Annotated in this window: 37 protein-coding genes, 2 pseudogenes and 1 riboswitch; of the genes and pseudogenes, 25 read left to right on the top strand and 14 right to left on the bottom strand. The window is 66.0% G+C overall.

Features of this window, described 5'->3' with window-relative positions:
• The 9 genes and pseudogenes from DIE15_RS33300 to DIE15_RS33260 all read left to right on the top strand — a co-directional run.
• Window positions 1–134, top strand: a pseudogene (locus tag DIE15_RS33300) (ABC transporter); the annotation flags it as partial.
• Between the two features lie 135 nt (window positions 135–269).
• A complete protein-coding gene (locus tag DIE15_RS33295) occupies window positions 270–1,181 on the top strand; it encodes a carbohydrate kinase (RefSeq protein WP_124835530.1) in 912 nt (303 codons plus the stop codon).
• Between the two features lie 23 nt (window positions 1,182–1,204).
• Complete coding sequence (locus DIE15_RS33290) at window positions 1,205–2,830, top strand: alpha-glucosidase (RefSeq protein WP_124835527.1); 1,626 nt, start codon at window positions 1,205–1,207, stop codon at window positions 2,828–2,830.
• Between the two features lie 89 nt (window positions 2,831–2,919).
• A complete protein-coding gene (gene glgB, locus DIE15_RS33285; RefSeq protein WP_260428408.1) occupies window positions 2,920–5,112 on the top strand; it encodes a 1,4-alpha-glucan branching protein GlgB in 2,193 nt (730 codons plus the stop codon).
• Between the two features lie 4 nt (window positions 5,113–5,116).
• On the top strand, window positions 5,117–7,177 hold the full coding sequence (gene glgX, locus DIE15_RS33280) for a glycogen debranching protein GlgX (protein WP_260428407.1): 2,061 nt from the start codon (window positions 5,117–5,119) through the stop codon (window positions 7,175–7,177).
• 75 nt (window positions 7,178–7,252) lie between these two features.
• The gene (locus DIE15_RS33275) at window positions 7,253–8,884 is read left to right on the top strand and encodes an alpha-D-glucose phosphate-specific phosphoglucomutase (protein ID WP_124835526.1); all 1,632 of its coding nucleotides are present in this window, start codon (window positions 7,253–7,255) and stop codon (window positions 8,882–8,884) included.
• Window positions 8,885–8,947: 63 nt separating this feature from the next.
• Window positions 8,948–10,219: a glucose-1-phosphate adenylyltransferase gene (glgC, locus tag DIE15_RS33270; protein WP_057929741.1), complete on the top strand. Its 1,272-nt coding sequence runs from the start codon at window positions 8,948–8,950 to the stop codon at window positions 10,217–10,219.
• 53 nt (window positions 10,220–10,272) lie between these two features.
• Complete coding sequence (gene glgA, locus DIE15_RS33265; RefSeq protein WP_124835525.1) at window positions 10,273–11,745, top strand: glycogen synthase GlgA; 1,473 nt, start codon at window positions 10,273–10,275, stop codon at window positions 11,743–11,745.
• A 79-nt stretch (window positions 11,746–11,824) separates the two neighbouring features.
• Complete coding sequence (locus DIE15_RS33260) at window positions 11,825–14,284, top strand: glycogen/starch/alpha-glucan phosphorylase (protein ID WP_057929739.1); 2,460 nt, start codon at window positions 11,825–11,827, stop codon at window positions 14,282–14,284.
• Between the two features lie 274 nt (window positions 14,285–14,558).
• Here DIE15_RS33260 and DIE15_RS33255 read toward each other — a convergent pair.
• A pseudogene (locus tag DIE15_RS33255) lies at window positions 14,559–14,742 on the bottom strand (ISL3 family transposase); the annotation flags it as partial.
• Between the two features lie 450 nt (window positions 14,743–15,192).
• On the opposite strand from DIE15_RS33255, the gene DIE15_RS33250 reads away from it, so the two are divergent.
• Complete coding sequence (locus DIE15_RS33250; protein ID WP_124835524.1) at window positions 15,193–16,572, top strand: MFS transporter; 1,380 nt, start codon at window positions 15,193–15,195, stop codon at window positions 16,570–16,572.
• 114 nt (window positions 16,573–16,686) lie between these two features.
• Here DIE15_RS33250 and DIE15_RS33245 read toward each other — a convergent pair whose 3' ends face one another.
• Both DIE15_RS33245 and DIE15_RS33240 read right to left on the bottom strand, forming a co-directional pair.
• Window positions 16,687–17,940, bottom strand: coding sequence for a hypothetical protein (locus DIE15_RS33245; RefSeq protein ID WP_185734589.1), 1,254 nt, complete (start codon window positions 17,938–17,940; stop codon window positions 16,687–16,689).
• 328 nt (window positions 17,941–18,268) lie between these two features.
• Entirely contained in the window at window positions 18,269–19,687 is a 1,419-nt protein-coding gene (locus DIE15_RS33240; RefSeq protein ID WP_124835522.1) for an MFS transporter, read from the bottom strand.
• A gap of 418 nt (window positions 19,688–20,105) precedes the next feature.
• On the opposite strand from DIE15_RS33240, the gene DIE15_RS33235 reads away from it, so the two are divergent.
• On the top strand, window positions 20,106–22,568 hold the full coding sequence (locus DIE15_RS33235; protein WP_057929736.1) for a DUF3772 domain-containing protein: 2,463 nt from the start codon (window positions 20,106–20,108) through the stop codon (window positions 22,566–22,568).
• Between the two features lie 161 nt (window positions 22,569–22,729).
• On the opposite strand, the gene DIE15_RS33230 is transcribed toward DIE15_RS33235, so the two are convergent.
• The gene (locus DIE15_RS33230; protein ID WP_124835521.1) at window positions 22,730–24,241 is read right to left on the bottom strand and encodes an aldehyde dehydrogenase family protein; all 1,512 of its coding nucleotides are present in this window, start codon (window positions 24,239–24,241) and stop codon (window positions 22,730–22,732) included.
• Window positions 24,242–24,876: 635 nt separating this feature from the next.
• On the opposite strand from DIE15_RS33230, the gene DIE15_RS33225 reads away from it, so the two are divergent.
• The 3 genes from DIE15_RS33225 (at window position 24,877) to DIE15_RS33215 (ending at window position 28,651) form a co-directional block, all read left to right on the top strand.
• Window positions 24,877–26,457: an amino acid permease gene (locus DIE15_RS33225; RefSeq protein WP_124835520.1), complete on the top strand. Its 1,581-nt coding sequence runs from the start codon at window positions 24,877–24,879 to the stop codon at window positions 26,455–26,457.
• A gap of 132 nt (window positions 26,458–26,589) precedes the next feature.
• Window positions 26,590–27,858 carry an FAD-binding oxidoreductase gene (locus tag DIE15_RS33220; RefSeq protein ID WP_124835519.1) on the top strand — a complete coding sequence of 423 codons (1,269 nt, stop codon included), beginning with the start codon at window positions 26,590–26,592 and terminating at the stop codon, window positions 27,856–27,858.
• 118 nt (window positions 27,859–27,976) lie between these two features.
• Complete coding sequence (locus tag DIE15_RS33215) at window positions 27,977–28,651, top strand: TetR family transcriptional regulator (RefSeq protein ID WP_057929732.1); 675 nt, start codon at window positions 27,977–27,979, stop codon at window positions 28,649–28,651.
• A 162-nt stretch (window positions 28,652–28,813) separates the two neighbouring features.
• Here DIE15_RS33215 and DIE15_RS33210 read toward each other — a convergent pair whose 3' ends face one another.
• Both DIE15_RS33210 and DIE15_RS33205 read right to left on the bottom strand, forming a co-directional pair.
• Window positions 28,814–30,607 carry a phospholipase D-like domain-containing protein gene (locus DIE15_RS33210; protein WP_124835518.1) on the bottom strand — a complete coding sequence of 598 codons (1,794 nt, stop codon included), beginning with the start codon at window positions 30,605–30,607 and terminating at the stop codon, window positions 28,814–28,816.
• Window positions 30,608–30,711: 104 nt separating this feature from the next.
• On the bottom strand, window positions 30,712–31,470 hold the full coding sequence (locus tag DIE15_RS33205; RefSeq protein WP_057929731.1) for a DeoR/GlpR family DNA-binding transcription regulator: 759 nt from the start codon (window positions 31,468–31,470) through the stop codon (window positions 30,712–30,714).
• Between the two features lie 205 nt (window positions 31,471–31,675).
• Between DIE15_RS33205 and DIE15_RS33200 the strand changes: the two genes are divergently transcribed.
• The 4 genes from DIE15_RS33200 to nadE all read left to right on the top strand — a co-directional run bounded on the left by DIE15_RS33200 (window position 31,676) and on the right by nadE (window position 34,130).
• Window positions 31,676–31,861 (top strand): hypothetical protein, encoded by a 186-nt coding sequence (locus DIE15_RS33200; RefSeq protein WP_006752380.1) that lies wholly within the window; start codon window positions 31,676–31,678, stop codon window positions 31,859–31,861.
• A gap of 272 nt (window positions 31,862–32,133) precedes the next feature.
• Window positions 32,134–33,003 carry a DMT family transporter gene (locus tag DIE15_RS33195; RefSeq protein WP_124835517.1) on the top strand — a complete coding sequence of 290 codons (870 nt, stop codon included), beginning with the start codon at window positions 32,134–32,136 and terminating at the stop codon, window positions 33,001–33,003.
• Between the two features lie 27 nt (window positions 33,004–33,030).
• Window positions 33,031–33,249, top strand: coding sequence for a hypothetical protein (locus DIE15_RS33190; RefSeq protein ID WP_124835516.1), 219 nt, complete (start codon window positions 33,031–33,033; stop codon window positions 33,247–33,249).
• Window positions 33,250–33,281: 32 nt separating this feature from the next.
• Window positions 33,282–34,130: an ammonia-dependent NAD(+) synthetase gene (gene nadE, locus DIE15_RS33185; RefSeq protein WP_124835515.1), complete on the top strand. Its 849-nt coding sequence runs from the start codon at window positions 33,282–33,284 to the stop codon at window positions 34,128–34,130.
• Between the two features lie 75 nt (window positions 34,131–34,205).
• Here nadE and DIE15_RS33180 read toward each other — a convergent pair whose 3' ends face one another.
• The 3 genes from DIE15_RS33180 to DIE15_RS33170 all read right to left on the bottom strand — a co-directional run bounded on the left by DIE15_RS33180 (window position 34,206) and on the right by DIE15_RS33170 (window position 38,378).
• Window positions 34,206–35,882: a S10 family peptidase gene (locus DIE15_RS33180; protein WP_124835514.1), complete on the bottom strand. Its 1,677-nt coding sequence runs from the start codon at window positions 35,880–35,882 to the stop codon at window positions 34,206–34,208.
• Window positions 35,883–35,955: 73 nt separating this feature from the next.
• Entirely contained in the window at window positions 35,956–37,545 is a 1,590-nt protein-coding gene (locus tag DIE15_RS33175; RefSeq protein ID WP_124835513.1) for a protease pro-enzyme activation domain-containing protein, read from the bottom strand.
• A gap of 209 nt (window positions 37,546–37,754) precedes the next feature.
• Window positions 37,755–38,378: a LysE family translocator gene (locus DIE15_RS33170; protein ID WP_057929725.1), complete on the bottom strand. Its 624-nt coding sequence runs from the start codon at window positions 38,376–38,378 to the stop codon at window positions 37,755–37,757.
• Window positions 38,379–38,512: 134 nt separating this feature from the next.
• On the opposite strand from DIE15_RS33170, the gene DIE15_RS33165 reads away from it, so the two are divergent.
• Window positions 38,513–38,977 carry an Lrp/AsnC family transcriptional regulator gene (locus DIE15_RS33165; RefSeq protein WP_057929724.1) on the top strand — a complete coding sequence of 155 codons (465 nt, stop codon included), beginning with the start codon at window positions 38,513–38,515 and terminating at the stop codon, window positions 38,975–38,977.
• Window positions 38,978–39,102: 125 nt separating this feature from the next.
• Here the strand turns inward: DIE15_RS33165 and DIE15_RS33160 are convergent, their stop codons facing one another.
• Complete coding sequence (locus DIE15_RS33160; protein ID WP_057929723.1) at window positions 39,103–40,014, bottom strand: LysR family transcriptional regulator; 912 nt, start codon at window positions 40,012–40,014, stop codon at window positions 39,103–39,105.
• Window positions 40,015–40,153: 139 nt separating this feature from the next.
• Between DIE15_RS33160 and speB the strand changes: the two genes are divergently transcribed.
• The gene (gene speB, locus DIE15_RS33155) at window positions 40,154–41,110 is read left to right on the top strand and encodes an agmatinase (protein WP_057929722.1); all 957 of its coding nucleotides are present in this window, start codon (window positions 40,154–40,156) and stop codon (window positions 41,108–41,110) included.
• Window positions 41,111–41,166: 56 nt separating this feature from the next.
• Window positions 41,167–42,492, top strand: a complete 1,326-nt coding sequence (locus tag DIE15_RS33150) for an MFS transporter (RefSeq protein ID WP_124835512.1) — start codon at window positions 41,167–41,169, stop codon at window positions 42,490–42,492.
• Window positions 42,493–42,764: 272 nt separating this feature from the next.
• On the opposite strand, the gene metE is transcribed toward DIE15_RS33150, so the two are convergent.
• Complete coding sequence (gene metE / locus DIE15_RS33145; protein ID WP_057929720.1) at window positions 42,765–45,059, bottom strand: 5-methyltetrahydropteroyltriglutamate--homocysteine S-methyltransferase; 2,295 nt, start codon at window positions 45,057–45,059, stop codon at window positions 42,765–42,767.
• Between the two features lie 128 nt (window positions 45,060–45,187).
• Here metE and DIE15_RS33140 point away from each other — a divergent pair, with 128 nt between their 5' ends.
• Window positions 45,188–46,096, top strand: coding sequence for a LysR family transcriptional regulator (locus tag DIE15_RS33140; protein ID WP_124835511.1), 909 nt, complete (start codon window positions 45,188–45,190; stop codon window positions 46,094–46,096).
• Between the two features lie 22 nt (window positions 46,097–46,118).
• Here DIE15_RS33140 and DIE15_RS33135 read toward each other — a convergent pair whose 3' ends face one another.
• Window positions 46,119–46,841: a CbtA family protein gene (locus tag DIE15_RS33135; RefSeq protein ID WP_124835510.1), complete on the bottom strand. Its 723-nt coding sequence runs from the start codon at window positions 46,839–46,841 to the stop codon at window positions 46,119–46,121.
• A gap of 13 nt (window positions 46,842–46,854) precedes the next feature.
• Window positions 46,855–47,064 (bottom strand): CbtB-domain containing protein, encoded by a 210-nt coding sequence (locus DIE15_RS33130; protein ID WP_006752367.1) that lies wholly within the window; start codon window positions 47,062–47,064, stop codon window positions 46,855–46,857.
• 33 nt (window positions 47,065–47,097) lie between these two features.
• A riboswitch (cobalamin riboswitch) is annotated at window positions 47,098–47,232 on the bottom strand.
• Window positions 47,233–47,283: 51 nt separating this feature from the next.
• On the opposite strand from DIE15_RS33130, the gene DIE15_RS33125 reads away from it, so the two are divergent.
• From DIE15_RS33125 to DIE15_RS33115, 3 genes are all read left to right on the top strand, one after another.
• The gene (locus DIE15_RS33125) at window positions 47,284–47,871 is read left to right on the top strand and encodes a histidine phosphatase family protein (protein ID WP_124835509.1); all 588 of its coding nucleotides are present in this window, start codon (window positions 47,284–47,286) and stop codon (window positions 47,869–47,871) included.
• Window positions 47,872–47,992: 121 nt separating this feature from the next.
• Window positions 47,993–49,585, top strand: coding sequence for an inorganic phosphate transporter (locus DIE15_RS33120; RefSeq protein WP_124835508.1), 1,593 nt, complete (start codon window positions 47,993–47,995; stop codon window positions 49,583–49,585).
• Between the two features lie 489 nt (window positions 49,586–50,074).
• Window positions 50,075–50,818, top strand: a complete 744-nt coding sequence (locus tag DIE15_RS33115; RefSeq protein WP_057929716.1) for a 2OG-Fe(II) oxygenase — start codon at window positions 50,075–50,077, stop codon at window positions 50,816–50,818.
• Between the two features lie 233 nt (window positions 50,819–51,051).
• On the opposite strand, the gene DIE15_RS33110 is transcribed toward DIE15_RS33115, so the two are convergent.
• The gene (locus DIE15_RS33110; protein WP_124835507.1) at window positions 51,052–52,476 is read right to left on the bottom strand and encodes a DHA2 family efflux MFS transporter permease subunit; all 1,425 of its coding nucleotides are present in this window, start codon (window positions 52,474–52,476) and stop codon (window positions 51,052–51,054) included.
• Window positions 52,477–53,042 lie beyond the last annotated feature (566 nt).

Genomic DNA, 53,042 nt, shown 5'->3' with positions numbered 1-53,042 from the left:
CGCAGCAGGCCGTCAACGTCGGCTACGGAATCATGAACGGCCAGAAGCCGGCCAACCCGATGATCCTGATCGAGCCGGCACTGATCACGCGCGACAACGCAAAGAGCTACAAGGGCTGGACCTCGCCACGCTGAGCGAGAACACGAGCGCGTCGAGATCCGGTCCGATGCCCGCCCGTCCGCTGCCTGCACCACCCATTCGTGGGCGACGCAGGAAAGCGGTGCGCCGAGCCGCGCGGACCTGATCCGATGTACCCATACGGAATCGACATGACGAAAAACCTCCCCCGCCTCGTCGTCTTCGGCGAAGCGCTGACCGATTTCATCCTTGAAAGCGACGGACGGTGGCGCGCCGCCGCGGGCGGCTCCTGCTGGAACGTGTCCCGCGTTGCGGCTCGTCTGGGTGTGCCGACCGGCTTTGCCGGCACTGTCAGCCGCGACCTGTTCGGCGACACCCTCGCCTCGTCGAGCAGGGAGGCCGGGCTCGACATGCGCTTCATGCGCCAGGTCGAACGCCCGCCGCTCCTCGCCATGGTGACGTCGAAATCGCCGCCGGCGTACTTTTTCGTCGGCGACAACAGCGCCGATCTCGCGTTCGACGCCCAAACGCTGCCGGCAGGCTGGATGGAAGCGGCACAGATCGTCCACTTCGGGTCGCTCGGCCTCGTTCGGCAACCGCTCGCGGCGCATCTGCTGGAGGTTGCCGCCGCGGCCGATGCCGCAGGCAAATGCATTTCGTTCGACCCGAACTATCGCGACGAGATGGAGGGGCCAGCCTATCGGGCCACGCTGCGTGAGATGACGGGGCTCGCGCGCTACATCAAGGTGTCCGACGAGGACTTGCACGGGCTGTTTCCGGAGCTGGACGAAGCCGACGCGCTCGCGCAACTCCGTGCGTGGGCACCCGAGGCCACCATTCTCGTCACGCGTGGTACCGACGGCATGCAGTTGCTCGAGCCGGACGGCACCCTGTTTCAGCCTGCGTTCGCGACTGTCGTCGCCGATACCGTGGGGTGTGGCGACGCATCCATGGGCGGCTGGATGGCGAGCCTGCTGACACGACCGGATGCACCGGCGGTGGACCATCTGCGGTTCGCCGCCGCGTGCGCGTCGCTGACGTGCGCACGGCACGGCGCGTATGCGCCGACGCCCGACGAGGTCGACGCGAAACTTCGCGCTTGACGAAACTACAAGGAGAATCGCATATGTCCAATCAATGGTGGCGCGGCGGGGTCATCTATCAGGTGTATCCGCGTAGCTTTGCCGACAGCAACGGCGATGGCCTGGGCGATTTGCCGGGCCTGGTCGGCAAGCTCGACTATATCCACTCGCTCGGCGTGGATGCGATCTGGATTTCGCCGTTCTTCCGCTCGCCGATGAAGGATTTCGGCTATGACGTGTCGGACTACTGCGATGTCGATCCGATCTTCGGCACCCTCGACGATTTCGACCGTCTGATCGGGAAAGCGCATGCGCTCGGCCTGAAGGTCATGATCGACCAGGTGCTGAGCCACTCGTCGGATCAGCACCCGTGGTTCGTCGCGAGCCGCAGCAGCCGCGACAACCCACATGCCGACTGGTATGTGTGGGCCGATCCGCGCCCGGACGGCACACCGCCGAACAACTGGCAATCCGTGTTCGGCGGCTCGGCGTGGCAGTGGGAGCCGCGCCGCCGGCAGTACTACCTGCACAACTTTCTCGCGAGCCAGCCGGATCTCGATTTCCACTGTGCCGCGGTCCAGAACCAGATCCTCGACAACGTCCGCTTCTGGCTCGAACGTGGTGTCGACGGCTTTCGCTTCGACGCGTGCAACTTCCATTTCCACGACCGGCAACTGCGAGACAACCCGCCGGCGGCCGCGCAAGGCACGTTCATCGTGCCGCCGGAAAATCCCTATGGGATGCAGCAACATCGCTACGACAAGACGCAGCCGGAAAATCTCGCGTTCCTCAAGCGGCTGCGCAGCCTGCTGGACGAATACGGCGCCGCGAGCGTCGGTGAAGTCGGCGACGATGACGCGCTCACGACCATGGCGCACTACACGGCTGGCGGCGACAAGCTGCACATGGCCTACAGCTTCAACCTGCTGACGCCGGAATTCACCGCCACACACGTGCGGGACACGGTCGAGCGCATGGAGACCAAGCTCTCCAGTCACGGCGGCCTCGGCTGGGCCTGCTGGTCGGCCGGCAATCACGATGTGCCGCGTGTCATGACCCGCTGGGGCAACGGCGACGCGTCGCCTCAACTCGCCAGGATCGTGCTTGCGATGCTGACGACGCTGCGCGGCAGCGTCTGCGTCTACCAGGGCGAAGAGCTCGCACTGACGGAAGCCGACATCCCGTTCGAACGCCTGCAAGACCCTTACGGCATCACGTTCTGGCCGGAATACAAGGGGCGCGACGGCTGCCGCACGCCGATGCCGTGGCAGGCCGGCGCGCCGTTCGGGGGCTTCTCGCCGGTCGAGCCGTGGCTGCCGCTGCCGCCGGAACACCTGGCCGCCGCGGTGGACCGTCAGGACCGTGACGTGGCATCGGTCCTGACATTCTTTCGCGAATTCCTGGCGTGGCGAAAGCGGCATCCGGCACTGCGCGACGGCGATATCCGCTTCATCGCGACGCCGGAACCGCTTCTTGTGTTCGAGCGTACGCTCGGCGACGACCGCTACCTGCTTGCCTTCAATCTCGGCACGACGCGCCAAAGCTGGACGTTGCCGGACGGAACACGCGCCGAAACCGTCGCGGGGCACGGCCTGTCAGGTGCCGAACTGACCGGCAATTGCCTGGAACTGATGCCGCACGCCGGATGGATCGGCGCACGCGTGCCATGAGCCATGCATCCGGCCGGCGGCGGCCGCTCACCGCACTCAAAGACACCACCGTTGCCTGCGCAACGGAAAGCGCCCGGACGAAGGAAGTCATGCAGGAACACATGGGGGATGGAATGCTGGAAAGGGAAACTATCGCGAGGCTGATCGCAGGCGACCATGACGATCCGTTCGCGTTGCTCGGGATGCATCTGGTCGACGGTCGGGTGACCGTGCGCGCCTTCCTGCCGGACGCGGTCGCGGTCAGCGTTGTCGACCGCGCAAGCGATCGCAATCTGGCGAGACTCGAGCGTGTCGACGGCACGGCGCTGTTCGCCGGCGTGGTGCCGCGCCGGCGGCGGCCGTTCGCGTATCGGCTTCGCGTCGACTGGGGCCCGCACGAGCAGGATCTCGAGGACAGCTACCGCTTTCCGCCGCTGGTCGGCGAGCTGGACGCGTGGCTGCTGGCAGAAGGCACCCACCATCGGCCGTACGAAACGCTCGGCGCGCATCCGGTCGAAATCGACGACGTGGCCGGCGTGCGCTTCGCCGTCTGGGCGCCGAACGCGCGCCGCGTGTCGGTGGTCGGCAATTTCAACAACTGGGATGGCCGTCGCCACATGATGCGGCTACGCCGCGAATGCGGCGTATGGGAAATCTTCGTGCCGCATGTGGCCGTCGGCGACCTGTACAAATTCGAAATCAGGACCCGCGACGGCGAGATGCTGCTCAAGTCCGACCCGTTCGCGTTTCGCGCCGAGATGCGTCCCGGCACTGCATCGGTCATCCATGGCCTGCCGCCTGCCCGCCCGGGCGATCCCGCACGGGAGCGTGCCAATGCGCTGGCCGCGCCGATGAGCATCTACGAAGTCCATCTCGGCTCGTGGCGCCGTGTGCCTGAACAGCAGGATCGCTGGCTCGGCTATCGGGAGCTGGCCAATCAGTTGATTCCGTACGTGAAGGAGATGGGCTTCACCCACATCGAACTGATGCCGGTAAACGAGCATCCGTTCGACGGTTCGTGGGGCTATCAACCGACCGGCCTCTATGCGCCCACCGCGCGCTTCGGCACGCCCGACGATTTCCGGCATCTCGTCGACACGGCGCACGCACATGGCATTGGTGTGCTCCTGGACTGGGTACCGGGCCATTTTCCGACCGATTCGCACGGCCTCGCACGATTCGACGGCACGTGCCTGTATGAGCACGCGGATCCGCGCGAAGGCTATCACCATGACTGGCACACGCTGATCTACAACTACGGCCGCCGCGAAGTCGCGAACTATCTCATCGGCAACGCGCTGTTCTGGATCGAACGCTTCGGCGTGGACGGACTGCGGGTCGATGCGGTGGCATCGATGCTGTATCGCGACTACAGCCGTCCGCAAGATCAATGGATTCCCAACCATCTCGGCGGGCGGGAAAACCTCGAAGCAATCGAATTCCTGCGCAGGATGAACGGGATCGTGTGTGCCGAGCGCCCCGAGGCCGTGACGATGGCTGAGGAGTCGACCAGCTTTCCGAACGTTTCGCGCCCGCTCGAAATGGGTGGCCTCGGCTTCCATTACAAGTGGAACATGGGCTGGATGAACGACACGCTGCGATACGTGCGTGAGGATCCGGTGCATCGCAAGCACCACCACGACCAACTCACGTTCGGTCTGTTGTACGCGTTCAGCGAGAACTTCGTGCTGCCGCTGTCGCACGACGAGGTCGTGCACGGCAAGGGCTCGCTCCTGTCCAGGATGCCCGGCGACGAATGGCAGCGCTTCGCGAACCTGCGCGCGTACTACGGTTTCATGTGGGGTCATCCTGGCGCCAAGCTGCTGTTCATGGGCGGCGAGTTCGCGCAGTCGTCCGAGTGGAACGCGAACGCGAGCCTCGATTGGCATTTGCTCCAGTACCCGTTGCATCGCGGCGTGCAGCAATTCGTGCGCGACCTGAACGCGGTGCTGCGGCACGAGTCGGCGCTGCATGAGGTCGATTTCGACGCGCACGGATTCGAATGGATTGCCGCCGACGATCGCGACAACTCCGTGTTCTCGTTCGTCCGGAAAGCCGCCAACGGCGAATGCGTGCTGGTGATCTGCAACTTCACGCCCGTGCCGAGACATGCCTACCGAATCGGTGTGCCGCAGCCGGGACGCTATCGCGAGATCGTCAACAGCGACGCCACGTGCTACGGCGGAAGCGGCGTCGGTAACGGCGAGTGCCATACCGAAGCGATCGCGTCGCATGGACGGGACTGCTCGCTCAGCCTCGTCGTTCCGCCGCTCGCGACGATCATGCTGAAGCACCAAGGATGACGCCATGCAAGTCGCCGATATTCTGACTCCCGGCGTGCCCTACCCGCTTGGCGCGCACTGGGACGGCTGCGGAGTCAACTTCGCGCTGGTTGCCCCGCATGCCGAGGCGGTCGAGCTGTGCCTGTTCGATCCGGAAGGTTGCCGGGAGCACATGCGCATGGCGATGCCGGGTCGCACGCATGGTGTCTGGCACGGCTATCTCGAGACGGCCGAGCCCGGGCTCGTCTATGGCTATCGCGTCGCCGGGCCCCATGCGCCGGATGCCGGCCATCGTTTCAATCCGGACAAGGTGCTGCTCGATCCGTACGCACGCAGCGTCGTCGGTCGCTATCGCGGCGAGCCGGCCTTTCTCGGCGCTTGCGCCACCGACGCGAGCCTGGCCGATCCGCTCGACAATGGCGCCATCGCACTCAAGGCCCGGGTCGTGCACGAGCCCTACAGCTGGGGAAGCGACGCGCCGCCGCGCGTACCGCTCGCCGAAACGGTGCTGTACGAGATGCACGTCAAAGGGTTCACGCAACTGCACCCGGACGTACCCAAGCGCATGCGCGGCAGCTACGCCGGCGTCGCGAGCGCTGCCTCGCTCGACTACCTGCAGTCGCTCGGCATCACGACCGTCAGCCTGCTTCCCGTGCATCACCGAGCGGACGAGTCGCGGCTCCAGCATGCCGGGCTTTCCAACTATTGGGGTTATTCGAGCATCGCATTTTTTGCGCCGGAATCGCGTTACTGGTCCGGCCGTGCCGGCACCACGCCAATCAGCGAATTCCGCGACATGGTCAAGGCGCTCCATGCACGCGGCATCGAGGTCGTACTCGACGTCGTGTACAACCACACCGCCGAAACCGACGAGCACGGGCCGACGCTGAGCTTGCGCGGCATCGACAACGCGCTTTACTACCGGCTCCGGCCCGACAATCAGGCGCTTTACGAAAACTGGACCGGTTGCGGCAATAGCCTCGATCTGTCCGAGCCCCGCGTGCTTCAACTCGTCATGGATTCGCTGCGCTACTGGGTCACGGACATGCACGTCGACGGCTTCCGGTTCGACCTCGCACCGCTGCTGGGCCGCGGCGCGCGCGACTTCTCGACGCACGCCGCGCTGTTCGCCGCGATCCGGCAGGATCCCGTGCTCGCGCGCGTCAAGCTCATTGCCGAACCGTGGGATCTCGGGCCCGACGGCTATCAGCTCGGCCACTTTCCCGACGAATGGCTCGAATGGAACGACTGCTATCGTGATGCGATGCGCGATTTCTGGCTGCGCGGCAACACGTCGCTCGGCGAATTCGCGACGCGCTTCGCGGGCTCCAGCGACCTGTTTCGATATGGGACGCGGGTGCCGGGCGCGAGCGTGAACTTCATCACGGCGCACGACGGGTTCACGCTTCAGGATCTGGTCAGCTACGACCTCAAGCATAACGAAGCCAACGGCGAGGGCAACCGCGACGGCCATGCGCACAATTTCAGCTGGAATTGCGGCGTGGAAGGGCCGACCGACGACGCAACCGTCCGCACGCTGCGCGCGCGCCTGAAACGCGCGCTGCTGGCCACGCTGGTGTTTTCCCAAGGCACGCCGATGCTGCTCGCGGGCGACGAGATCGGTCACACGCAGCACGGCAACAACAATGGCTATTGCCAGGATAACGCGACCAGCTGGCTCGACTGGGCGCATGGAGACCACGCACTGGCCGAATACGTCGGCACGCTGCTCGCACTGCGAAAGCGCTTCGGTGCGTTGCGTCACCCGACTTGGTACGACGGCGCGCCACGGGCCGATGGCACACCGGATCTCGCATGGCTGAAGCCCGACGGCACCTCGATGGCCGCGCCCGACTGGGCCGACCGCACGCGCCGCAGCGTCGGGATCAGGCTGGCCGGCGCGGACGACGGCGACTCGTGCCTGCTGCTCGTCAATGCCGCGGCCGAGCCGGTCGAGTTCAGGTTGCCGCCCGGCGCCTGGCGCGCGCTGCTGAACAGCGCCGAGCCCGCGGCCCCGCCGCGCACGTTCGACGGGTGCGTCGCCGTGCCGGCGCACGCGGTTCTGCTAACCGCACCGGTGCACTGAAAGCGGACGGCAATTTCCCGATGCGACCTTCCGAAAGCGCTTCGGAGCCGCTTCAACCATAAAGGAGGAGAAAGAATGGCAATCCTGACGTTGACGACGCAGCCGTTTCCCGGCCAGCGTCCCGGCACATCGGGCCTGCGCAAGCGAGTAGCCGTATTCAGCCAGCCGGGCTATCTCGAGAATTTCGTGCAGTCGATCTTCGACTCGCTCGAAGGATGCAGCGGCCAGATCCTGATACTCGGCGGCGATGGTCGATTCCACAACCGCATCGCAATCCAGACCATCGTGAAGATGGCCGCTGCGCACGGCTTCCGCAAGGTGCTGGTCGGACGTGGCGGCCTGTTCTCCACTCCGGCGATCAGCGCCGCGATACGCAAGCATCGCGCGTACGGCGGCATTGTGCTGTCGGCGAGCCACAACCCTGGCGGCGCGGACGGCGATTTCGGCATCAAGTACAACATCGGCAACGGTGGCCCCGCCCCCGAGGGCGTGACCGACGCGATCTACGCGAGGACGACGGTGATCAGCACGTACCGGATCAGCGACGCGCCCGACATCGACCTCGATGTGCTCGGCGAATCGCAAATGGAAGACACGTCGGTGGAAGTCATCGACCCGGTCGCCGACCATGCCGAACTGATGCGCGACCTGTTCGATTTCGACGCGATCCGTGCACTGTTCGCACGCGGCTTCACGATGCGCTTCGATGCAATGAACGCAATCGCCGGCCCGTATGCGAAGGCGATTCTCGAGGATGGGCTCGGCGCCCCGGCCGGCACGGTGGTCTGTGGCGAACCGCGCGAGGATTTCGGCGGCCTTCATCCCGACCCCAACCCCGTGAACGCCGCGGACCTCATCGCTTGCATGAGCGGCGAAGCCGCACCCGATTTCGGCGCGGCCTCGGACGGCGATGCCGATCGCAACATGATCGTCGGGCGCGGGTTCCCGGTCACGCCGTCGGACAGCCTCGCCATCCTCGCCGCTCATGCGACGCTCGCTCCCGGCTATCGTCAGGGGCTCAAAGGCATCGCACGCTCGATGCCGACTTCGACGGCGGTCGACCGCGTCGCGGCCGAACTGGGCGTGCGCTGCTACGAAACGCCGACCGGCTGGAAATTCTTCGGCAACCTGCTCGACGCCGGCATGGCGACCTTATGCGGCGAAGAGAGCTACGGCACCGGCTCGGACCACATCCGCGAGAAGGACGGTGTGTGGGCCGTGCTGTTCTGGCTGAACATCCTGGCCGTCACGGGAAAGTCCGTCGAGACGCTGGTGCGCGAACACTGGGCGCGCTTCGGTCGCAATTTCTACTCGCGGCACGACTACGACGCGCTCGACAGCAAGGCGGCCGGCGATCTGATGGAGAACCTGCGCGGCAAGCTGCCCGGCTTGCCGGGCCGAAACCTCGGCAGCTATACGGTCTCGACGGCCGATGATTTTGCGTATACGGATCCTGTAGACGGCTCGGTTTCGCGCCGACAAGGCATCCGCCTCGTGTTCACCGACGGCTCGCGGGTGGTATTCCGTCTGTCCGGAACCGGAACCGACGGCGCCACCCTGCGAATCTACCTCGAGAAATTCGAGCCCGATTGCGCGAACCACGACGTTCCCACCCAGCAGGCGCTCGCCGGCCTGATCGAAATCGCCAATGGCGTCGCCGAAATCATGACGCGTACCGGAAGGAGCACACCGACAGTCGTAACCTGAACCCGTCGTCGTACAGCACATTCCGTCAATAACTATCCCGAGACAAGGATTAGGAGAGCTAAAATGAACGAGACCATCGACAGCACCATCAGCGCCCGGCAGTTAGGGAACCGTACCATCGCACTCGTGCTCGCTGGCGGGCGCGGCTCGCGCCTGCATCAGCTGACTGACCAGCGCGTGAAACCCGCCGTCTACTTCGGCGGGAAATTCCGCATCGTCGATTTCGTGCTGTCGAACTGCGTCAACTCCGGCCTTCGCCGCATCGCCGTCGTGACGCAGTACAAGTCGCATTCGCTGCTGCGCCACCTGCAGCGTGGCTGGAGCTTCCTGCGCGGCGAGATGAACGAATTCGTCGATCTGCTGCCGGCCCAGCAGCGCGTGGGGGAGGAGCACTGGTATCGCGGCACCGCGGACGCTGTCTTTCAGAATCTCGACATCATCCGCTCGTATGCACCCGAGTACGTGCTGGTACTCGCCGGCGACCACATCTACAAGATGGACTACTCGCAGATGCTGCTCGATCACGTCGAATCCGGCGCAGGCTGCACGGTCGGCTGCATCGAGGTTCCACGGGCGGAGGCGACTGCATTCGGTGTGATGGCAGTCAACACAACGCGCAAGATCGACGCGTTTGTGGAAAAGCCCGCCGATCCGCCCGCGATGCCCGGCAAGCCCGACGTGGCGCTCGCGAGCATGGGCATCTATGTGTTCGATGCACAGTATCTGTACCGGCTCCTCGAGGAAGACCTGGCGAATACCGAGTCGAGCCACGACTTCGGCAAGGACATCATTCCGCGTGTCGTCGCTGACGGCAGCGCGGTCGCCCATCCGCTCAATCTGTCGTGCATTCCTGCAGCCAGCCGCGAGGCGCCCTACTGGCGCGACGTCGGCACGGTGGATGCGTTCTGGGCCGCGAACCTCGATCTCGCGTCGACCACGCCGGAACTCAATATCTATGACAGCGACTGGCCGATCTGGACACACCAGGAACAGCTTCCGCCAGCGAAGTTCGTGCACGACCAGGATGGCCAGTCGGGCATGGCCTTCAACACGCTGGTGTCGGGCGGGTGCATCGTGTCCGGCTCCCACGTCTCCAACTCGGTGCTGTTTTCGAACGTCCGTGTCCATTCGTTCTGCACGATCGACCAGGCCGTCATCCTCCCCGGCGCCGATATCGGCGCGAACTGCCGGCTCAGCAAGGTCGTCATCGATCGCGGCTGCCAGATTCCCGAAGGCACCGTGATCGGCGAAGACGCCGAACTCGACGCCCGACGCTTTCACCGTACCGAAGGCGGCGTGGTGCTGGTGACGAAAAACATGCTGAAAAACCTGTGATGCGTCGTCGCGCAACCCAATGCGCCGGGCAAACCCATCCAAGAGGAACCATCATGCGCGTGTTACACGTTTGCACGGAAGTCTACCCACTGCTGAAAACCGGCGGCCTCGCCGACGTGACCGGTGCGCTGCCAGCTGCACAGGCCGCAACAGGCTGCGATGCGCGCCTGCTGGTACCCGGCTTTCCGGCGTTTCGCGACGGCATCCGGAACCGCCAGCTCGTCGCCGAACTGCCGTCGTGGGCCGGGAGCGGCGAAATCCGCCTGTATCACGGCCTGCTGCCCGACAGCGACGTCGCGATCTATATGGTCGACGCGCCCGGGCTGTACGATCGGCCCGGCGGGCCGTATGCCGACGCCGACAAGCATCCGTACGGCGACAATCACCGCCGCTTCGCGCTGCTCGGCTGGGTGGCCGCGCGCGTCGCGCACGGGCTCGACGCGTTCTGGCGCCCGAACGTCGTGCACTGCCACGACTGGCATGCCGGCCTCGCACCGGCCTATCTGCGAGCCGCTGAACTGGCCACGGGACACCGCGCCGCAACGAGCGTGCTCACCGTGCACAACCTCGCGTATCAGGGAGTATTTCCCGCCCATACGTTCGGCGAGCTGGACCTGCCGGGCGCATTCTTCGACGTCAACGGACTCGAGTTCTACGGCCAGGTGTCGTTCCTGAAAGCCGGCCTTTACTACGCCGATCGGATCACGACTGTCAGCCCGACCTATGCGAGCGAAATCCAGTCGGTCGAACAGGGCTGTGGACTGCACGGCTTGCTCCTGCAACGCGCGGGCAATCTATCCGGCATCCTGAATGGTGTGGACGAATCGGTCTGGAACCCGGCCACCGACCCGCTCATCGCCGCGACCTACGCACCGGTCGGGTCGGCCGCGTCGTCCTCGTTGCCCGGCAAACTCAAGTGCAAGGCCGCGCTGCAGCAGGAAGTCGGGCTTGCCGTCCAGACGACCGCGCCGCTGTTCGGCATCGTGAGCCGCCTGACCGAACAGAAAGGTCTGCCACTGATGCTCGCCGCATTGCCCGAACTGGTGCGTCGCGGCGGGCAGCTCGTGCTGCTCGGCAGCGGCGACGCCGAATTGGAGCGGGCGTTCCGCGAAATGGCTGCGGCGCATCCCGGCTCCGTGGCTGTCACGATCGGCTATGACGAAGCCATGTCGCATCGCATCGTCGCCGGCAGCGACGTGATCGTCGTGCCGTCGCGTTTCGAGCCTTGCGGCCTTACGCAACTCTACGGCCTGAAATACGGCACGCTGCCGCTCGTACGGCGGGTCGGCGGCCTCGCGGATACCGTGGTGGACTGTTCGCTCGAAAACATCGCGGACGCAACGGCGACCGGCTTCGTGTTCGACCGATTCGACGCGGCGGATCTCGACGCCGCGATCCGCCGCGTGTTCGCGCTATTCGGTCGCAAGGCGGACTGGAAGCAGGTGCAGAAGACCGCGATGCGGCAAGACTTCGGCTGGGATCGTACTGCCGCGCAATTCCTGTCGATCTATCAGAACCTCGCTTGACCGCGTGATCCGCGCATCAGGCACGCAGGCGGCCGCGCCCCGTGACACGGCCCCGCTGCATCAATCACATGAGCACGCCATGAACCTCAACGAATTCAAGTACGACAAGCTGTCGAGCGACGTCACCGCGCTCAAGCACTCGATCTCCAACAAGCTGATCTATGCGGTCGGCAAGGACCCTGTCACCGCGCGCCCGCAAGACTGGCTGCAGGCCACCGCGCTCGCCGTCCGCGACCGCCTGGTCGAACGCTGGATGCGAACCACGCGTGCCCAGTACGCGCAGGACGTGAAGCGCGTGTATTACCTGTCGATGGAATTCCTGATTGGCCGGAGCTTTACCAATGCGCTGCTCGCCCTCGACATCCATGCCAATGTGAAGCAGGCGCTGGCCGAACTTGACGTCGACTTCGGCCGGATCGCCGATTTCGAACACGACGCCGCACTGGGCAATGGCGGCCTCGGCCGGCTTGCCGCATGCTTCCTGGATTCGATGGCCACGCTCGGCGTGCCGGGCTTCGGCTACGGGATCCGCTACGACTACGGGATGTTCAGGCAGCAGATCATCGACGGCAAGCAGGTCGAAAGCCCCGACTACTGGCTGGTCGACGGCAACCCTTGGGAGTTCCCCCGCCCCGAGGTTCAATACCAGGTGCGGTTCGGCGGCCGCGTCGAACAGGAAGGCGACCGCACGCGCTGGCTGGACACCAAGGATGTGCTGGCAATGGCCTACGACACGATCGTGCCCGGCTACGCGACCGAAGCGACCAATACGCTGCGCCTCTGGTCCGCCAGGGCAAGCGACGAGATCAATCTGGCCGCCTTCAATCGCGGCAATTACTTCGACGCAGTCGAAAACAAGAATCACTCGGAAAACGTATCGCGCGTGCTCTATCCCGACGATTCCACGTCTGCCGGGCTCGAACTCCGGCTCAGGCAGGAATATTTCTTCGTATCGGCGAGCCTGCAGGATCTGGTCCGCCGCTACTTGTCGAACCATACCGATTTCGACAAGTTGCCCGAGCGCGTCGCAATCCATCTCAACGACACGCATCCGGTACTCGCCATTCCGGAGCTGATGCGGATCCTGGTCGACGAGCACGATGTGCCGTGGCGCCGCGCATGGGCGCTGACCCAGCGCGTGTTCTCGTACACGAACCATACCCTGATGCATGAAGCACTCGAGACCTGGCCCGTGGACATGCTCGGCCGCGTGCTACCGCGCCACCTGAAGATCATCTTCGAAATCAACGCCGAGATGCTTGCGCAGGTCACGGCGCGATTCGGTGCCGATGTCGATCTGATGCGCCGCCTGTCGCTAGTCGACGAACACGGCGAGCGGCGCGTACGCATGGCCTATCTGGCGGTCGTCGCAAGCCACAAGGTCAACGGCGTGTCGCAACTGCATTCCGAACTGATGAAGCAGTCGATCTTCGCCGACTTCGCCCGCGTGTTTCCCGAGCGATTCAACAACAAGACCAACGGCGTCACGCCGCGGCGCTGGCTGTCGCAGGCCAATCCGTCGCTGTCGGCACTGATCGACAGCCGAATCGGGCGCGACTGGCGGCGCCGGCTCGACCGGTTGAAGGCCATCGAGGATCTCGCCGGCGACACCGCGTTTGCAACTGCGTTCCGCGCCGCCAAGCTCGACAACAAGCGCCGCCTGGCGGACTGGATCGGCAAGCATCTGGGGCTGGAGATCAACCCCGCGTCGCTGTTCGACGTCCAGGTCAAGCGTATCCACGAATACAAACGCCAGTTGCTGAACCTGCTGCACGTCATCACCCGCTACAACCGGATCCTTGCCGAGCCGGATGCCGACTGGGTACCGCGCACCGTCATCTTCGCGGGGAAGGCCGCGTCCGCATACCACATGGCCAAGCAGATCATTCACGTCATCAACGCTGTCGCGGCCAAGGTGAACAACGATCCCCGTATCGGCGATCGCCTGAAAGTGGTGTTCATTCCGAACTACAGCGTCAGCCTCGCGGAGCTGATCATTCCCGCCGCCGACCTGTCCGAACAGATCTCCACCGCCGGCACGGAGGCGTCCGGCACCGGCAACATGAAATTCGCACTGAACGGTGCGCTGACGATCGGCACGCTGGACGGCGCCAATGTCGAAATTCGCGAGAAAGTCGGTGCGAACAACATCTTCATCTTCGGCCATACCGCGACCGAAATCGACACGATCCGTGCGCATGGTTATCACCCGCTCGGCTACTACGATCGAAATGCCGAACTGAAGCTCGCGCTGGAACAGATCCGGGACGGTCATTTCTCGCCCGACGATCCGACGCGCTTCCATTCGATCTTCGATGCGCTCGTCAACTGGGGAGACCATTACCTGTTGCTGGCCGATTACGAAAGCTATGTCGCGGCACAGGATAACGTCGATTCGGCGTACCGCGACACCGGCGCGTGGACGGCGAAGGCCATCGCCAACGTCGCGAACATGGGTGCGTTTTCGTCCGACCGGACCATTGCGGAGTATGCACGCGATATCTGGAATACAAACCTCGCGGACGATCCGCTCTGCTGAGATCGCGTTGTCGACTCCCGGCGGTGGCACGATGAAGCCCGCGCGCACCTGCGGCACAACGTTGCCCGAAGTCGGGCGGCCGATGAATCTCCGCATCTGATTGGTCCGGCGGCAGTCGTGCATGGCTCGAATGCCGCCGGGTACTTCGGCGAGAGGCTGGCGCATCGCTACGTCAGTCTGATCGACATTCGATCATTCGATAAAAATCGGCTTAGTACGACGAAGCTAAATTCCGGGCCTGCCGGCCATGGCGCAACCGATTGGCCTGATCCATGGATCGGGCCGCCTCGCGAGCGCGTCTCGGCCCGATCCATGGCACCTGACTGCCGATGGGACCGACCACCACCGTGGCGTAGCGATGGCCCTTATGCAGCCCAAACTCGTCCCTAGCGGATCGTCGACCAGCCCGGCTCGACCACGCGTACGCGCAAGCGCATCCTGTCGCTCAATTTGACTGTGCGCCCCTTCCCGCCATTCCACCCGCGCCAACCAATAGCCGGGGCGGCAGATTGCGCAATTGCCTTCAAACCCTCCACGGTCTTCTGCGATGAACCATTTAAAAGCCGTCGCGAAACCGTTCGAAGAACGAGCCGAACCGATTCCGGCGAGTCAGAGCACCCGGAACAAAGAAAGGCGCCCCGGGCATGGGGCGCTCACTTGTCTCCTCCCGACATGAAATAGAACGTACGCGCCAGGTGTCGTTTACGACTGTTTTCCGGACGCAAGCGTGAAAGCTCGACGCTCATCCCGCCCATAGACTCGACGCCGCGCAGTCGGCATGGACCGCCGACCGCAGGATGCGGCGCTACTGCGCGCCCAAAACGACTGGCGCTCACACGCCGAGTCAACGCTATATCACCGTCACGCTCGAAAGAGTGCTTGTGCATGTCGCAAAAAAGGAGATACGTATGACTTCGTTAGAGAAGGAAGTTGCTGTTTCCACCGCAGCGCCTGGGGATGAGACGTCCTCGGCATTCAAACGACGCTTCATGATCAGGATGATCATGGTTCTAACCGGCGGTACGTTTCTGGACGGCTATATCCTCGGGATCGTCGGCCCGGTGTCCGGCAAGATGACCGCCGATCTCGCCATATCGCCGGTCTGGGAGGGGCTGATCGCGGCCGGCGCGTTGTTCGGAATCCTCATCGGCTCGCCGTTGGGCGGATGGGCCGGAGACAAGTTCGGCCGCAAACCATTGTTCCTGATCGACATGGGCTTGTTCGTGGTCGCGTCGTTCATGCAGTTCTTCGTCGGCTCCACGCAGCTCTTCATCTCGTTACCGCTGCAGCTGTTCGTGGTGCGGCTGCTGATGGGTATCGCGATCGGTGCGGAATACTCCGTGGGTTGGCCACTGCTGTCGGAATTCTCCCCATCCCGAATCCGGGGACGGCTGATGGGCTTGACCCTCATCGCCTGGTACGCCGGCTTCATGTTCGCCTTCGTCGTGGGTTATCTGCTGGATCGGTATACCCACCTCGGATGGCGGAACATCCTCGGCACAAGTACGTTCATCGCGGTAGCCTTGTTCCTCGGCCGGATCGGCATGCCTGAATCGCCTCGCTGGCTGTGGAGCAAGCGCCGTACCGAGCAGGCCCGTTCCGTCGCGCGTCGATATATGGATAGCGCCTCCGACATGGCCGACGTTGAGCACGAAGTTGCTCACTCGGGAGGAGGTTTCGCGATGTTGTTCTCCCGTCAGTATTGGCGAGTCACGCTGTTCGTTTCGCTGTTCTTTTTTTGCGTCGTGACGCCGTACTTCGCGATCGCCACGTTCGCCGACACCGTACTGCAGAAATTCGGCCTCGGCGGGGGGCTCGCCGGCGGGGTCGGGCTGTCCGCGGTTGCATTGGCCGGCAGTGTGGCCACGGTTCTGTTGATCGACAAGGCGGGGCGCCGTGTCCTGACGGTACCGCCCCAGTGGATCATCACCGTAATCCTCGCGATTCTCGGCATATGGGCAAATGCGCCTGGGGTGGTCGTGCTAGGCCTGTTCCTCGCATTCTCGTTCTTCAACGCCGGGTGCGGCACGCTGACCTGCATCTATCCTGGCGAGGTGTTCCCAACCGAAATCCGCGGGATCGGGACGGGCTTTGCCGCCGCCTTCAGCCGAATCGGGGCCGGGCTCGGCACGTTCCTGATGCCCTGGTCGATGGCCAATCTCGGGCCCTCGGTGACCATCCTGATCGCGGCCGGCATCGCGGCGGTCGGTGCCGGCGTATCGCAATGGCTTGCCCCCGAAACCAAAGGCAAGAGTCTCAGCGAAACGGCGTCCGGGTTCTCGCACTAGCACCCGCGGAAGTTCCCGGCAACGCTCGATTCGGGGCGGCGGAGAACTTTCCGCGAAAAAGGGGCCTTCGTCGCATCGTCGACCCACGTTCCCGCCCCGGCGGCCCAGCCGCCGTCAGTCCGCCGTGTCGCCGCTCTTCGGCAGCTTCGACCACGCGCTACGCCCCGGCGCCGGCGACCAGGCCGGGCGGGTCTTGCGCGCGCTGTCGATCACGACCAGATAGCGGCCGGCGATCGGCGTGATGTCGCGATCGTGACGCAGCACCCAAAGCGACTTGCCGGCTTCGACGCGTGCCTGGTAGTCGTCGTCGAGAATGCCGTGGCGGTCGAAGAACGTGTTCAGCGAAGCCGGAATCCGCACACAGCCTTTCGAGTGCCGGATGCCGAGCAGCGGCTCGAGGCGATCGGGGTCGGTCGCGTGCATCTGGAAACGCATCGGCGACTTGCCGCCCTTGCCCCAGCCACGCTCGCCGTCCACCCAGCCGAAGTCGTAGATGCGCATGTCGCGCTTGCCGTAGCCGCGAATGCCGTTGTCGTTGGTCGTGCCTTCCGCGCGGAAGTCCATGTTGTCGGGCGAATGATGGAACACGCCGAGCGGCGTCAGAAAGTGATCGTACTTGCCGGGCCAGCCGGTGCCGACCGGCGACGCGCCGAGCATCAGCCACGGATTGGCCGGCGTCGCGCGAAAGTAGATGAACAGCGCCTGCACGTTCGGCGCGCGGTCGACCATCGCGACGTACTCGCCGGCCAGGTCGCCGAGGTCCGCATCGGCGAGGGCCTTCTGCAGGCGGTCGCCGTACGCGCGCTGTTCGTTCGCGGGCACGTTCAGGCGCCGCGTGACTTCCTGCGTGAAGCGCTTGCGCATGTCGATCGCACGCGCGGTCGCGTTCTTCGCTTCGTCGGCCGACAGCGGCGGGTGCCGGCGCGGCGGCGTCGGCACGGGAGCCTCGGCTTCGCTCGCCGGCGTGCCGGAAGCCGCTGACGCTGGCGATGCGGGCGACGCCGCCGATGCCGGCGCCGCGGTTGACGCGGCGGAAGCCGCCGATGCGCCGCTGGCGGACGATGCACGATGCGCGGCAGAAGCCGCGGATGACGGCGCAGCCCCGGACAACACATGCGCCGACGAAGCCGGACGCGCAGGCGATGCAGTTGATGAGGACGACGTAGCAGCGGACGACGGCACATCGGCCGCGGCAAACGCTGGCCGCTCGACAAGAACGGAGATCGGGAGAGCGGCCGCGAGCCACACGGATAGGGCGACTGCGAGGGTACGGCAACGCGGCTTGGGCAACCGCCGCGTCTGGTCGGAAAACGTCATACGATCGAAGCCATCGGCCGATCGGGCCGCCGCACGTTGCGAACGGCGCATCTTCCGCACGAGCCATCGACACGCCGGAGGCAATCGCGTACACCCAGCGCCGACGCCCCTTCGCGGTGGAGCCGTTCGCAGTGCAACGCGTTCGGTCCGATGGCGGCTAATGAGTCGTCAGGTCTTTCATTCTACCCGCGCAGGCAGGAATCGGCAGGGCCGAACCCCCGGTTTTACAGCGGTTTTGCGCTTCGTCACGCTTTGTTTCAACTCGTTGCCGCCTGCGTCGCCGCCGCATGGCAGGCTGTCATGTTGCGCATTTTCGGCAACATCACGCTGGGGGAATGCACCGCGTGCCGCACGCGACACGCGGGCACGCAACCAGCGCCTACTTCGAAATGGCTTCGAGCGCGATGCCTTTGGTGCGCGGCCCCATGAGCCCGATCGCGGCCATCACGATCACCATCGCGCCGGCGATGAACGCGAACACGCCGAACGTGCCGAAGCCCTTCAGCACAGCCGCGATCACGAATGACGAGAAGATCGCCGAGAAGCGGCTCCACGAATAGACGAAGCCCACCGCGCGCGCGCGGATCGACGTCGGGAACAGTTCGGCCTGGTACGCATGGAAGCTGTACGACATGATGTTGCTCGCGAGCGTGAGACCGATGCCCAGCACGATCAGGAACGCGCCCGCCGTCGTCTGGCTGAACAGCAGCCCGCAGACGACGATCGCCGCCGCCATCGCGACGATCACCGACTTGCGCTCGAAGCGGTCGGCGATCACGAGGCCGATCAGCGGACCGAGCGGCGCCGCGAGCGCGATCACGCTCGAATACATGAGGCTCGACGTGATCGTGATGCCCTGCTTGATCAGCAGCGTCGGCACCCAGTTCGCGAAGCCGTAGAAGCCGACCGTCTGGAACACGTTGAAGATCGTCATCATGATCGTGCGGCTGCGATACGGCGGCACCCACATGTCGCGGAAGCTGCCGCGCGGCGGCACCGGCTCGGCCGGCGCGGGCGGGGGTAGCGGCCGGCCGTATTCGGCTTCGACCTTCGCCTCGAGCGCGCGCATGATGCGATCGGCTTCGTCGACGCGGCCCTGCTGCGCGAGCCAGCGCGGGCTCTCGGGCAATTCGCGGCGAATCCACCACACGAACAGCGCGCCGTGCGCGCCGATCAGCACGACCCAGCGCCAGCCGTCGAGGCCGAGCGGCGCGTGCGGCACGAGCAGGTACGCGAGGAACGCGACCACCGGCACCGCGACGAACCCGACCGCCTGCTCGCATGCGAACGCGCGGCCACGAATCTGCTTCGGCACGAGCTCGGAGATGTACGTGCCGATCGTGACCATCTCGACGCCGAGGCCGAGACCGACGACGAAGCGCCAGAAGTTCAGCCCGGCTGCCGTGTCCTGGAATGCCATCACGACGTTGGCGGCCGTGTACCACAGCAGCGACCACGTGAAGATCGCGCGACGGCCGAAGCGGTCCGCGAGGAAGCCGCATGCGATCGTGCCGATGAAGAGGCCGGAGAACAGCGCGGCGATGAAGCTCGCGACGCCCGTGGTGCCGAACAGGCCATGCGTCGTCGCGGACAGGATCCCGCTTTTCACGAGGCCCGGCGCGACGTAGCCGCTGTACAGCAGATCGTAGAGTTCGAAGAAGAAGCCGAGGCTCAGCAGCACGACGAGCTTCCAGACGGTGCGCGTGGGCGGCAGGCGGTCGAGGCGGGCTGAAATCGAGCCGGCGTCGATGGAAGAGGACGAGGCGGCTGCCTGTGGAAAGCTGTCCGTTGAGACCATCTTGGTCGTGTCTCCTGATCGTGTCGTGTGTTGTTGTCCGGCGGCAGCGGGTCGCCGTCGGGCGATTCGCTGCATTGTACCGGCACGCCGCGTGGGCGGCGCGGCGTGGGGAAATCCGTTCAGACACCCCACTTTCGCGCCGGACAATATGTAAATTGCGTAACGGTCTGTCGGATCTGTAAGGTTTTTCCGGCATCGCGATATTCCGCTGGCGGACCGCGACCGCGACCGGCACGGCCCCGCCGGCAAGGGCCCGCAGGGCCATCGCCCTGCCCGCGCAGGCCCCCGGGACACGGCAGGCAAGGAGCACATCCGGCGTCACCTCGGCCGCCACACCCCGGTAACATGCTACCGGGCCAACTCCCGGCTTCCGGGCACCTTTCGGCGCCCGGCACTGTCGGCAAAACGTAAGCATTCCATATCCATGCAACGACTATCCACGTACGCACGCCGAATCGCGCTGTTCGCACTGCTGCAGTTCGCGGTGCTCGCGACCGCGTCGGCGTTTCCGGCTGCCGCATCCGCGCCGACTGCGAGCGGCGTCGGCGTCCCGGTGCCGACCATTTCGTTGAGCGACGCGGTTGCGCAGCTCAAGCAGATGCAGGTGCAACAGGACCGCATCAAGCAGCAGACGTCGAACGCGACCAACAGCAAGGAACTCGACGATCTCGGCGACGCGACCCAGGAATTGAGCGCCGACGTCGACAAGCTGCAGAGCCAGCTCGCACCGCAGCGCACGCAAGTCCAGGCGCAGCTCGACGTGCTCGGCCCGCCGCCGGCCCCTGGCGCATCACCCGAAACGCCCGCAGTCGCGCAACAGCGGGCGACGCTGAACGCACGCAAGACGCAGATCGAAGCGGCGCAGAAGCAGGCGGCCGACCAGAAGACCAACCTCGCGAACCTGAACGACCAGTTCGCGAAGCTGCACCGCCGCCTGCTGAAGAACCAGCTCGCGTTCCGTTCGGGCAGCATCTTCGGCGCGCAGTTCTGGCTGCCGCTGTTCCATCTGTCGCCGGACGATGTCCAGCGCCTCGAGGACTTCAACGACGAACTGCGCGACATGCTGCGTTCGTCGTGGACACCGGGACAGCGCGCACTCACCACGCTGCTGATGATCGCCGCGCTCGCCGCCTGGCTCGGCGGCCGCCGCGTCCTCGAACGCGGGCTCGCGTGGGTCTGCCTGAACCGCCTGCCGCCCACCCGGCTGCGGCGCAGCGCACTGGCGCTGGCGACGGCGTTCTCGACGCTGCTGGCTACCGCGGTCGCCGTCCAGATCCTCTATCTCGCGCTCGCCCGTCACTACGAGCTCACGCCATCGATGGGCGATCTGTGGGACCAGTTCGCGAAGCTCGCCGTGACCTGCGCGCTGATCGCCGGCCTCGGCCGCGCGCTGCTCTGCACGAAGCATCCGTCGTGGCGGCTGCCGGCGCTCGCCGATCCCGTCGCGCTCGCGATGAGGCCGTTCCCCGGCGTGCTGGCCGCACTGCTGCTGATGTCCGGCACGCTCGAATCGATCAATCGCATCGTCGATACGAGCCTGTCCGTCACGCTGTTCGGCCGCGGCATCGTCTCGCTGGTCGTCACGCTGACCGTCGGTGCATCGCTGCTGCGCGCGAACCGCGAGCGCGCCGCGCTCGCGGCCGCCGGCGAAGCGCCCGAGCAACGCTCGACGCTCGCGGGGCTGATCCACGCCGGCGTCACGCTGGCGATCGTCGTGTCGCTAGTCGCGCTGCTGATCGGCTACATCACGGTCGCGCGCTTCATCACGTACGAGCTCGTGTGGTTCGAGATCGTGCTGTGCGGCGTCTACATCCTGATCCAACTGACGCGCGACGCGAGCGAAAGCCTGTTCTCCGTGAACCTGTCGACCGGCAAGCAGATCAAGCATCTGTTCGCGCTCGACGACCGGCATCTCGACCAGGCGCACACCGTCGTGTCCGGCCTCGGCACGAGCCTGCTGATGCTGGTCGCGGCCATCGCGCTGCTGACGGGCGGTTTCGGCACGACGCCGAGCGACCTGCTCGACAGCGCGGTCGCGATGATCGGCGGCCAGCGGCTGCAGAGCCTGAACATCATGCCCGACCGGATCATGAACGCGGGAATCGGGTTCGCGATCGGCTTCTACCTGCTGCGCTCGGTGCGCCGCTGGCTCGACAACGAATTCATGCCGGCACTCGGCATGGATCCGGGGATGCGCGTATCGCTGGTCACGCTGTTCGCCAACGTCGGCTACGTGCTGCTCGTGCTGATGACGCTGGGGCTGCTCGGCGTCAGGTGGAGCAATCTCGCGTGGATCGTCAGTGCGCTGTCGGTCGGTATCGGTTTCGGCCTGCAGGAGATCGTGAAGAACTTCGTGTCGGGGCTGATCCTGCTGACCGAGCGGCCGGTGAAGGTCGGCGACATGGTCAGCATCGCGGGCGTCGAAGGCGACATCCGCCGCATCAACGTCCGTGCGACCGAGATCCAGCTCACCGACCGCTCGACCGTGATCGTGCCGAACTCGCAGCTGATCTCGCAGAACGTGCGCAACGTGACGATGGGCAACAGCACGCAGGGCGTCGCGACGCTGATGCTGACGTTCCCGCTGAACACCGATCCCGAGCAGGTGCGCGACCTGCTGCTCGATGCGTATCGCGAACACCCGGCGATTCTCGACAAGCCGGCGCCGTCGGTCACGTTCAGCCAGCTGACGCCTGACGGGATCACGCTGAGCGTGACGGGCTACGTGTCGAGCCCGCGGATCGCGAGCTCGACGAAGAGCGACCTGCTGTTCGAGATCCTGAAGCAGTTGCGCGCGGCGCAGATCACGCTGTCGACGCCGCAGATGCTGGTCGTGCAGAACATGCCGGCAGCCGACGGTTCCACGCGGCATGAGCCGTAAGTCAACCAGCGGGCGCACTCCGATCGATCTTCGCAGCGGCACGCATCACCGAAAACGACAAGGGCCGGTTACCGCTTCTGCGGCAACCGGCCCTTGTCATTCGAACGATTCGAACGATTCGAACGATTCGAACGTCAAGGCACCCTCGCGGGCGCCCCGCATCACACGTCGAACTTCACCCCTTGCGCCAGCGGCAGCTGACGGCTGTAGTTGATCGTGTTTGTCGCACGGCGCATGTACGCCTTCCACGCATCCGAACCCGACTCGCGGCCGCCGCCCGTTTCCTTCTCGCCGCCGAACGCGCCGCCGATCTCCGCGCCGCTCGTGCCGATGTTCACGTTGACGATCCCGCAATCGCTGCCCGCCGCCGACATGAACTGCTCGGCCTCGCGCATGTCGTTCGTGAAGATCGCCGACGACAGGCCTTGCGGCACGGCGTTGTGCAGTTCGATCGCATCGTCGAAGTTGTCGTAGATCATCACGTACAGGATCGGCGCGAACGTTTCGCGCTCGACCACCGCCGATTGCTTCGGCATCCGCACGATGGCCGGACGCACGTAGTACGCATCCGCGTGACCGACGTCGACGCGCTCGCCGCCCTTCACTTCGCCGCCCTGCTCGCGTGCATCGGCCAGCGCCTTCTGCATCGCGTCGAACGACGCGCGATCGACCAGCGGGCCGACGAGCGTGCCTTCTTCAAGCGGGTTGCCGACCTTCACCGACACATAGGCCTTCTCGATGCGCGGCAGCAGTTGCTCGACCAGGCTGCGATGCACGATCAGGCGGCGCAGCGTCGTGCAGCGCTGGCCGGCCGTGCCGACGGCCGCGAACGTGACCGCGCGCACCACGAGGTCGAGATCGGCGCTCGGCGCAACGATCATCCCGTTGTTGCCGCCGAGCTCGAGGATGCCGCGCGCGAGACGCTGGCTCAGCACCTTCGCGACTTCCTGGCCCATCCGCACGCTGCCCGTCGCGCTGACGACCGGCACCTTCTTCGACGACGTCAGCACCTCGCCGACATCGCGCATGCCGAGCACCAGCTGGCTCAGGCCCTTCGGCGCGACGCCCGGATGGGTCTTCTCGAATTCGCGGATCGCCTTCTCGAGCAGCACGTGGCACGCAATCGCGGTGAGCGGCGTCTTCTCCGACGGCTTCCACACGACCGAATCGCCGCACACGAACGCGAGCGCCGCATTCCACGCCCACACCGCGACCGGGAAGTTGAACGCCGAGATCACGCCGCACACGCCGATCGGGTGCCACGTTTCCATCATCCGGTGGCCCGGGCGCTCGGACGCGATCGTCAGGCCGTAAAGCTGGCGCGACAGGCCAACCGCGAAATCGCAGATGTCGATCATTTCCTGCACTTCGCCGAGGCCTTCCGACGTGATCTTGCCGGCTTCGAGCGTGACGAGGCGGCCCAGTTCGGCCTTGTGCTCACGGAGTACGTTGCCGAACACGCGCACGAACTCGCCGCGCACCGGCGCCGGCACCGTGCGCCACTTGAGGAATGCGTCGTGCGCGGCGTCGATCTTGCGCTCGGCGTCGGCGGGCGAGTCGACCGCCAGCGTCGCGAGCGTCGCGCCGTCGAGCGGCGAACGCGCGGTCAGCGCATTGCCTTTCCACTGGGCGAGATCGATGTCGAGCGCAGCAAGAATGTCGTTGAATTGCATCACTTCCTCTTCAGGGACAGATTGATCGGTGCGGCGGCAACGCCGCCCGCGTGATTCGATTGGAGCGCGTTCGCGCACCTAGTGCAAGCGGATGCGCGCCTCGGCCGGCCCGACGCGCCGCATGGCGCATCGCCCGCGCGCCGCCGCCGAAAGCCCCGGCCGGCCGGCACGCCCTCGCCTCGCGAGGCACGATCCATGAGCCACATTGTCGACGGCCACAAGTCGGCCCGCTATTGATATTAACTCACGACTTCATTCCGAAAGCGCAACACCCCGACTCGACGAATCCCCCACTTTCCGCAACGGCATGAGACTTGTCCCAAGCCCTTGACCGGGCCGGCCGCCGCGTTGCCCCGCGCCGCAACTTGATGACTAAGCCGCATTAACCTGTGCGGAAATATCGTTTGCCGCGCGTGCCCCGGCCGCCCACAATCTGGGCGCGTCGCAGTGCACCGCACCCGGCGCGACGACGGCCGCGCAAAACGCGGCTGGACGACAGACGAACGCGACTCGCATCGTGCCCCCGGTTCGTCCGATCCGGGCTGCGCGGCACCGTCGCCGTCCGGCCGGCGGCCGGCGACGCGTTGCGTTTCGCGGCCAAAAAACAATCCCGGAGACAGTGCCCAGCACCGCCCATGCATTCAGATGCCCGCCCCGATTCCTCCCCTCCACCCGGCTCGCGCCCCGCAACGCCGGCCCTTCACCGCAGCCTGCAGGCGCGCCATCTGCGGATGATCGCCATCGGCGGCTCGATCGGCACGGGCCTGTTCGTCGCGTCCGGTGCATCGATTTCCCAGGCCGGCCCCGGCGGCGCGATCGTCGCGTACATGCTGATCGGCCTGATGGTCTACTTCCTGATGACGAGCCTCGGCGAAATGGCCGCGTTCATGCCGGTGTCGGGCTCGTTCGCGACCTACGGCTCGAAGTTCGTCGACGAAGGCTTCGGCTTCGCGATCGGCTGGAACTACTGGTATAGCTGGGCCGTCACGCTCGCGGTCGAGCTCGTCGCCGCGCAGCTCGTGATGAACTACTGGTTTCCGCATGTGCCGGGCGTCTGGTGGAGCGCGCTGTTTCTCACGCTGATCTTCGCGCTCAACGCGCTGTCGGTGCGCGGTTTTGGTGAAGCCGAATACTGGTTCGCGCTGATCAAGGTGCTGACGGTCGTCGCGTTCCTCGGCGTCGGCCTGCTGATGATCTTCGGCATTCTGAAGGGCGGCCCGAGCGCGGGCTGGACCAACTTCACGATCGGCGACGCGCCGTTCGCGGGCGGCCTGCCGGCGCTGATGGGCGTCGCGATGATCGCGGGCTTCTCGTTCCAGGGCACCGAAATGATCGGCGTCGCGGCCGGCGAATCGGAGAATCCGCGCACGACGATCCCGCGCGCAGTCAGCCAGATCTTCTGGCGCATCCTGCTCTTCTACGTGCTCGCGATCTTCGTGATCGGCGTGCTGATTCCGTACACCGACCCGAGCCTGCTGAAAAGCGACGTGACCGACATCGGCGTGAGCCCGTTTACGCTCGTGTTCCGCCACGCGGGCCTCGCGTTCGCGGCCGGCGTGATGAACGCGGTGATCCTGACGGCCGTGCTGTCGGCCGGCAACTCGGGCATGTACGCGTCGACGCGGATGCTGTACAACCTCGCGGTAGAAGGCCGCGCACCGAAGCTGTTCGCGAAGCTGTCGCCCGGTGGCGTGCCGCGCAACGCGCTGTATGCGACGACGGCCGTCGGCGCGCTCTGCTTCCTCACGTCGCTGTATGGCGACAAGACGGTCTACCTGTGGCTGCTGAACACGTCGGGCATGGCCGGCTTCATCACGTGGCTCGGCATCGCGATCAGCCACTACCGCTTCCGCAAGGGCCTGTTGAAGCAGGGCTACCGCCTCGACCAGTTGCCGTACCGCTCGAAGTGGTTCCCGTTCGGCCCGATCTTCGCGTTCGTGCTGTGCGCGGTCATCGCGCTGGGCCAGGATTACCAGGCGTTCCTCGGCAGCAAGATCGACTGGGCAGGCGTCGCCGCGACCTACATCGGCGTGCCGTTCTTCGTCGTGATCTGGCTCGGCTACGCGCTGGTGCGCAAATGCCGCCTCGTGCGCTACGAGGACATGGAGATCGCGCCATGGATCGAGCGCAACGCGATGGCCGACGCCACGGAGAAGGCCGACGCTGGCTATCCGGCCTACGTCGCCAGCCCGGCCAACCCGACCCCGGGCGCCTGATGCCCGGAAGCGCCGGCCGCCGCACGACCGCGGCGGCCGGCGCACTGAAAACCCCATTCGACGCGGCGCGCGCGTTCAGGCAAGATCGACGCGCGCCGCCTGTTTTCCGCCGTTACGAGTCACTGAAAACGCATGCAGAACTTCTACGAAGCCACCGTTACCCGCCAGCCCTACCCGCAACTGACCGGCACGATCGACACGCAGGTCTGCATCGTCGGCGGCGGCCTCGCCGGCCTGTGCACGGCGCTCGGTCTCGTCGAGCGCGGCGTGCGGGATGTCGTCGTGCTCGACAGCGAACGGGTGGGCTTCGGCGCGTCGGGCCGCAACGGCGGCTTCGTGTTCGGGGGCTACAGCCTCGACAACGCGGACCTGCTACGCACGCTCGGCCGCGACGAAGGCCGCCGCCTGTACCGGCTCACCGTCGATGCGGTCGACCTGATCCGCACGCGGATTGCCCGCTACGGCATCGACTGCGACATCGTCGACGAGGGCGTGATGCTCGCGAACTGGTTCGACGATCCGTCGCGGCTCGACGGCGTGCGCACGCTGATGAAGCAGGAATTCAACGTCGACTGGGAACCCGTCTCCACCGACGCGCTGCGCGCGCGGCTCAAGACGCAGCGCTATTACGGCGGCCTGTTCGAGCCGAACGCGTTCCACTTCCATCCGCTCAAGTACGTGCTCGGCGTCGCGGCGGCTGCCTCGCGCGGCGGCGCACGCGTGTACGAACGCTCGGCTGCGCTCGGCATCACGCGCGAAGGCGCCGGCTACGTCGTGCGCACGGCGCAGGGCACGGTGCGCGCGAAGGACGTCGTGTTCGCCGGCGGCGGCTATGCGCGCGGCGTGTCGCCGCGCATCGAGCGCGCGGTGCTGCCGATCGCGACCTACGTGATCGCGACCGAGCCGCTCGGCACGCGGCTGCCGGACGCGATCGATGCACCGTACGCAATCTACGACACGCGTTTCGCATTCGACTACTACCGTCCGCTGAAGGACACGCGGATTCTGTGGGGCGGCCGGATCTCGGTGCTCGACCGCGGCCCCGACGCAATCGCGCGGCTGCTGCGGCGCGACCTGCTGCGCGTGTATCCGCAGCTCGACGGCGTGAAGGTCGACTACGCGTGGGGCGGGCTGATGAGCTACGCGCGGCACAAGATGCCGCAGATCGGTCGCGACGCGGACGGCGTGTGGCATGCGATCGCGTTCGGTGGCCACGGGATGGCGCCCACCACCGTCGCCGGCGAAGCACTCGCCGCCGCGCTGGCCGGGGAGCAGCCCGTGCCGGAAGGCTTCGCCGCGTTCGGGCTGACGCGCACGTTCGGGCTCGCGGGCCTCGCCGCCGCGCAGCTCACGTACACCGCGTACCAGGCCCGCGACGCACTCGCGTCGTGCCGGCGCTGAGCCGCCGCGGCGGCGGCCGAAACCGCGCTGCCGATTCGAGCGCAAGGTCGGCAGGACGGGCATTTCCCGCATGCTAGAATGGTTTTTTCATGCCGCCGCCAACCCACAACAAAGTCACATGAAAGCTGGAAGCAAGGCCGCCACGTCCGAAAGCCGCGCGCTTGCGACCGATGCGCGGCGCAAATACGATCCCGAGCAAACCAAGCGCAACATCCTCGACGTCGCCACGCAGGAGTTTTCCGCGATGGGCCTCGCCGGTGCGCGCGTCGACGCGATCGCCGAGCGTACGAACACGACGAAGCGGATGCTCTACTACTACTTCGAAAGCAAGGAAGGCCTGTACGAGGCCGTGCTGGAGAAGGTGTACGGCGACATCCGCGCGCTCGAGCAGGAACTGCACGTCGGCGACATGGAGCCGCGCGAAGGCATGCGCCGGCTCGTCGAATTCACGTTCGACTATCACGACAAGCATCGCGACTTCGTCCGCCTCGTGTCGATCGAGAACATTCACGGCGCGAAGTATCTCGAACAGCTGAAGTCGTTCAAGAACCGCAACGTCAGCATCATCAAGACGCTCGAGGAACTGCTCGAGCGCGGCGCGGCGAGCGGCGCGTTCCGCAAGGACATCGACGCGTTCGACCTGCACCTGCTGATCAGCTCGTTCTGCTTCCACCGCGTGTCGAACCGCTATACGTTCGGCGCCGCGTTCGGCCGCGATCCGTCGGCGCCGCGGCTGCGCGTGCGGCATCGCGAGACAATCGCCGACTCCGTGCTGCGCTACGTCGCCGCGTAGGCACGCCGCGCGATTCCACCGAAGGCCGGACGGCGAGCGATCCACTCGCCGGGCGGCCCCTCTCTCGAACGACACCACCACGCGTGCAACCGGCATGAGCCGGGAGCACGTCGCGCTTCCGGCCGCTTCAGGCCACTCCGGGTCGAGCGCACGCGTCACGCGTCAGTCCGTCGGCGCGATCGACGCCAGCGCGATCCGCGCTTTCTCTTCCGGGCGTCCCGCCGCGTAATACTTCTTCGCCCAGCTCGAATCCGGCGCGAGCGCGAGCTGCCGATGCGAACCGGCGCCGTGCTGCTTCGTCTCGATCGACAGCGCCCGCGCGCGATAGTGCTCGTAGAGCCGCAGGAATTCCGCAAGATAGATCGCGGCAATCCGCGTGTCGCGGATCTCGAGCAGGTTCTCGTCGTTGTACTGCTCTGAATTGCGGCTCATGTTCGCCGAGCCCGTATAGACGATCGGGTTCGCGCCTTCCGCATCGATCACGATGAACTTGTGGTGGATCACGACCGGCGGATAGGCCGGCACCGATGCGCCCGGAAAGAGGCGCAGCTCCGGCTCGAAGCCCTGCGGCACGGTTGCCGGTGAGAAATACGCGGCATCGATCACGTCGCGACGATCGCGATGGCGATGGTAAAGCTCGAGGTTCGCGAGCGTTGCCGCATCGAGCGGCTGGCCGTCGTGCTGTGCGGCATCGGCCTTCGTCGCACTGCCGACGTTGATGCGGTTCACGAGGCCGAACATCATCAGGCCGCGGTCGCCGGCTGCAAAGCATGCGTCGCGCAGCGCCGCGTCGGTCGGCATGAACAGGCAGAACGACACCGAATGCTTCGCGGCCGCGATCGCAGCGACGATCGTGTCGATCTCGGTGCGTTGCCCCGCCGGCTCCGGCGAAAACGCGACGCGCACCTGCGCGCTGCCGACCATCAGCGGCGCCGACCAGCCGGGCGACAGCCGCGCCGTTTCCGCGATCGGCGGATTCGCGGCCAGCGCATGCGCACGCTCGTTGTACAGCGCGGCGAGCGCAGGCGAATCGAATGCGTGCAGCACGTTGGCCTGTTCCGTCAGCCCTTCGGTCGTGAAGTTCGCGGAACCGGTGAGCACGCGCGCGGGCGCCGCCGCAGGTGTCACATGCCCGGGCGCGTCGGTCGCGATGAACTTGTCGTGCATGATGTGCGAGCGATCGCGCGGCGCCAGCGTCGCGAGGCCCCGCAGCGCGTCGACGGCCGGCTGGTTCGGCGACGGCAGCGCTGGCTTGCCCTTGCGCGCGGTCGCGTGTGCGTCGAAGACGATCGCGAGCGACGCTGCGCCGTGCCGGCGTCCGAACGCGTCGAATGCAGGCAGCGCCCACAGCGTGTCCGTCAGGTGATAGACAGCCGACACCGCGCGCGACGCGGGGTCGAGCATCTCCGCGAACACCTGTTCCATGTCGTTCGCGAGCCACGTGCGCAGCTTCAGCGCCTGGTCCGCGCTCGGCGCCGCGTTCGGCGCGAGACCCAGCGCCGCGACCTGTTTCGCGAACGCCTGCGAGCTCACCACCGCGCGGTTGAACCACGTGCCGATGCCATCGACGATGTGCGCGGGCAGCACGACCTCGCACACGCCTGCCTGCGCATCGAGCACCTGCAGATTCGCCGGCGTGCCGACGACGGGAAAGACGTCATAGCGGAACGACGCATCGCGATCCTGCGGATCGATGCGCGCGTCCCACCACATGAATTTCTGGATCGGCGCCTGGTCGGTCGGCGCATCGCCCTGCGTGTCGGCGGCCGGGCCGTCGAACGTCAGCCGGTTCGGCAGCCAGCTGTTCGGCGCCCGCGTCTTGCCGTCGGCCGACCAGAAGCCCGGCGTGCGCCGGATCGCGAAGCCGAGGAAGTCGGTGCGCGATGCAGCATCGGGCCAGTCGAAGGCCAAGAGCACCAGGGTCGGGGAAAGATAGCTGCGTACGCTGACGGTCATTCGTCGCTCCTGGCGTTCCGGCCAATAGAGATGAATGCGTCAGTCTTGACGGCGGGTCTTCCAGTGCGATGACCGTTCGATGAACCTTGTATGTCGGCGCCGCGTCAGTCGCACACGAGCAGTTCGATGCCGCGTGCGGTCAGCGCGCGGCGCACGGTCTTGTCCGGCGCGCGCTCGGTCACGAGGTAGCGCGCGGCCGACGTGCCGTTGATCCGCACCGGCGTCACGCGGCCGAACTTCGAATGGTCGGCGACGATGATCGCCGTGCCGGCCGCCGCGATCATCCGGCTGCGCACTTCGGCGGCGAGCCGCGAGTAGTCGGTACAGTCGCCGTCGGCCGTGATGCCGCCCGCGCCGACGAACGCGAAATCGACATGGTATTGCGCGAGCTGCTGGATCGTATCGAGCCCGAACGTCGCATCCTCGTCGTCGGACAGTTCGCCGCCGAGCAGCGTCACGCGATTGCCATTGCGGCGCGCGAGCACGAACGCGGTGCGCCAGTCGTTCGTGTAGATCGACAGCCGGTGCCGGTCGGTCAACGCGAGCGCGACCGCATGCGGCGTGCTGCCCGAGTCGATCAGCACCGATGCATCGTCGGGCACGAATTCGGCCGCGCGCCGCCCGATCGTGCGCTTCGCTTCGGCGTTCGCCGCTTCACGCTCGGACAGGCTCGGCTCGCGCCGGTCCGCCGCCAGCGCGCCGCCGTGCGTCATCACGAGCAGGCCGCGCGCCGCCAGCGCGTTCAGGTCGCGCCGCACGGTCTCGCGCGACACGTCGAGCGAGCGCACGAGTTCGGCAACCGACAGCGCGCCCGATCGTCCGAGCTCCGACAGAATGTATTGATGACGTTGTTCCGCCAGCATCGCAATGCGCCCGAGGCGACTGGTAATGGGTAAGCCGGCCATTGTATTACGGCCGTTTGACTGGCATTTGACGGCGGCGCGTCCCGCAGCGGCCGCGCTTCGCGAAAGCGAAATTCTGTATTGCCCGATGCGCGCGAATCGGCACGGCAAGCGATTGCTACACTCTGCGCTTCGCCGAACGACAGACCATCAAGGGGCTTGCCCAATGTATCGCAAAGGCAGTGTGCTCGAAATCCAGTTTTCGCCGGAACGGCTCAACGACGGGGCCGGCGATCCGTACTGGATCGACCTGACGCTCGACGAGGCCCGCCGGCTGTATGAACAGCTCGCCGCGCGCTTCGCGACCGACGCGCGCGCGAACCAGCCGCTCGACACGTTCTCGCTCGACTGATCTCCGTTCCTTTGCGCGCGCCACGGCGCGCGTTCATGCCACGGCGCTTTCACCCGGCCGGCCAATAGCCGAACGGCCAGCGCATTGCTGCGCTGGCGGCGCTTCGCGTGCGTAGCCACCACGCGCAGCCGAAGCCGCGCGCCATGCATGGCCGCGTGCATGCGCCGCGCAAGCGCGCCGGGCGAATGCAGAATCCGACAAGACGGCCGCGCCGCTTCGCCCGATACTAGCCGACTTCACGATCCGTCCGGCCGTATCGCGGCCCGCCACGCATGTTCACCTCGTTCGTCGCCGCGGCTTTCGTCGCGCTGTGGTCCACCGGCTTCATCGTCGCCCGGGCAATCAAGCCCTACGCCGATCCGAACCTGTTCCTGCTCGCGCGTTTCGCGGGCACGGCCGTGCTGTTCGGCGCCGTGGCTCTCGTCGCGCGCGCGCCGTGGCCGGCCCGCCGCGAATGGCCGCGCCACCTGATCGCGGGCGCGCTGCTGCAGGGCGTCTATCTCGGCGCCAGCTACTGGGCCGTCGCGCAAGGGCTGAACGCGGGCGTGATGGCACTCCTCGGCGCACTGCAGCCGCTCGCCACCGCCGTGCTGGCCGTGCCGCTGTTCAACGAGCGCCTGCCCACGCGCGGCTGGCTCGGGATGGCGCTCGGGCTCGCCGGCGTCGCGCTCGTGCTCGCGCCGAAGGTCGCGGGCGGCGTCGCGCCGCCGCCGGGCGCCGCGCCCGCGTGGTTCGTCGTGACCGTGTCGATCCTGGCGGTCGGCTCGATCACGGCAGGCTCGCTGTACCAGAAAGGCAAGCTCGCGCAGAACGACCTGCGCACGGCCGTCGCCGTGCAGAATCTCGGCGCCGCGATCGTCGCGACCATCTTCGTCGTGCTGCTGCACGAAACGCGCTGGACCGGCGCGCCGGCTCTGTGGCTATCGCTCGTGTGGGGCGTCGTGTTCCTGTCCGGCGGCGCGGTCACGATGCTGATGTGGATGCTGCGGCGCGGCAACGCGGCCCGCGCGACGTCGTTGCTGTTTCTCGCGCCGCCGCTCGCCGCGCTGCAGGGTTACCTGCTGTTCGGAGAAACGCTCGCGACCGTCCAGCTCGCCGGCTTCGCGCTCGCGCTCGTGGGTGTCGTGCTCGCGCGGCGCTGACGCGAACACAAACACAAACAAGAGCAGGTGCAGGTGCAGGTGCAGGTGCAGGTGCAGGAGCAGGAGCAGGAGCAGGAGCAGGAGCAGGAAGCGTCCGTCACCGCGCCCCTCCATGCATCGAAACGAAGCATCCGCGTGCACGCCAGGATGCGCTGCACCACGACGATGCACCGCGTCTCGCCGATGCAACGCGAAGCCGCCGGATCGCATGCCCGGCGCGGCGCCGGGCCGCGATTGCGCTTATGATGGGCGCCTTGCATTTCGTTCCGGAACCCCCCATGACATCCGCCGATTACGCCAGCCGCCAACGCGCGATCATTGCCGAACTGAACGTCGCCCCGCACTTCGACGCCGAGGCCGAGATCGCCCGCCGCGTCGATTTCCTCGCTCAGTACCTTCGTTCGACCGGCCTGCGGACCTACGTGCTCGGCATCAGCGGCGGCGTCGATTCGTCGACGGCCGGGCGGCTCGCGCAGTTGTCGGTCGAAAAGCTGCGCGCCGGCGGCTACGACGCCCGCTTCATCGCAATGCGCTTGCCGAACGGCGTGCAGAACGACGAAGCCGATGCACAGCGCGCGCTCGCGTTCGTGCGTGCGGACGAGACGTTCACGGTCGACGTGAAGCCGGCCGCCGACGCGATGCTCGCGTCGCTGATCGCCTCCGGTCACGCGTTCGAAAACCCGGCACAGCAGGACTTCGTGCACGGCAACATCAAGGCGCGCGAGCGCATGATCGCGCAGTATGCGGTAGCCGGCGCGCGGCGCGGCATCGTGATCGGCACCGACCACGCGGCCGAATCGCTGATGGGCTTCTTCACGAAATTCGGCGACGGCGGCGCGGACGTGCTGCCGCTCGCCGGCCTGAGCAAGCGCCGCGTGCGTGCGGTCGCCCGCGCGCTCGGTGGCGAAGAACTGATCGTGATGAAGGTGCCGACGGCCGACCTCGAGGAACTGCGTCCGCTGCGCCCCGACGAGCACGCGTATGGCGTCACCTACGACGAGATCGACGATTTTCTCGAAGGCAATCCCGTCGCCGACAACGTGTACGAAACGGTGCTGCGCTTCTACGACGGTTCGCGCCACAAGCGCGCACTGCCGTACACGCCGTTCGACTGGCCGGCCGCGTAAGCCGGCCGCTCCGGCCGAAACACCGCGCCGCGCGAACCGTCACGGTCACGCGCGGCCCGTGCACGACGGGCCGCGCTACGCGTGCCCGCCCGTCTTCTTCGCCTGCAATGCGCGAATCCGCATCCGCGCGCCCGTATCGCTGACCGTCGCGTCGTACATCGTTGCAAGATCGCGCTTGAGCGCGGTGCGCGAACCGCCGTCGAGATACACCATGTGCCCCGACGGATAGAACCGCGCGGACAGGTTCTGCCGCACCTTCTGATCCTCGAGCGGCATCTGCTGCAGGTCGATCACGGTCTGGTAGAACGGCGTGACGAAATCGTAGAAGCCGTTCGCCGACAGCACCTTCAGGTCGACATTCAGCGCCATCACCGCGGCGAGGTCGCCCGCCGTGTAGAGGATCACGTTCCCCTTCGCATCGATGCCCTGCTGCGCACCGGTCGGGTCGATATGGCCGAAGTCCCAGTTCTGGAACGCCTGGTCGTTCAGGTCCGTGAACGCGGAGTTCGACGTGAACTTCAACTGCTCGTTCAGGTAGCTGTTCCACATCGCCGTGTAGACGCCCGTCACGGCCGTCATCGTCGGATCGTTGCCGCCCGAATTCGGATCGATCTTGCCGGCGATACCGGTCGAAATCGCCGTCACGCGGCCGTCGTACGAACCGAGCGCCAGCCCCTGCGCCTGCAGCAGCGTCGTCAGGAACAGCGAATTGCCGCGCGCGTTGTAACCCGCGATGTCGAGCCCCCAGGTCTGCAGCGTCGCCGTGTCGATGCCCGTGTAGTCCGACAGCTTCCGAACGGCGGCCGGGTCGGCATGCGGCACGTTGCGCAATGCGCTCAGGTAGTCGGTGCGAGCGAACTGCGCGACTTCCTCGACGAACGCGCCGAGATCGGTCGGCGCCGGCTTGACGCCGAGCTTCTTGTGATACCACGCGTCGGCCGCCGCAGTCGGCAGCGCGCCGACCGGGTTGCCGGCCTGCCGGTAGTCGAGGATCGACGACTGCAGCGTGACGCCGTTCAGGTCGACGCCGTCCTCGTGCAGCTTGTACGCGAGCACGCAGCTGCGCGCGGTGCCATACGACTCGCCGAACAGGTATTTCGGCGAATTCCAGCGATTGTTCTTCGTCAGGTAGCGCTTGATGAACTGCTTCAGCGAATCCGCATCCTGGTCGACGCCCCAGAAATTGCGATTCTTGTTCGGCGCGACAGCCGCCGAATAACCGGTGCCGACCGGGTTGATGAACACGAGATCGCTGTGGTCGATCATGCTGTCCGGGTTGTCTTCCATCTGGTACGGCGCGGGCGGCGTGAACCCCGGCATCGACGTCTTGATGCGCTTCGGCGCGAACGAACCGAGCAGCACGAACACCGACGACGAGCCGGGCCCGCCGTTGTAGAAGAACGTGACGGGCCGCGTTTCCTCCTTCGCGCCGTCGGCCGTGAACGCGACATAGAAGATCTTCGCGGCCGGCTGCGAACTGCTCGGGTCGACCGTCACGAGATGGCCGACCGTCGCCGTGTACGCGATCCGCTTGCCGTCGATCAGGATCGTGTGATGCGTGATCGCGGCCGCTTCGGTCGTGTCGGTCACCGAGTCGTCGGGGCCGTTGCCGTATGCGACCGGATCGAAGAACGGCTGGTCGCGGCCGTGGCTCAGCGCGACGGGATTGATGGTCGGCGGCACGCCATGCGAATTGTGGTCGCCGTGATGCAGCGGATACACGCCGCCGGAAGATGCGGAATCGATGCCCATCGTGCTGCTCCTGGAGGTGAAAAAAGACGCGGGCAGGAAACCCGCGTCGCATGGAAAGGCGTATGCCGGCGCGTCAGCTCGACGGCTTGCGCGCGAGGATCGCCGCGAGTTTCGTGCCGTCGGGGCTGCCGAGGCCCGTGCATGCGTCCCAGCCGTGCGCGGCCGCATACGTGCCGTTCGAGCCTTTCGTGATGTCGCGCAGCGCGCCCGGATTCTTGTACAGCGCCGGATTGATCCAGCCGGCCGATGCACCGGCCGCCGCGTTGATCCGGGCGATCAGCGCGGCCCACAACGGCGCGACCGCGCTCGTGCCGCCCATCACCGCGGGCGTGCCCGCGATCGACACCTCGTAGCCCGTTTGCGGCGAGGCATCGCCGGCGACGTCCGGCACGCCGCGCTTCGCGAGCGACGTGCTGCTGCCGTCGGCGAGCGCCACCTTCAGCCCCTGCTGCCAGACCGGCACGTCGAACATCGTGCTGACGCCGCCGCCGCCCGCACCGCCACCGGCCGCCTCGTCGTTCCACGTGACCTCGCTGCGAATGCCCTGCCCCGGCAGCGCATCGAGCTGCGTGCCGCCGCAGCCGAGCACGTACGGGCTCGATGCCGGGAAGTCGACGTGATCGGCGCCGTCCTGCAGCCCGTCGCCCGAGCCGCTGTCGCCCGACGCCGCGCACACCGTGACCCCCTGCGCGGCAGCCGCCTGCAGCACGCGGTTGAACGCCTGTGCCGACTGCGCCTGCCAGATCGCTTCCGGCCCGCCCCAGCTGATCGAGATCACGGACGGCTGGTTGGTCTTGTCGGTAACGGCCGCGTTCACAGCCTGGATGAAGCCCGCGTCGCTGTTCGGCGCGAAGTAGACCGCGATCTTCGCAGCCGGCGCGATCGCACCGGCGATCTCGATGTCGAGCGCGACTTCGCCGTCCGGGCCGTTCGCCTCGCCGGTCGGCGCATTGCGGCCGGTGCCGACGTTCACGTCGACGAGCGTCGGCGGCGTGTTGATGCCGAGCCCGCGGAAATACTGCTGGATATCGGCCGGGCGATAGCCACCACCGAGTTCGACGATCGCGATGCATTGCCCCGCGCCGTCGCCGGCCGGAAAGCCGTACAGCGACGCGAGCTGGATCGGCGTAAACGTGACGCTGGTGGCGCCGCGCGCGGGCTTGAACGGCGGACGCAGCCGGAAGTGCGGCCGCGCCTGCGGACGGCTGTCTAGGCCGAGCACGGCCGTGACGGCATCGCCGAGATCGTCCGGCAGCGCGATCGGGCCCGAGCGGCCGCGGTACTGGCCGATCGAGCGATGCTCGAAACGCTCGAGCTTCACGCTGAATGCCGCCTCGAACTGCTGGATGGTCCCGGACAGCACGACGACGCTTTCGACCGGATCGACGCGATCGACCGTCAGCTGATGGCGGCGCGCGAAGTCCTCGGTTTTGCGAATGTCGTCGGGATTGGCGGAAAAACGCTGCGCGAAGGCGTCGCGCGACAGCGGTTTTGCCTGGGCGTCGCCGGTGGCGAGCTGGTGGACCAATGCATCGAGTTGCCCTTCTTCCTGCCGCCGCAACATGATCGTGACGTGGATGCGTTCTGCCGGATCGCACTGACCGAGACACTTCGATTCGGCGACGATGCGGGGTTCACGGTCGGCTTGAAGATGCCTTGCCATGTTCAGACCCTCCTTGGTACCGCGTTGCACGGAATAGCCAGGAAATCGGACAGGGCCGGCGGGAGACGGTTCCGTTCGGTCAGTCGGTTTGCAACAGCGCGAGGTTAAAGGAAGTTTAGAACAGTCAGATGATTTGCGCGCGCGCCCCGCCGTGTCGCGGCCAGCGGGCGAAGGCCGGCATTGCGCGCGGCACGGTGCGATGACGTGGCTCAGTCCATCGACAGGCGCAGCGCGAAGCCGATCAGCGCAGCGGAAAACGTCCAGCGCTGCACCGTCTGGGCCAGCGGATGCGCGCGCATCCATGCGGCGATGCGCGACGCGCCGAACACGCATGCGAGGTCGAAACACACGCCGGCCGCGACGAGCATCGCGCCGAGTTCGAACATCTGCCACACGACGGGCCCGGCCTCCGGCCGCACGAATTGCGGCAGCAGCACCGAGCAGAACAGCAGCGCCTTCGGGTTCAGCAGGTTCGTCAGCAGCCCCTTGAAGAACGACTGCCGCAGTTCCCCGGCGGCGGCCGCATCGCCGTCGCCGAGCGCGAACACCGGCGAGCGGAACACCTGGATCGCGACGTATGCGAGATAGAGCGCGCCGCCGTAGCGAATCGCCTCGTACAGCCATGGCGCGCCGCGGATCAGCGCCGCGACGCCGCAGGCGGACAACGTCACGTGCGCGGTGCGCGACAGCGACAGGCCGGCCGCCGCCGCCATGCCCGGCCGCACGCCACGGCCGATGCTGGTCTGCAGAACGAGCGCCATGTCGGGCCCGGGCACCGCGTAGATGGCCGCCAGTGCGGCGAGATAAATCAACAGCAAATGCGTGGAAATCATGGTCTGCCCCCGTCCTTCAATGACGATATGTTGCCGCTGAAGATGGAGGGATTATTGGCCATATTTGGCTCAGGATTGGCGATCGATAGCGGAATCCGCCACAATCGCGCAACCAAGACAAGGATTCCGCCAACATGTCCGAACTCGATAAAACCGATCGTGCGATTCTCGCCGCGGTGCAGCGCGACGGCCGCCTGCCGATCGCACGCCTCGCCGATTCCGTGGGCCTCTCCGAGACGCCCTGCGCACGGCGCCTGAAACGTCTCGAAAGCGACGGCTACATCGAGCGCTACCGCGCGCAGCTGTCGCGCCAGGCGCTCGGCTTCGGCGTCGTCGCATTCGTGCTCGTGCGGTTCGCGACGCACGACCGCAAGGTCGCCGACCGGTTCGAACGGGAAGTGCTCGGCATCGAGCGGATTCTCGCGTGCCACAACGTCGCGGGCACGGCCGACTATCTGCTGCAGGTGGTCGCGCGCGATCTCGACGACTACGGCACGTTCATTCGCGATTCGCTGCGGATGCTGCCGGGCGTGACGTCGATCGAATCGGCGCTGTCGCTGCGCGAGGTCAAGCACGACGCGGGATTGCCGGTGCCGTGATGGCGGCGGGCAGCCGGCACACGCAAGCCGCTCCGCTGCCCGATACGTCACTTCGACGCCTATCGATGTGGGCGACGGCGGGCCGCGCCGCCGCAACATTCGTTCACATTGTTGCCGACGGCGCCCTACACGATGTCGGGCGGCTGGTGCGCGTGCTCGAGATCCTCGAGAAACGCTTCGACGAGTGGATCGCCGCGTCCGTCGCGCGCCACGACCATGTGGAACGTGACGTCGTAGCGTAGCTGGTCCTGATTGAGCGGCGCGAGCAGCCCCTGCGCGACATACGGTGCCGCGAAGTGCTGCGGCAGATAGCCGAGGTGGTGGCCGGACAGGATCAGCAGCGCGACGGCCTCCATGTTGTCGGCGGTCGCGGTTACGCGGTCGGGCGTCGTCGACATCTGCGCCTCCGGCAGCGGATACGAGCGCCACGCCCACTCGAAGCCCGCGACGTCGGCCGGCGTCAGCGCGCCCGCGCGTTCGAACAGCGGATGGCCGCGGCCGCAGTAGGCGACCTGCCGCTCGATGAACAGCGGCGTGTAGTGCAGCGACGGCACGCGATGCCAGAAGTAGCCGACCGCGATCTGGATCTCGTCGCTCAGCAGCTTTTCCTCGAGATCGCCCGGCGCGCGCACCGAGATCGAGAAGCGCACGGCCTCGTCGCGCGTGCGGAACGCGGCGATCGCCTCGGCGATCCGCGCGTTCTGGCTAATCGGCGTATGGCCGATCAGGCCGATGTTCAGCGTGCCGACCAGCTGGCGGTCCATGTGCCGCGCCGCCATCCCGAATTCGTCGAGCGCCGCGAGCAGCTTGCGGCTCATCGCGTGGAACCGCTCGCCTTTCGGCGTGAGCCGGAAGCCGCTGCGGCCGCGCTCGCAGAGCCGGTAGCCGAGCCGCGTCTCGAGCGACGACAGCTGCGCGCTGATCGTCGACTGGCCGACGTTCAGCATCGCCTGCGCGGCCGACACGCCGCCCGCGTCCGTGACCGCGAGAAACACGCGGATCAACCGCAGATCGAGCGTCGACAGATTCCCCAGCACGCTATTCCCCTTCCATACATCGATGAAAATCGATGTTTACGTCGATATCTTCGCATTCTTCTTTCCGGCGTGACGCGTAAAACTATGTGCCAGGCCGCGTCGCATGATACGGCAACCCCACATCGGAAGAGACAAGCCCATGAACGACCACACCCATTTCCAGCCGCTCGGCGGCAATGAAATGCCGCGCTGCGGCGGCATCGCGACGATGATGCGCCTGCCGCACGTGGCAAGCGCCGCGGGCCTCGACGCATGCTTCGTCGGCGTGCCGTTCGACCTCGGCACCTCCAACCGCACCGGCGCGCGCTTCGGCCCGCGCCAGATCCGCACCGAGTCCGTGCTGCTGCGCCCGTACAACATGGCCACGCGCGCGGCACCCTTCGATTCGCTGCAAGTCGCCGATATCGGCGACGTCGCGATCAACCCGTACAACCTGCACGACTCCATCGCGCGCATCGAGGCCGCGTACGACGCGATCCTCGAGCACGGCTGCAAGCCGATCACGCTCGGCGGCGACCACACGATCGCGCTGCCGATCCTGCGCGCGATCCACCGCAAGCACGGCAAGGTTGCATTGATCCACGTCGATGCACACGCCGACGTGAACGACACGATGATGGGCGAAAAGATCGCGCACGGCACGCCGTTCCGCCGGGCGGTCGAGGAAGGCCTGCTGCACGGCGACAAGGTCACGCAGATCGGCCTGCGCGGCACCGGCTACGCGGCCGAGGACTTCGACTGGTGCCGCGAGCAGGGCTTCCGCGTGGTCCAGGCCGAGGAATGCTGGAACAAGTCGCTCGCACCACTGATGGAAGAAGTGCGCGCGCGCGTCGGCGACACACCCGTCTACATCAGCTTCGACATCGACGGCATCGACCCGGCCTATGCCCCGGGCACCGGCACGCCGGAAATCGCCGGCCTCACGGTGCCGCAGGCGCTTGAAATCATCCGCGGCGCGAAGGGGCTGAACATCGTCGGCTGCGATCTCGTCGAAGTCGCGCCGCCGTACGACCCGTTCGGCACCACGGCCCTGCTCGGCGCGAACCTTGCGTACGAGCTGCTGTGCGTGCTGCCCGGCGTCGCGTACCGCGACTGATCCCCGCGCCGCCATCCATTCCAAAAATCAGAGGATTCGAGAGGAACACTAGACAGATGGGGACTTCCGTCAAGCAACCGAAGCGGGCGGCGCTCGCTTCGTTCGTCGGCACCACGATCGAGTGGTACGACTTCTATAGCTATGCGACCGCCGCCGCCATCGTGTTCGGGCCGCTGTTCTTTCCCGGCGAAAACCGCTTCGTCAGCCTGCTCGCGTCGTTCGGCTCGTTCGCGGTCGGCTTCTTCGCGCGGCCGCTCGGCGGCGTGATGTTCGGCTATCTCGGCGACCGCTTCGGCCGCAAGCGTTCGCTGCTCGCGACACTGATGCTGATGGCCGTGTCGACGGTCGCGATCGGCCTGCTGCCGACCCATGCGCAGGCCGGCGTGATCGCCCCGATCCTGCTCGTGCTGATGCGCGTGCTGCAAGGCATCGCGGTCGGCGGCGAATGGGGCGGCGCGGTGCTGCTCGCCGGCGAACACGCGCCCGAAGGCAAGCGCACGTTCTTCGCGTCGTTCGCGCAGCTCGGCAGCGCGAGCGGCCTGATCCTGTCGATGCTCGCGTTCGGCGCGATCAGCACGCTGTCGAAGGACGACATGATGAGCTGGGGCTGGCGCGTGCCGTTCCTTGCGAGTTCCGTGCTGCTGATCGTCGGCTTCGTGATCCGCGCGAGCGTGTCGGAATCGCCCGAGTTCGAGGAAGTGAAAAAGAGCGGCAATACCCCGCAGAACCCGGTGCGCGAAGCGCTCAAGTACTGGCCGCTGCTGCTGCTCGCGATCGGTGCGAACGTCTACGGCATCGCCGGCGTGTATTTCAGCAACATCTTCATGATCAGCTACGCGACGCAGTTCCTGTCGCTCGACCGGTCGATGGTGCTGCATTGCATGACGATCGTCGCCGTGCTGCAGTTCGTCGTGCAGCTCGCGGCCGCGTTCCTCGCGCAGCGCTTCGGCACCACGCGCGTGCTGCTGATCACCGGCGCATGGGCTGCGATCGTCCCGTTCGTCATGCTGCCGCTCGTGCACATGGGCACGCCGCTGTCGATTACGGTCGGCGTCGGCCTCGCGACGCTCGCGGAATCGGGCTACTACTCGGTGGTTGCAGGCTTCGTCAGCGGTATCTTCGTCGCACGCATCCGCTACACGGCGATCTCGATCGCGTACCAGGTGTGCGGCGCGCTCGCCGGCGGCCTCACGCCGCTCGTTGCGACCATCATCGCGCAGAACACCGCGCCACAATGGTGGCCGCTCGCGCTCCAGTACACCAGCGCCGCGATCCTGTCATCGCTGTGCGTGTGGCTGATCTCGCGTCGCGTCAGCATTGACGATGCGAGTGCGCCCGGCAAGACGAACGAGCCGCTGCCGCGCGGCGCGCGCACCGCGTAATTTCCGGTGCAACGGGCAGGCGGCTTCGCCTGCCCGGTTTCCACGCATGCGGGCGGTCGTCCGGTCGCGCACTCCCGCTCCAGGATTCCGCTCTCCCGTCTGTTTCGCGCTGGTCGAGCGGGTAGCGGATGCGTTCGCACATGGCGGGAATGCACCTCGAGGATCAAGCAGCAGAAACGACGTGTTCCGAGGCCTGCCCGGGAAGGTCTCGACCGGTACGGCACCCGCCGCCGGATCATCGATCGCGGCGGCAGGCATACCGCATTCGCGCGTTATTGCACCTGGCTGCGCAGCGTCTTGGCGGCGGCGACCATGTTCGTCAGCGCCGGAATCACTTCCCGCCACTGGCGCGTCTTCAGTCCGCAGTCCGGGTTCACCCACAGGCGTTCCGCCGGAATCCGCTCGGCCGCCTTCTTCATCAGGCCCACGATGTGATCCTGCGTCGGGATGTTCGGCGAATGGATGTCGTACACGCCCGGGCCGATCTCGTTCGGATACCTGAAGCTGTCGAACGCGTCGAGCAGTTCCATGTCCGAGCGCGATGTCTCGATCGTGATCACGTCCGCGTCCATGTCGGCGATCGACGCGATGATGTCGTTGAACTCCGAATAGCACATGTGCGTGTGGATCTGCGTGTCGTCCCGCACGCCGTTCGCCGTGATGCGGAACGACTCGACCGCCCACGTCAGGTACTCGCCCCATCGCGCGCGGCGCAGCGGCAACCCTTCGCGCAGCGCGGCCTCGTCGATCTGGATCACGCGCACGCCGGCCTTCTCGAGATCGAGCACTTCGTCGCGGATCGCGAGCGCGAGCTGGTAGCACGACACCGAGCGCGGCTGGTCGTCACGCACGAACGACCAGTTCAGGATCGTCACCGGTCCGGTCAGCATGCCCTTCATCGGCTTGTTCGTCAGCGACTGCGCGTACGCGATCCATTCGACCGTCATCGCTTTCGGACGGCTGATGTCGCCGAACAGGATCGGCGGCTTCACGCAGCGCGAACCGTACGACTGCACCCAGCCGAACTGGCTGAATGCGTAGCCGTCGAGCTGCTCGCCGAAGTATTCGACCATGTCGTTGCGCTCGGCTTCACCGTGCACGAGCACGTCGAGCTCGAGCGATTCCTGTTCGCGCACGCTGCGCTCGATCTCGGCCTGCATCGCGTTGCGGTAGCCGGCTTCATCCAGCGCGCCGGCCTTGAACTGGCTGCGCGCCTGGCGGATTTCGGCGGTCTGCGGAAACGAGCCGATCGTCGTCGTCGGGAAGGCCGGCAGGTTCAAGCGTGCCGACTGCTTCGGCGCGCGTTCCGGATAGGGGCTCGCGCGGTTGCCGAGCTGCGCGTCGATGCGCGCGATCGAGGCCTTCACCGCCGGGTTGTGCACGCGCGGCGAACGGCGGCGCGACTCGATCGCGGCGGCGTTTGCGGCAAGCGCGTCGGCCACCCTGTCGCGGCCTTCGTTCAGCGCGGTCGCGAGCACCTTCAGTTCGTCGAGCTTCTGCAGCGCGAACGCAAGCCACGAACGGATCTCCGCGTCGAGCTTCTCTTCGCTCGCCAGATCGACCGGCACGTGCAGCAGCGAGCACGAAGGCGCAAGCCACAGGCGACCGCCCAATTGCTTCGCGAGCGGTTCGAGCCAGTCGAGCGTCGCGTTCAGGTCCGTCTTCCAGATGTTGCGGCCGTTGATCGCGCCCACCGACAGCACGCGGTCGGCCGGCAGTTCACGCACCAGTGCATCGATTTCGTCGCGCGCGTTGATCGCGTCGATGTGCAGGCCGTCGACCGGCAGCGAGGCAGCGAGCGTCAGGTTGTCCTGCAACTGGCCGAAGTACGTCGCGAGCAGCAGCTTGATGCGGCGCGTTTCGAGCGCCGCATACGCGGTGCGAAATGCCTGGCGCCATTCGGCGTCGAGTTCGGTCACGAGGATCGGCTCGTCGATCTGCATCCATTCGACACCCTGCGCGGTCAGCGTGTCGAGCAGCGCGCCGTACACCGGCAGCAGCTTCGGCAGCAGCGCGAGGCGATCAGAATCGTCCTTCGCCTTGCCGAGCCACAGATACGTGACGGGGCCGAGGATCACCGGCTTCGCGTTGATGCCTTGCGCCTTCGCCTCGGCCAATTGCTGCAGCAGTCGCGACGGATCGAGCGAAAAGTTCGTGTCCGCATGGAGTTCCGGCACGATGTAGTGATAGTTCGTGTCGAACCACTTCGTCATTTCGCCGGCCGCGACACCGCCGCAGCATGCCGCATGTTCTTCCGCCGACTGCGCCGAACGGCCGCGCGCGACGCGGAAATAGTTGTCGAGCGGATCGCCGTGGAAGTCCTGCACGCGCTTCGGCAGGTTGCCGAGCGTGAAGCTCATGTCGAGCACCTGGTCGTAGAACGCGAAATCGCCGATCGGCGCGAGATCGAGTTCGCGCTGGTCGTTCCAGTGGCGCTGGCGGAGCGAGGCGCCGAGTGCCCTCAGCTCGTCGCGCGGCGATTCGCCCTTCCAGTAGCGTTCGAGAGCGAACTTGAGTTCGCGCTTCGCGCCGATGCGCGGGAAACCGAGGTTGTGTGTCGTCACCATGAAGCTGCCGTCCAGAGAAAAATTGAAGATCCGGCAGTCATCATAGGGATTTCATCCCATGAAATAAAATGGCATTATTTCATTTATCCATTAAGTTTGTTCATGCGTCTCTGGGTTGAGCGATATCCATGCTGGAACGATTCCATCTCGTCGTGATCCGTGAAGTCGAGCGCCAGGGCTCGCTGACCGCAGCCGCCAATGCGCTGCATCTCACGCAATCGGCGCTCAGCCATACCGTCCGGAAGATCGAGCAGCAGCTCGGCACGCCGATCTGGGATCGGGAAGGACGCGGGCTGCGGCTCACGCAAGGCGGGCAATATCTGCTGAAGCTCGCGAACCGGCTGCTGCCGCAGTTCGAGCTCGCCGAGGAGCGGATGAAGCAGTATGCAAAGGGCGAGCGCGGCACGCTGCGCATCGGGATGGAGTGCCATCCGTGCTACCAGTGGCTGCTGAAGGTCGTGTCGCCGTACCTGTCGCGCTGGCCGGACGTCGACGTGGACGTGAAGCAGCGCTTCCAGTTCGGCGGCATCGGCGCGCTGTTCGGCCATGACATCGACGTGCTCGTGACGCCCGACCCGCTGAACAAGCCGGGGCTGCGCTTCGATCCCGTGTTCGATTACGAGCAGGTGCTGGTCGTCGCGGACGCGCACCGGTTCGCCAACGCCGACTACGTGACGCCCGAGCAGCTGACCGACGAAGTCCTGATCACCTACCCGGTCGAGACCGACCGGCTCGACATCTACAACCAGTTCCTGACGCCGGCCGGCATCGTGCCGCGGCGCCACAAGTCGATCGAGACGACTGACATCATGCTGCAGATGGTCGCGAGCGGGCGCGGCGTGGCCGCGCTGCCGAGATGGCTTGCCGACGAATATGCGGACCGGATGCCGGTCGTGCCGGTCAGGCTGGGGAAGAAGGGCATCGCGAAGCAGATCTTTCTCGGTATCCGCGAAGCGGATGCATCGATCGACTATCTGGCCGCATTCGTCGCGCTGGCGCGCGAATCGACGTGGAGCGCGCCGCGCATGCTGCGCTAGGCGCGCCCCGGTGCAACGTGCGTCAGGCGGCGCGCATGCCGGTGCGTTCACCGCGTTCGACCCATGCACCGAACAGCAGGCCGATCGTCGTCCACATGAGCGCCTGCATGCCGATCGCGGCGACGCGGAACTTCCACAGCAACACCGCCGGGAAATCGGCCGGCAACTCGCTGACCGACGGCAGCCCGATCTGCACGGCCGCGATGATCGCGACAAACACGAGCCCGGCGACGATCGACGCGTTCCACTGCCCGAGTTTCGCCAGCAGATGGCGGCGCACGCTGACCGAGAACACCATCGTCGCGACCGAGATCGCGATCATCAGGAAGAACAGCCCCGTGCGATAGCCGATCGTGTCGGGATCGCCGACCGACGGCGGATTGGCCGGGTACTTGAGGTTCGGCACGATCACGAGCGCGACGAACGCCGCCAGCGCGAGCCATGCGGCGAGCGGCCGTGCCGGGAGGCGGCTGCCTCGTCCGTAGGCATACGCAAAGACCAGCGAGAACAGTCCGCCGAATGCCGCGCCGTAGGTCACGACGCCGGTCAGCAGGCCAACGCCGGCCTGCGTGTGACGGCTGACCAGTTCGGGCTCCGGCGCTTCGCCCTTGGCGGCGTCGGTCTTTTCTTCGAAGGAGATTGCCTGATCGACCTGCGGTTCGCCGACGATTCTGGCGAAACCGAACGTGAGGAGGCCCGCGGCGATGCCTGCGAGCATCCCGCGCATGAGCAGCTTTCCGACCATCGTGTACTCCGCGTCAGTGGCAGGGAAAGCCGAGCAGATGGCGACCGTCGTGGACGAACTCGTGCACGTACATGCCCGGTACGAGCGACGTCGCGCCCTGTTCCGCGCCGACGAAATACAGCGCGAGCAGCAGGATCAGGCCGACGAAGATGGCCCACGGCAACAGTTCGCGGACGGGAATGGGCGCCGGCACGACGACCGGCTTCAGCACTGCTTCGCTCATGGATGCACCTCAGGGGAATCGCGCCCCGACAAATGTTGGATGGAATACGCAGGCAGGTCTGGCTTCCGGGATCGAGGATCCCCGGTTACAGTGGCGCGACCGCGCCGGGCTTGCACCGGCTTCCGCCTTTCGTATCGTGCGAATTGTACGCGCGAACGTTCGCGCGTTGAAGGCCCGTGCACGACGGGCGCGGCCATGCAAAACCTTCCGGACATCGACATGACCCAGCCTGCCTCGCTGTGCCTGATCGCGCATGCGTCGACCCGTGCGATGCGCGCCGGCGCGTTTCCCGCTGACGATGCGCTCGATGCCCGCGGGCTCGCCGATGCTGCCGCGCTACGCGAGCGGTTCGCCGGCAGCCGCGACGCGATCGTGCTGTGCAGCCCCGCACGCTGTGCGCAGCAAACCGCCGATGCGCTCGGGCTGCGCGCCGGCATCGACGATGCGCTGCGCGATGTCGACTACGCCAACTGGCGCGGCAAGCGGCTGCACGACCTCGCGCGCGATATCCCCGACGAGCTCGGCGCCTGGATCGACGATCCGTCCGCGTCGCCGCACGGCGGCGAATCGTTCGAGAACGTCGCACGCCGCGTCGACGCATGGTTGAACGCGCTGCCGCGCGATCGCGATATCGTCGCGATCACGCATGCGGCGATCGTTCGGGCTGCCATCGCGCACGTGCGTCGGATAGGTGCAAAGGCTGCGATCCGCATCGAAGTCGCGCCGCTGTCGTGCTCGGTATTCACCGCATCGCGAGATGGCTGGACAGTGGCCACGGACGACGTTCGGCGCGATACCGATGCGTAAGGAGATTGACGGCGCCACTTTCTTACATATCTGAAAGGTAACGGTTCGTCCTCCCGACTGTCATCAAACTGACGGATAGCGAAAGCTAGGATTGGCTGCGGTTCCCTTACGAGATGCCGTCATGAATCAGCCCACTTCGTCCGCCGCGCACAATTCCGGCTCCACCGAACGTACCCGGCAGGTCGGCTATGCCGTCTTCCTGCTGGTGCTTGCGATCGGTGCAGTCTATATCGCCACCCATCTGATTGCCGATCTGTCGCCCATCCGCGAAGGATCGTTGTTCCCGTACCTGATGCTCGGTGCCGCGCTGGTGATCGCGCTCGGCTTCGAATTCGTCAATGGCTTCCACGACACGGCGAACGCGGTCGCGACCGTGATCTACACCCACTCGCTGACGCCGAACGTCGCGGTGATCTGGTCAGGCATGTGGAACTTCCTCGGCGTGATGGTTTCGAGCGGCGCCGTCGCATTCGGCATCCTGCAGTTGCTACCGGTCGAGCTGATCCTGCAGGTCGGCAGCGGTTCGGGTTTCGCGATGGTGTTCGCGCTGCTGATCGCCGCGATCGTCTGGAACCTGGCGACCTGGTATTTCGGGTTGCCGTCGTCGAGCTCGCATACGCTGATCGGGTCGATCATCGGCGTCGGGCTGATGAACCAGCTGATGCACGGGCCGTCGGGCACGAGCGGCGTCGACTGGGGCCAGGCGCTCGGCGTCGGCAAGTCGCTGCTGTTCTCGCCGATCGTCGGCTTCCTGTGCGCGTCGCTGCTGCTGCTCCTGCTGAAGGCCGTCGTGCGGATTCCGGAACTGTACAAGGAGCCGCCGAAGGATCAGCCGCCGCCGTTCTGGATCCGCTGCCTGCTGATCCTCACGTGCACGGGCGTGTCGTTTGCGCACGGGTCGAACGACGGGCAGAAGGGGATGGGCCTCATCATGCTGATCCTGATCGGCACGGTGCCGACTGCGTATGCACTGAACAAGGCGGTCACGCCGGCCGAATCGCAGACGTTCGTCGCCGTCGCGAACCAGGCGGCCGCGACCTTCGCGAAATACTCGAACGGCGTCGCGCCGTCCGCGAATCCGCGTGCCGATGTCGAGCACTTCGTGCAGCGTCGCGAGATGACGCCCGCCGTGCTGCCGGCCGTGCAGCAACTGTCCACGTCGCTCGCGACCGCGGTCGGTTCGTCGGGCTCGATGGCGGCCGTGCCGCAGCGTGACGTCGACAACGTGCGCAACACGATGTATCTGGTATCCGAAGCGATTCGCCTGATCGAGAAGTCGGGTCAGCCCGCCTTCGCCGCCGACGACAAGCTCGCGATCGACAACTACCACAAGCAGCTCGATCACGCGACCAAGTTCATTCCGACCTGGGTGAAGGTGGCCGTTGCGATCGCGCTGGGTCTCGGCACGATGGTCGGCTGGAAACGGATTGTCGTAACCGTCGGCGAGAAAATCGGCAAGCAGCATCTGACGTACGGACAGGGCGCGTCGGCCGAACTCGTCGCAATGCTGACGATCGGCGCGGCCGATGCATACGGGCTGCCCGTATCGACGACGCACGTGCTGTCGTCGGGCGTCGCGGGCACGATGGCGGCGAACGGGTCCGGGCTGCAGTGGAGCACGGTGCGCAGCCTCGTGCTCGCGTGGGTACTGACGCTGCCGGCGTCGATCGCGCTGGCGGCCGGACTCTACTGGCTGTTCCGGTCGATCGCCTGAGCGGGCGAGCGGCGAGCGGCCGGGGGATCGGTCGCTCGCCGCTCTTCGTCTCTTCGTCTCTTCGTCTCTTCGTCTCTTCGGCGCTTCGTCTCTTCGGCGCTTCGGCGCTTCGGCGCTTCGGTTTTTCTCCTCGCAGGCCCTCTCGCTTTCCATCTCGCGCACACTACGCCGAGCCCATCCCGGACCGAGGCGGAACAGCATCTCAATGAATCCGCGTTATGCCCAACCGCTCGCGCCGGGACTTGCGCCCCCTCGCTCTTCCGAATTGAAGCGCAAGATCTGGAGCGCGCCGTCGCACCCACGGCATTAGACTGGGTTCATCGATTTTCATCATGACCTGGTCGTGCTCGCAGCAGCATTTCCCGAATTGCGTCGTCCGTCATCCGTCTGCGGTCGCCCGGGCATCCGGGCGCGCGTGATGCGGAGAGGATTTCGGCGCTCACGACATATCCGCACGACACCCCATCGCCGACTAAAGAGGCACACCCCGTGAACATCGCCGATCTGCAGCCCGCCGTCGAATCTGTCGACCTCGTGCAGCGCGTGAGCGCACTCGACTGGACCGCCGCCGGTACCGCACTCGATCGCCATGGATGCGCTCACGTACCGGGTCTCCTATCCGCTGACGAATGCATTGCGCTGGCATCGCTCTATCCGCGAGATGCGCTTTACCGGTCGCGCGTCATCATGGCGCGGCATGGTTTCGGCCGCGGTGAATACCGGTACTTCGCGTATCCACTGCCGGCAGTTATCGACACATTGCGAACAGCGCTCTACCCGCATCTCGCACCGATCGCCAATCGCTGGAACCGCGCACTCGGGATCGACGCCCGCTACCCGGCCGATCACGCTGCATTCCTCGAGCGCTGTCACGCGGCGGGACAGACGCGACCGACGCCGCTGATCCTGCAGTACGGTCCGGACGACTACAACTGCCTCCATCAGGATCTGTATGGCGAACACGTCTTTCCGCTGCAGGTCGCGATCTTGCTATCGGCGCCGGGCCGCGATTTCACGGGTGGGGAGTTCGTGCTGACGGAACAGCGGCCGCGCATGCAATCGCGTGCGGAAGTGGTGCCGCTGACGCAAGGCGACGCGGTGATCTTCGCCGTGCATGGCCGGCCCGTGCAGGGAACGCGCGGCGTCTATCGCGTCAACCTGCGTCACGGCGTGAGCCGGATCCGGACCGGGCACCGCCATACGGTCGGCATCATCTTTCACGATGCGCAGTAGCGGTGGTCAACGCGAGCGCGGCATCGTCGGTCGCTGTCTCGCGCACGGATTCGTGCGTGTACAGCATGACGACCGGGTATCGTCAGCACCACGGCGCGCCAGCTCATGAAATGCACGCGCGGAGATCTCATTGCACGAAGGAGCATCGCTCCCGCGACGAATCGAACCATCGGTGAGCAACTGCGCGGGACAGTGCGCACCTGTCGCCATTCACACATGGTCGCCGGTTCGACCTACCCTCGCGCCGCACTCGCTCGCAATCGGTCGCCCGCATCGGACGCAAGTCGCGCATAGCCCGGCAATGTCAGCAGCGCGAGCACTCCCGCGGCAACGAACGCCCAGCGAAAATCGTCGAGCACGTAGTGAATTCCGGCCGCATCGCCGCGCACCAGCGCGGAGAGCCGCAGTGCCAGCGCGCCGAATGCGATCCCCATCCCGATCGTCATCTGCTGCGCGGCGCTCCACAGCGTGCTCGCGGCGCTGGTCTGGTGCGACGGAATATCGGCATAGGCGAGCGTCGCCAGCGTCGTGAACTGCATCGAGCGCGTCAGCCCGTAGACGAATACGACCAGCAGCGTGATTGCAAGCGGCGTCGATGCGGTCAGCCAGCCGCATGCGATCGTGAAGAAGCCGACGATCGTCACGTCGACGAGCGCAACGCGACGGAACCCAAAACGGTCGAGGATCCACGACGTGCCTGCCTTCATGCCCAGATTGCCGAGCGCGCTCGCGAGCAACAGCAAACCGGACTGGAACGGCGACAGCCCGAAACCGATCTGGAACAGCAGCGGCAGCAGATAGGGCACCGCATTGACCGCAATCCGCGTGACCGACCCGGTGAGCACCGTTACCGAGAAGGTCGACACCTTCAGCGTCGTGAAATCGAGCAGCGGATGCTCGCAACGCCGCGCATGCAACCACGCGGCAATACCGAACAACACGCTAGCGCCGACCAGCACGGCCGCACGCGTGAACTGCGCGTCCTGCTGACCAGCCGTTTCAGTACCCAGCAACAGACAGGTCAACGCACCACCCGCCAGCACGAACCCGGCCCAATCGAGCGGCCGCTGTTCGTCCGCGCGCGTATTCCGTACGATCAGCCACGTGCAGACCAGCGCGGCGAGGCCAAGCGGCACATTCAACAGGAAGATCCATCGCCAGGATGCATAGGTCGTGATGAAGCCGCCGATCGGCGGCCCGACGACCGGCGCAACGATACCCGGCCACGTGATCGTCGCGATCGCGCGCATTAGCCGTGCTTTCTCGGTGCTGCGCACGACGATCATCCGCCCGACCGGCACCATCATCGCCCCGCCGACGCCCTGCAACAGGCGTGCAGCCGTAAACGTCACAACGCCGTTGGACAACCCGCAGAGAATCGATGCCCCGGTAAAGATCACAATCGCGCTACCGAACACCGTGCGTGAACCGTATCGATCCGCGATCCAACCGCTGATCGGGATGAATACCGCGAGCGCGAGCATGTAGGCCGTCATCCCGAGACTCAGCGCATTCGGCCCGACGCCGAAGGAGCGAGCCATTTGCGGCAGCGCGGTCGCGATCACGGTCGTGTCGAGATACTCCATGAAGAAGGTCGCGGCGACGAGATACGGCAGGAAGTCGGTCGTCCGACCACTCTGAGCTGAGCTGGAAATCATGAACGATACAGTTGCGGCATGCGGAACACACCGGCAGCCATGTGTGGAAGCCGGACGAGTGGCGATATTACCCTGAAGCGTCCGAACTCGGCTTTGCCGACACGTCGTGCTGAAACCACTTTATGCGCATAGATTCGACTTGGCTCGGCAATCAACCATATACGCCACCGATGTCAAGGAAGAACATTTTTGAGCCGATATCGACGAAGATAGACGATGTTGCCCGTGCATGAGGCCATTTTGGCGAATTCTATACTGCTCACCTCGATACGCATCGCGCCATTCAGCTTGCAGCGTGATTCGGGGGCATTGAGAATGGATTGCTGCCGGATGTGCCGGTTCGGGACAATTGCAGTTTGCATCGACGGTGAGGTGCCTGGCCAGTTCGTCCGCCGGCACGAGCTCCCAAGCCAACGCCTGGCGGCCATCGCCCTTTTCCTTTTCCGACGCCGCAAATGCAAAAACCCCCGCCTTTCGGGCGGGGGTTTCTGGCTTAGGGAGCCTGACGATTACCTACTTTCACACGGGAATCCGCACTATCATCGGCGTAGAGTCGTTTCACGGTC

Source organism: Burkholderia sp. Bp9031 (assembly GCF_003857965.1).
GTDB classification, from domain to species: domain Bacteria; phylum Pseudomonadota; class Gammaproteobacteria; order Burkholderiales; family Burkholderiaceae; genus Burkholderia; species Burkholderia ambifaria_A.
This window is presented reverse-complemented; position numbering and strand designations above follow the sequence as displayed.

Bases quoted from the DNA above. Each gene is read 5' to 3' on its own strand.
- DIE15_RS33140 (WP_124835511.1), top strand. From the start codon at position 45,188: ATGCTGGAACGATTCCATCTCGTCGTGATCCGTGAAGTCGAGCGCCAG.
- DIE15_RS33210 (WP_124835518.1), bottom strand. From the start codon at position 30,607: ATGACCGTCAGCGTACGCAGCTATCTTTCCCCGACCCTGGTGCTCTTG.
- DIE15_RS33135 (WP_124835510.1), bottom strand. From the start codon at position 46,841: ATGGTCGGAAAGCTGCTCATGCGCGGGATGCTCGCAGGCATCGCCGCG.
- DIE15_RS33125 (WP_124835509.1), top strand. From the start codon at position 47,284: ATGACCCAGCCTGCCTCGCTGTGCCTGATCGCGCATGCGTCGACCCGT.
- DIE15_RS33220 (WP_124835519.1), top strand. From the start codon at position 26,590: ATGCAGAACTTCTACGAAGCCACCGTTACCCGCCAGCCCTACCCGCAA.
- DIE15_RS33250 (WP_124835524.1), top strand. From the start codon at position 15,193: ATGACTTCGTTAGAGAAGGAAGTTGCTGTTTCCACCGCAGCGCCTGGG.
- DIE15_RS33130 (WP_006752367.1), bottom strand. From the start codon at position 47,064: ATGAGCGAAGCAGTGCTGAAGCCGGTCGTCGTGCCGGCGCCCATTCCC.
- metE (WP_057929720.1), bottom strand. From the start codon at position 45,059: ATGGTGACGACACACAACCTCGGTTTCCCGCGCATCGGCGCGAAGCGC.
- speB (WP_057929722.1), top strand. From the start codon at position 40,154: ATGAACGACCACACCCATTTCCAGCCGCTCGGCGGCAATGAAATGCCG.
- DIE15_RS33240 (WP_124835522.1), bottom strand. From the start codon at position 19,687: ATGGTCTCAACGGACAGCTTTCCACAGGCAGCCGCCTCGTCCTCTTCC.
- DIE15_RS33200 (WP_006752380.1), top strand. From the start codon at position 31,676: ATGTATCGCAAAGGCAGTGTGCTCGAAATCCAGTTTTCGCCGGAACGG.
- DIE15_RS33170 (WP_057929725.1), bottom strand. From the start codon at position 38,378: ATGATTTCCACGCATTTGCTGTTGATTTATCTCGCCGCACTGGCGGCC.
- glgX (WP_260428407.1), top strand. From the start codon at position 5,117: ATGCAAGTCGCCGATATTCTGACTCCCGGCGTGCCCTACCCGCTTGGC.
- DIE15_RS33150 (WP_124835512.1), top strand. From the start codon at position 41,167: ATGGGGACTTCCGTCAAGCAACCGAAGCGGGCGGCGCTCGCTTCGTTC.
- glgA (WP_124835525.1), top strand. From the start codon at position 10,273: ATGCGCGTGTTACACGTTTGCACGGAAGTCTACCCACTGCTGAAAACC.
- DIE15_RS33205 (WP_057929731.1), bottom strand. From the start codon at position 31,470: ATGCTGGCGGAACAACGTCATCAATACATTCTGTCGGAGCTCGGACGA.
- glgC (WP_057929741.1), top strand. From the start codon at position 8,948: ATGAACGAGACCATCGACAGCACCATCAGCGCCCGGCAGTTAGGGAAC.
- DIE15_RS33230 (WP_124835521.1), bottom strand. From the start codon at position 24,241: ATGCAATTCAACGACATTCTTGCTGCGCTCGACATCGATCTCGCCCAG.
- DIE15_RS33195 (WP_124835517.1), top strand. From the start codon at position 32,134: ATGTTCACCTCGTTCGTCGCCGCGGCTTTCGTCGCGCTGTGGTCCACC.
- DIE15_RS33275 (WP_124835526.1), top strand. From the start codon at position 7,253: ATGGCAATCCTGACGTTGACGACGCAGCCGTTTCCCGGCCAGCGTCCC.
- DIE15_RS33120 (WP_124835508.1), top strand. From the start codon at position 47,993: ATGAATCAGCCCACTTCGTCCGCCGCGCACAATTCCGGCTCCACCGAA.
- DIE15_RS33215 (WP_057929732.1), top strand. From the start codon at position 27,977: ATGAAAGCTGGAAGCAAGGCCGCCACGTCCGAAAGCCGCGCGCTTGCG.
- nadE (WP_124835515.1), top strand. From the start codon at position 33,282: ATGACATCCGCCGATTACGCCAGCCGCCAACGCGCGATCATTGCCGAA.
- DIE15_RS33295 (WP_124835530.1), top strand. From the start codon at position 270: ATGACGAAAAACCTCCCCCGCCTCGTCGTCTTCGGCGAAGCGCTGACC.
- DIE15_RS33110 (WP_124835507.1), bottom strand. From the start codon at position 52,476: ATGATTTCCAGCTCAGCTCAGAGTGGTCGGACGACCGACTTCCTGCCG.
- DIE15_RS33175 (WP_124835513.1), bottom strand. From the start codon at position 37,545: ATGGCAAGGCATCTTCAAGCCGACCGTGAACCCCGCATCGTCGCCGAA.
- DIE15_RS33260 (WP_057929739.1), top strand. From the start codon at position 11,825: ATGAACCTCAACGAATTCAAGTACGACAAGCTGTCGAGCGACGTCACC.
- DIE15_RS33165 (WP_057929724.1), top strand. From the start codon at position 38,513: ATGTCCGAACTCGATAAAACCGATCGTGCGATTCTCGCCGCGGTGCAG.
- DIE15_RS33225 (WP_124835520.1), top strand. From the start codon at position 24,877: ATGCATTCAGATGCCCGCCCCGATTCCTCCCCTCCACCCGGCTCGCGC.
- glgB (WP_260428408.1), top strand. From the start codon at position 2,920: ATGCAGGAACACATGGGGGATGGAATGCTGGAAAGGGAAACTATCGCG.
- DIE15_RS33245 (WP_185734589.1), bottom strand. From the start codon at position 17,940: ATGCGCCGTTCGCAACGTGCGGCGGCCCGATCGGCCGATGGCTTCGAT.
- DIE15_RS33290 (WP_124835527.1), top strand. From the start codon at position 1,205: ATGTCCAATCAATGGTGGCGCGGCGGGGTCATCTATCAGGTGTATCCG.
- DIE15_RS33180 (WP_124835514.1), bottom strand. From the start codon at position 35,882: ATGGGCATCGATTCCGCATCTTCCGGCGGCGTGTATCCGCTGCATCAC.